General features: G+C 59.2%; 51 protein-coding genes and 4 pseudogenes (2 of these 55 only partly in view). 37 read left to right on the top strand and 18 right to left on the bottom strand.

Features of this window, described 5'->3' with window-relative positions; genetic code table 11:
• The 11 genes from FHT85_RS27405 to cysG form a co-directional block, all read left to right on the top strand.
• Nucleotides 1-476 carry the 3' portion of an AraC family transcriptional regulator gene (locus FHT85_RS27405; RefSeq protein ID WP_112401158.1) on the top strand. 445 nt of this gene lie to the left of the window's left edge, so 476 of the gene's 921 nt are visible here — the last part of the coding sequence; the start codon falls outside the window, past its left edge; its stop codon occupies nucleotides 474-476.
• Nucleotides 477-1,262: 786 nt separating this feature from the next.
• On the top strand, nucleotides 1,263-1,565 hold the full coding sequence (locus tag FHT85_RS27400) for a hypothetical protein (RefSeq protein WP_112339245.1): 303 nt from the start codon (nucleotides 1,263-1,265) through the stop codon (nucleotides 1,563-1,565).
• An 8-nt stretch (nucleotides 1,566-1,573) separates the two neighbouring features.
• Nucleotides 1,574-2,161 carry an ANTAR domain-containing response regulator gene (locus FHT85_RS27395; protein WP_112339246.1) on the top strand — a complete coding sequence of 196 codons (588 nt, stop codon included), beginning with the start codon at nucleotides 1,574-1,576 and terminating at the stop codon, nucleotides 2,159-2,161.
• Between the two features lie 35 nt (nucleotides 2,162-2,196).
• Nucleotides 2,197-3,471, top strand: a complete 1,275-nt coding sequence (locus FHT85_RS27390; RefSeq protein ID WP_112411141.1) for a CmpA/NrtA family ABC transporter substrate-binding protein — start codon at nucleotides 2,197-2,199, stop codon at nucleotides 3,469-3,471.
• A gap of 369 nt (nucleotides 3,472-3,840) precedes the next feature.
• On the top strand, nucleotides 3,841-5,139 hold the full coding sequence (locus tag FHT85_RS27385; protein WP_112411140.1) for a CmpA/NrtA family ABC transporter substrate-binding protein: 1,299 nt from the start codon (nucleotides 3,841-3,843) through the stop codon (nucleotides 5,137-5,139).
• Nucleotides 5,139-6,032, top strand: a complete 894-nt coding sequence (gene ntrB, locus FHT85_RS27380; protein ID WP_112411139.1) for a nitrate ABC transporter permease — start codon at nucleotides 5,139-5,141, stop codon at nucleotides 6,030-6,032. The genes FHT85_RS27385 and ntrB overlap by 1 nt, the downstream gene beginning before the upstream one ends.
• 10 nt (nucleotides 6,033-6,042) lie before the next feature.
• The gene (locus tag FHT85_RS27375; protein ID WP_112339250.1) at nucleotides 6,043-6,840 is read left to right on the top strand and encodes an ABC transporter ATP-binding protein; all 798 of its coding nucleotides are present in this window, start codon (nucleotides 6,043-6,045) and stop codon (nucleotides 6,838-6,840) included.
• Between the two features lie 4 nt (nucleotides 6,841-6,844).
• Nucleotides 6,845-9,295, top strand: a complete 2,451-nt coding sequence (gene nirB / locus FHT85_RS27370) for a nitrite reductase large subunit NirB (RefSeq protein ID WP_112411138.1) — start codon at nucleotides 6,845-6,847, stop codon at nucleotides 9,293-9,295.
• Nucleotides 9,296-9,299: 4 nt separating this feature from the next.
• Nucleotides 9,300-9,635, top strand: a complete 336-nt coding sequence (gene nirD, locus FHT85_RS27365; RefSeq protein WP_112339252.1) for a nitrite reductase small subunit NirD — start codon at nucleotides 9,300-9,302, stop codon at nucleotides 9,633-9,635.
• Nucleotides 9,636-9,884: 249 nt separating this feature from the next.
• Nucleotides 9,885-12,539, top strand: coding sequence for a nitrate reductase (locus FHT85_RS27360; protein ID WP_112411137.1), 2,655 nt, complete (start codon nucleotides 9,885-9,887; stop codon nucleotides 12,537-12,539).
• On the top strand, nucleotides 12,511-14,034 hold the full coding sequence (cysG, locus tag FHT85_RS27355) for a siroheme synthase CysG (protein WP_112411136.1): 1,524 nt from the start codon (nucleotides 12,511-12,513) through the stop codon (nucleotides 14,032-14,034). Before FHT85_RS27360 ends, cysG begins: the two co-directional genes overlap by 29 nt.
• Here cysG and FHT85_RS30700 read toward each other — a convergent pair.
• The 3 genes and pseudogenes from FHT85_RS30700 to FHT85_RS27345 form a co-directional block, all read right to left on the bottom strand.
• Nucleotides 14,007-14,240: a CBS domain-containing protein gene (locus FHT85_RS30700; protein ID WP_312861368.1), complete on the bottom strand. Its 234-nt coding sequence runs from the start codon at nucleotides 14,238-14,240 to the stop codon at nucleotides 14,007-14,009. The two genes, cysG and FHT85_RS30700, sit on opposite strands and share 28 nt — an antisense overlap.
• Before the next feature lie 78 nt (nucleotides 14,241-14,318).
• Nucleotides 14,319-14,795, bottom strand: a pseudogene (locus FHT85_RS30695) (IS6 family transposase); the annotation flags it as partial.
• 103 nt (nucleotides 14,796-14,898) lie between these two features.
• A complete protein-coding gene (locus tag FHT85_RS27345) occupies nucleotides 14,899-15,102 on the bottom strand; it encodes a hypothetical protein (RefSeq protein ID WP_112413203.1) in 204 nt (67 codons plus the stop codon).
• Between the two features lie 254 nt (nucleotides 15,103-15,356).
• Between FHT85_RS27345 and FHT85_RS27340 the strand changes: the two genes are divergently transcribed.
• The 6 genes from FHT85_RS27340 to FHT85_RS27315 all read left to right on the top strand — a co-directional run bounded on the left by FHT85_RS27340 (nucleotide 15,357) and on the right by FHT85_RS27315 (nucleotide 20,543).
• A complete protein-coding gene (locus FHT85_RS27340; protein ID WP_112413204.1) occupies nucleotides 15,357-17,141 on the top strand; it encodes a thiamine pyrophosphate-requiring protein in 1,785 nt (594 codons plus the stop codon).
• Between the two features lie 195 nt (nucleotides 17,142-17,336).
• Entirely contained in the window at nucleotides 17,337-18,410 is a 1,074-nt protein-coding gene (locus FHT85_RS27335; protein WP_112413205.1) for a DNA topoisomerase IB, read from the top strand.
• Nucleotides 18,411-18,487: 77 nt separating this feature from the next.
• Entirely contained in the window at nucleotides 18,488-19,345 is an 858-nt protein-coding gene (locus FHT85_RS27330; RefSeq protein WP_112398027.1) for an SDR family oxidoreductase, read from the top strand.
• Nucleotides 19,346-19,648: 303 nt separating this feature from the next.
• Nucleotides 19,649-19,831 carry a hypothetical protein gene (locus tag FHT85_RS30690; protein ID WP_112398029.1) on the top strand — a complete coding sequence of 61 codons (183 nt, stop codon included), beginning with the start codon at nucleotides 19,649-19,651 and terminating at the stop codon, nucleotides 19,829-19,831.
• Nucleotides 19,832-19,841: 10 nt separating this feature from the next.
• Nucleotides 19,842-20,039 (top strand): hypothetical protein, encoded by a 198-nt coding sequence (locus tag FHT85_RS27320; RefSeq protein ID WP_015340471.1) that lies wholly within the window; start codon nucleotides 19,842-19,844, stop codon nucleotides 20,037-20,039.
• An 81-nt stretch (nucleotides 20,040-20,120) separates the two neighbouring features.
• Nucleotides 20,121-20,543: an HD domain-containing protein gene (locus FHT85_RS27315; protein ID WP_310235659.1), complete on the top strand. Its 423-nt coding sequence runs from the start codon at nucleotides 20,121-20,123 to the stop codon at nucleotides 20,541-20,543.
• Between the two features lie 543 nt (nucleotides 20,544-21,086).
• Here the strand turns inward: FHT85_RS27315 and FHT85_RS27310 are convergent.
• Nucleotides 21,087-22,925 carry an EAL domain-containing protein gene (locus FHT85_RS27310; RefSeq protein ID WP_112412716.1) on the bottom strand — a complete coding sequence of 613 codons (1,839 nt, stop codon included), beginning with the start codon at nucleotides 22,923-22,925 and terminating at the stop codon, nucleotides 21,087-21,089.
• 109 nt (nucleotides 22,926-23,034) lie between these two features.
• A pseudogene (locus FHT85_RS27305) lies at nucleotides 23,035-23,261 on the bottom strand (methyl-accepting chemotaxis protein); the annotation flags it as partial.
• Nucleotides 23,262-23,418: 157 nt separating this feature from the next.
• On the opposite strand from FHT85_RS27305, the gene FHT85_RS27300 reads away from it, so the two are divergent.
• From FHT85_RS27300 to hemN, 12 genes are all read left to right on the top strand, one after another.
• Entirely contained in the window at nucleotides 23,419-23,841 is a 423-nt protein-coding gene (locus tag FHT85_RS27300; protein ID WP_112412717.1) for a hypothetical protein, read from the top strand.
• 185 nt (nucleotides 23,842-24,026) lie between these two features.
• Nucleotides 24,027-25,961 carry a heavy metal translocating P-type ATPase gene (locus FHT85_RS27295; RefSeq protein ID WP_112412718.1) on the top strand — a complete coding sequence of 645 codons (1,935 nt, stop codon included), beginning with the start codon at nucleotides 24,027-24,029 and terminating at the stop codon, nucleotides 25,959-25,961.
• A 141-nt stretch (nucleotides 25,962-26,102) separates the two neighbouring features.
• Nucleotides 26,103-26,414 (top strand): hypothetical protein, encoded by a 312-nt coding sequence (locus tag FHT85_RS27290; RefSeq protein WP_112412719.1) that lies wholly within the window; start codon nucleotides 26,103-26,105, stop codon nucleotides 26,412-26,414.
• Between the two features lie 91 nt (nucleotides 26,415-26,505).
• On the top strand, nucleotides 26,506-27,204 hold the full coding sequence (locus FHT85_RS27285) for a CBS domain-containing protein (RefSeq protein ID WP_112412720.1): 699 nt from the start codon (nucleotides 26,506-26,508) through the stop codon (nucleotides 27,202-27,204).
• A 44-nt stretch (nucleotides 27,205-27,248) separates the two neighbouring features.
• Complete coding sequence (locus FHT85_RS27280; protein ID WP_246780114.1) at nucleotides 27,249-28,517, top strand: NRAMP family divalent metal transporter; 1,269 nt, start codon at nucleotides 27,249-27,251, stop codon at nucleotides 28,515-28,517.
• 222 nt (nucleotides 28,518-28,739) lie between these two features.
• Nucleotides 28,740-29,453, top strand: coding sequence for a CBS domain-containing protein (locus FHT85_RS27275; RefSeq protein WP_112412722.1), 714 nt, complete (start codon nucleotides 28,740-28,742; stop codon nucleotides 29,451-29,453).
• A gap of 485 nt (nucleotides 29,454-29,938) precedes the next feature.
• Entirely contained in the window at nucleotides 29,939-31,699 is a 1,761-nt protein-coding gene (gene cydD / locus FHT85_RS27270) for a thiol reductant ABC exporter subunit CydD (protein ID WP_112412723.1), read from the top strand.
• Nucleotides 31,696-33,384: a thiol reductant ABC exporter subunit CydC gene (cydC, locus tag FHT85_RS27265; protein ID WP_112412724.1), complete on the top strand. Its 1,689-nt coding sequence runs from the start codon at nucleotides 31,696-31,698 to the stop codon at nucleotides 33,382-33,384. Before cydD ends, cydC begins: the two co-directional genes overlap by 4 nt.
• 81 nt (nucleotides 33,385-33,465) lie before the next feature.
• Nucleotides 33,466-35,061 carry a cytochrome ubiquinol oxidase subunit I gene (locus tag FHT85_RS27260; protein ID WP_112412725.1) on the top strand — a complete coding sequence of 532 codons (1,596 nt, stop codon included), beginning with the start codon at nucleotides 33,466-33,468 and terminating at the stop codon, nucleotides 35,059-35,061.
• 5 nt (nucleotides 35,062-35,066) lie between these two features.
• Nucleotides 35,067-36,221, top strand: a complete 1,155-nt coding sequence (gene cydB / locus FHT85_RS27255; protein ID WP_112412726.1) for a cytochrome d ubiquinol oxidase subunit II — start codon at nucleotides 35,067-35,069, stop codon at nucleotides 36,219-36,221.
• A gap of 22 nt (nucleotides 36,222-36,243) precedes the next feature.
• Nucleotides 36,244-36,357: a cytochrome bd-I oxidase subunit CydX gene (gene cydX / locus FHT85_RS27250; RefSeq protein WP_112338802.1), complete on the top strand. Its 114-nt coding sequence runs from the start codon at nucleotides 36,244-36,246 to the stop codon at nucleotides 36,355-36,357.
• Nucleotides 36,358-36,437: 80 nt separating this feature from the next.
• A complete protein-coding gene (gene hemN / locus FHT85_RS27245) occupies nucleotides 36,438-37,784 on the top strand; it encodes an oxygen-independent coproporphyrinogen III oxidase (RefSeq protein ID WP_112412727.1) in 1,347 nt (448 codons plus the stop codon).
• 9 nt (nucleotides 37,785-37,793) lie between these two features.
• Here the strand turns inward: hemN and FHT85_RS27240 are convergent, their stop codons facing one another.
• Nucleotides 37,794-39,713, bottom strand: coding sequence for a PAS domain-containing sensor histidine kinase (locus tag FHT85_RS27240; RefSeq protein WP_112412728.1), 1,920 nt, complete (start codon nucleotides 39,711-39,713; stop codon nucleotides 37,794-37,796).
• A 21-nt stretch (nucleotides 39,714-39,734) separates the two neighbouring features.
• Complete coding sequence (locus tag FHT85_RS27235; protein ID WP_112338799.1) at nucleotides 39,735-40,493, bottom strand: Crp/Fnr family transcriptional regulator; 759 nt, start codon at nucleotides 40,491-40,493, stop codon at nucleotides 39,735-39,737.
• A 142-nt stretch (nucleotides 40,494-40,635) separates the two neighbouring features.
• On the opposite strand from FHT85_RS27235, the gene FHT85_RS27230 reads away from it, so the two are divergent.
• Nucleotides 40,636-41,361: a response regulator gene (locus FHT85_RS27230; protein WP_112338798.1), complete on the top strand. Its 726-nt coding sequence runs from the start codon at nucleotides 40,636-40,638 to the stop codon at nucleotides 41,359-41,361.
• A 28-nt stretch (nucleotides 41,362-41,389) separates the two neighbouring features.
• Here FHT85_RS27230 and FHT85_RS27225 read toward each other — a convergent pair whose 3' ends face one another.
• Both FHT85_RS27225 and FHT85_RS27220 read right to left on the bottom strand, forming a co-directional pair.
• Nucleotides 41,390-41,827 (bottom strand): hypothetical protein, encoded by a 438-nt coding sequence (locus FHT85_RS27225; protein ID WP_112412729.1) that lies wholly within the window; start codon nucleotides 41,825-41,827, stop codon nucleotides 41,390-41,392.
• Nucleotides 41,828-41,893: 66 nt separating this feature from the next.
• On the bottom strand, nucleotides 41,894-42,841 hold the full coding sequence (locus FHT85_RS27220; RefSeq protein ID WP_310235680.1) for a universal stress protein: 948 nt from the start codon (nucleotides 42,839-42,841) through the stop codon (nucleotides 41,894-41,896).
• 160 nt (nucleotides 42,842-43,001) lie between these two features.
• Here FHT85_RS27220 and FHT85_RS27215 point away from each other — a divergent pair, with 160 nt between their 5' ends.
• Together FHT85_RS27215 and FHT85_RS27210 are read left to right on the top strand one after the other, a co-directional pair.
• Nucleotides 43,002-44,186 carry an acetate/propionate family kinase gene (locus tag FHT85_RS27215; protein WP_112398074.1) on the top strand — a complete coding sequence of 395 codons (1,185 nt, stop codon included), beginning with the start codon at nucleotides 43,002-43,004 and terminating at the stop codon, nucleotides 44,184-44,186.
• Between the two features lie 70 nt (nucleotides 44,187-44,256).
• Nucleotides 44,257-46,671 carry a phosphoketolase gene (locus FHT85_RS27210; protein ID WP_112412730.1) on the top strand — a complete coding sequence of 805 codons (2,415 nt, stop codon included), beginning with the start codon at nucleotides 44,257-44,259 and terminating at the stop codon, nucleotides 46,669-46,671.
• Between the two features lie 492 nt (nucleotides 46,672-47,163).
• On the opposite strand, the pseudogene FHT85_RS27205 reads toward FHT85_RS27210, so the two are convergent.
• A pseudogene (locus tag FHT85_RS27205) lies at nucleotides 47,164-47,340 on the bottom strand (aldehyde dehydrogenase family protein); the annotation flags it as partial.
• Nucleotides 47,341-47,515: 175 nt separating this feature from the next.
• On the opposite strand from FHT85_RS27205, the gene adhP reads away from it, so the two are divergent.
• Nucleotides 47,516-48,598, top strand: coding sequence for an alcohol dehydrogenase AdhP (adhP, locus tag FHT85_RS27200; RefSeq protein ID WP_112412732.1), 1,083 nt, complete (start codon nucleotides 47,516-47,518; stop codon nucleotides 48,596-48,598).
• A 224-nt stretch (nucleotides 48,599-48,822) separates the two neighbouring features.
• Here the strand turns inward: adhP and FHT85_RS27195 are convergent, their stop codons facing one another.
• The 3 genes from FHT85_RS27195 to FHT85_RS27185 form a co-directional block, all read right to left on the bottom strand.
• Nucleotides 48,823-49,413: a type II toxin-antitoxin system VapC family toxin gene (locus tag FHT85_RS27195; RefSeq protein WP_112398078.1), complete on the bottom strand. Its 591-nt coding sequence runs from the start codon at nucleotides 49,411-49,413 to the stop codon at nucleotides 48,823-48,825.
• Nucleotides 49,403-49,699: a hypothetical protein gene (locus tag FHT85_RS27190; RefSeq protein WP_112338790.1), complete on the bottom strand. Its 297-nt coding sequence runs from the start codon at nucleotides 49,697-49,699 to the stop codon at nucleotides 49,403-49,405. The genes FHT85_RS27195 and FHT85_RS27190 overlap by 11 nt, the downstream gene beginning before the upstream one ends.
• A gap of 614 nt (nucleotides 49,700-50,313) precedes the next feature.
• Nucleotides 50,314-51,213, bottom strand: a complete 900-nt coding sequence (locus FHT85_RS27185) for an AraC family transcriptional regulator (protein WP_112338789.1) — start codon at nucleotides 51,211-51,213, stop codon at nucleotides 50,314-50,316.
• A 172-nt stretch (nucleotides 51,214-51,385) separates the two neighbouring features.
• Between FHT85_RS27185 and FHT85_RS27180 the strand changes: the two genes are divergently transcribed.
• The 4 genes and pseudogenes from FHT85_RS27180 to FHT85_RS30685 all read left to right on the top strand — a co-directional run.
• Nucleotides 51,386-52,144, top strand: a complete 759-nt coding sequence (locus FHT85_RS27180; protein ID WP_112338788.1) for an SDR family NAD(P)-dependent oxidoreductase — start codon at nucleotides 51,386-51,388, stop codon at nucleotides 52,142-52,144.
• A 29-nt stretch (nucleotides 52,145-52,173) separates the two neighbouring features.
• Nucleotides 52,174-52,848: a glutathione S-transferase family protein gene (locus FHT85_RS27175; RefSeq protein WP_112398079.1), complete on the top strand. Its 675-nt coding sequence runs from the start codon at nucleotides 52,174-52,176 to the stop codon at nucleotides 52,846-52,848.
• A 26-nt stretch (nucleotides 52,849-52,874) separates the two neighbouring features.
• Entirely contained in the window at nucleotides 52,875-53,471 is a 597-nt protein-coding gene (locus tag FHT85_RS27170) for an isochorismatase family cysteine hydrolase (protein ID WP_112412733.1), read from the top strand.
• A gap of 50 nt (nucleotides 53,472-53,521) precedes the next feature.
• Nucleotides 53,522-53,746: pseudogene (locus FHT85_RS30685) on the top strand (antibiotic biosynthesis monooxygenase family protein); the annotation flags it as partial.
• A 108-nt stretch (nucleotides 53,747-53,854) separates the two neighbouring features.
• Here FHT85_RS30685 and FHT85_RS27160 read toward each other — a convergent pair.
• The 5 genes from FHT85_RS27160 to FHT85_RS27140 form a co-directional block, all read right to left on the bottom strand.
• A complete protein-coding gene (locus FHT85_RS27160; RefSeq protein WP_112412734.1) occupies nucleotides 53,855-54,712 on the bottom strand; it encodes a transporter substrate-binding domain-containing protein in 858 nt (285 codons plus the stop codon).
• 32 nt (nucleotides 54,713-54,744) lie between these two features.
• Nucleotides 54,745-55,512, bottom strand: a complete 768-nt coding sequence (locus tag FHT85_RS27155; protein ID WP_112412735.1) for an ABC transporter ATP-binding protein — start codon at nucleotides 55,510-55,512, stop codon at nucleotides 54,745-54,747.
• Nucleotides 55,509-56,249, bottom strand: a complete 741-nt coding sequence (locus tag FHT85_RS27150; RefSeq protein ID WP_112338783.1) for an ABC transporter permease — start codon at nucleotides 56,247-56,249, stop codon at nucleotides 55,509-55,511. Before FHT85_RS27150 ends, FHT85_RS27155 begins: the two co-directional genes overlap by 4 nt.
• The gene (locus FHT85_RS27145; RefSeq protein WP_112398083.1) at nucleotides 56,249-56,968 is read right to left on the bottom strand and encodes an ABC transporter permease; all 720 of its coding nucleotides are present in this window, start codon (nucleotides 56,966-56,968) and stop codon (nucleotides 56,249-56,251) included. The genes FHT85_RS27150 and FHT85_RS27145 overlap by 1 nt, the downstream gene beginning before the upstream one ends.
• Before the next feature lie 81 nt (nucleotides 56,969-57,049).
• Nucleotides 57,050-57,671, bottom strand: the 3' portion of a protein-coding gene (locus FHT85_RS27140; protein WP_112412736.1) for a transporter substrate-binding domain-containing protein. The gene runs 233 nt beyond the window's last position; only the last 622 of its 855 coding nucleotides appear in the window; its start codon lies beyond the right edge, outside the window — the gene reads right to left on this strand; the stop codon is at nucleotides 57,050-57,052.

Raw genomic sequence — 57,671 nt, 5'->3', positions numbered from 1 at the left:
TGTTGACCATGAACGAGGACGAGTCCCGCTGTCCGAGACCGGGAGGAGATTACGTCGTGGGGCGATTGATGGAACTGGTTCTTGTGGAAATCCTGCGGTCCGGCGCTACCGGGGAGATCAGCCAGCAGCGCCGAGGGCTCGTGGCCGGTCTCCGCGATCCTGTGACGGCGCGCTCTCTCTCGGCCATGCATGCCGACATAGCACACGACTGGACGGTTTCCGCCTTGGCTCGTCTCTGTGGCGTATCACGATCCAAGTTCGCGACGCGATTTCGCAAAACAGTGGGGCTGGCGCCTATAGAATACCTTCAGCGTTGGCGCATCGCGCGCGCAAAGGATGAGCTGCGCCTTGGATCGAAGAGCGTTGGTGAGATTGCTCTAGCTGTGGGATTCCAATCTTCAAGCGCCTTCAGCACAGCCTTCACGCGAATTGTCGGATCTTCGCCGAGGCATTTTGCGAGCTCTTTGCGGGCCTAACGCAAACCGGCGCGGCTCGGTGAAGCGCGCTTGAGCGCCGTCGCCGCGGAGGGTGCCGTCAGACGATGGCTCCGCCGGCAGGACGCAGACCAGCATCGGGCGGCGCGGCCGGCCGAGATCGTCACGGCCAATGCCACGCAATCCGCCTTTGATGGCGTTTTCCTGCACCACGTTCCAGACCGTCCACAGATCGTCGGCGCGGTCGTCACGATCGCGGGGGAACCAGCAACTGTTCGGCCTTGGTGTCGTCGTTTCGCCTTCGCAAGGTTGACTAGTCCTGTGGAGCAACAAGGGTCGCTCCGCTTCGCCAAGAATGCGATAGGTGCTCTCGATGACCTTGTGCTGCACGTCACCGGAATGGCGTACCTTGATGGCATTGATGGTGCTGGTCTGAGGTCGGTGCTTCCGCCACGAAGGCAGGCTTCGTCACCCAGGCGCCTCTGGGAGAGGTTCGCGCGCATGAGGGAGATCGTGGACCACGCAGTGAGCATGTGGAGTTGAGCCAACTTCAGGGCCGATCGATCAGGCTTGAGCGAAGCAGAAACGACCGAAAGCCGAAGCAGCCACCGTTCGCGACTTTAGAGACCTCCTATAGGCTGGCACCTACCCCCGTAACGGCTAAGTGCGCCTATCCCGGATTGCCCAGCATTCCGCGTTGGATGCCTATCAAACAGGCACTCACTTCGAGTCTCCATCGGCCACGACGGGATGATCCCCTGAATTTCCAATGCGTTAGCTCATGGCACGCCAATTGCTTGGCATAGTGAGTTCAAAAAGGGATCTCAGGTGGGACCGTTTCTGCCGTTCTTGTGCATTGCCATCGGCTTCAGCTGGGCGGATTGCTCGTCGATCTTCGTCTCGGGGCCGGAGAAGTCGCGCATCCGCCTCGCGCTCGTGACGGTTTCGACCAGCATATTCCTCTGCGCGATCGGCTTGTCATTCGCCGATCACAGCCTCCTCGCCGGCACAGTACTGGTCGCTTGCGGCATGACGATTGCCCTCGCGCTCGGCAGAAATCTGTCCTCGTTCTGGTCCTTGTTAATATCTGTTGGAGGCTTCGCGATCTATCTGCATGGCGTCATCGATTGAAGGTGGCAATGCTTCATTCCGAACTGACAATTTTGGTCATCGACGAAAACGTCATCCGCGCCTCGATCATAGAGGAAGGGCTGCGCGAGGCCGGGCATGGCAAGGTCACCGTCATTCACGAAGTCAATGGTGTTGCCCGCATCATCGAGGCACTCAAGCCCGATGTGATCGTCATCGATATCGAGAATCCAAATCGCGACATGATGGAGCACCTATTTCAGTTGACCCGCACCGTCGGCCGGCCAATCGCGATGTTCGTCGACAGATCCGATACAGCGCAGATTGAGGCAGCCATGGACGCAGGTGTTTCGGCCTATGTCGTTGACGGATTGAAGAAGGAGCGTGTCAAATCCATCCTCGACATGGCGGTCAGCCGCTTCAACGCTTTCTCCCGCCTTCAAAGAGAGCTTGCCGAAGCAAAATCCGCTCTGGAGGAGCGCAAGATCGTCGAGCGCGCAAAGGGCATTCTGATGAAGATGCGCGGCCTGTCGGAGGAGGATGCCTTTGCACTCCTGCGTCAGACAGCCATGAACGAGAAGAAGAAGATCTCCGAAATCGCCCAGAGTGTGGTGACGGCCGCCGGGTTGCTGATGTGATCGCGACACGGGGAGAAAGCCCGAGGTAAGAAAAGATGACAATAATCGAACGCTCCAGTAGCAAGCTTGTCGCCCCCAAACGGGTCAGCGGCAGGGAGCAGAAGGTCCTGCGCGCCGGCTTTATTCCACTCGTCGATGCTTCGGTCCTGATCGCTGCGGCCGAATTCGGTTTTGCCGCCAGGGAGGGACTTGCACTCGAACTGGTCAAGGATGTCTCATGGGCCAATGTCCGCGACCGATTGGCCTTCCGCCAATTCGACATCGCACATATGCTGTCGCCGATGCCGGTGGCTTCGATGCTTGGCCTTGGCTCCAATCCTTCGTCGACGATCACCCCCTTCTCACTCGGCCTGGGTGGCAGCGCGATCACTCTTTCCGTCACGCTGTTCGATCGCATGCGCGATCATGCAGGGATTGCTGAACAGGCGAGCGCACTCGAAAACGCCAGGGCGTTGGCGGTCGTGCTTTCGCATGGGAAGGACCGTGGCGAGGCACCTCCGACGTTCGGAATGACCTATCCGTTCTCGTCTCATAATTACGAGTTCCGATATTGGCTAGCCGCCGGTGGTATCGACCCTGACCGGGACGTGAAGCTTGTCGTCGTTCCACCGCCTCTGACATCCGACGCACTTGCAGCCGGCGCTATCGACGGCTTCTGCGTCGGCGCTCCCTGGAACATGGTTGCGTCCGAGCGCGGCGTCGGGCGCATTGTCGCCGCCAAGCAGGACATATGGCCCTCCGCTCCGGAGAAAGTGATCGGAATGCGCCCGGAATGGGCCGAGAGTCATCCCGAAACGGTTTCACGCTTGATCGTTGCGCTTGATGCTGCCGCCCGCTGGTGCGACCGGTCGGAAAATCACGATGCGCTCGCCGAGGCGCTTGCCGATCCCCGCTACATCGCGGCGCCCGCCGCCATCATCCGCCGCGTGCTATCAGGCGAATTCAACCTGGATGCCAAGGGCAATCGGCGCTTGATCGACCGATATTTTTCCTTTCATGGTAACTTTGCCAATTATCCGCGCCCGAGCCAGGCTCTATGGATATTCAGCCAGATGATCCGCTGGGGCCAGGTTGCTCTATCCAAACAGAACATGAAAATCGCCGCCTCGGCCTATCGCCCGGATCTTTACAGGCTCGCACTCGGCGCCGGAGCGGGGCCGGACGAGGCCGATATCCGCATTGAGGGCGATAAGGAGGGCGATCGCTTCATGGACGGACATGTCTTCGATCCCGACGAAATGGCCGATTATGTCGGAGGATTTGCCGTGAAGGCAGCAAGCGCAGCACAGCTCTCGACGGACGACATTTAAGACGCGACAGCGTTCGCTGCATGCACAGAATTGGCGCAAGGCCTTCGATCGCAGAGCAGCAACCGCCTAAAACGTCAGCAATTGCCGCATCCACGCACAAAACCGGCAAACCTGGCCAAGTTCGAAATAACTCAGTATTTTCATAGAGCTACTCATCCCCTTAGAAAATGGCACGCGGATTGCTTAGTTAAGGCTGCCTCGATCAACGGCGATCCAGGCACGCAATGCGCTGATTACGCGCTCGCAAAGACATTGACGTCGCACGGTTCATGCCCCGGGACTCCCATTCCATCCCCGGCCGCATCGATCGAGCGGCGTTTTTTTATGTCCGAAATTCTTCCGTCGTGAGCCAACAAGGGGAAACTGCACGTGAAAGAGATCCTGACCAATGGTGTTACACGCCGAAACCTTTTGAAGACGTCTGCCGCCGCGGCTCTGATCGGTGCGGTCAGAGCCACCTTCCCTTCCGGCGCCTTTGCGGCCACGGGCGGAGCTGAAGTGACGGGCGTCAAGCTCGGCTACATTGCCCTCACCGACGCAGCGCCGTTGGTTATCGCCAAGGAAAAGGGCTTCTTCGAAAAACACGGCCTGCCCGATGTCGATGTCGCCAAGCAGGCGTCCTGGGGTGCGACGCGCGACAACCTCGTGCTTGGTGGGGCGGCAAACGGTATCGACGGCGCCCATATTCTCTCGCCGCTCCCCTACCTGATGCACACAGGCAAGGTAACGCAGAACAACCAGCCTGTGCCGATGGCGATCCTTGCACGCCTCAACTACGACAGCCAGGGCATTTCGGTTGCCAAGGAATATGCGGCAACGGGCGTCCAGCTTGATGCCTCCAAACTGAAGGCCGCCTTTGACGCGAAAAGAGCCGCGGGCAAGGAAATCAAGGCGGCCATGACCTTCCCCGGTGGCACGCATGATCTGTGGATGCGCTATTGGCTGGCCGCCGGCGGCATCGATCCCGACAAGGATGTCTCGACCATCGTCATCCCGCCGCCGCAGATGGTGGCGAACATGAAGGTCGGCAACATGGACGTCTTCTGTGTCGGCGAACCGTGGAACGAACAGCTCGTCAACCAGGGTATAGGCTTTACCGCCTGTACGACTGGCGAGATCTGGAAGGGCCACCCGGAGAAAGCTCTCGGCATGCGCGCCGACTGGATCGAAAAGAACCCGAAGGCGGCCAAAGCCCTGCTGATGGCCGTGATGGAAGCCCAGCAATGGTGCGACGGCACGGACAACAAGGAGGAGATGGCGGCCGTTCTCGGCAAACGGCAATGGTTTAACGTGCCGCCGAAGGACGTGCTCGGCCGTTTGAAGGGCGACATCAACTACGGCAACGGCCGCCTTGCCAAGGGCACAGATCTCTACATGAAGTTCTGGAAGGGTGGCGTGTCCTATCCATTCCAGAGCCACGATGCCTGGTTCATCACCGAAAATATCCGTTGGGGCAAGTTCGCGCCCAATACCGACATCAAGGCGCTAGTCGGGCAGGTAAACCGGCAGGATATCTGGCGAGATGCTGCCAAGGATCTCGGCGTTGCCGCCTCGGATGTTCCAGCATCGACCTCCCGCGGCAAGGAAATCTTCTTCGACGGCAAAGTCTTCGATCCAGAGAACCCCTCTGCCTATCTCAAAAGCCTCTCGATCAAGGTGGCATCATAATGTCGGCTCTCGCACGCAAACACACACCCGGACCGACGGCGCCTGAAGCGCTCAAGGGCCAAGTCGTTACCCTCTCAACTCGCCCCGCCCGCGGCATCGACATACGTCAAATCGGGCTTGCCATCCTGCGCAACATCCTGCCGCCTCTTGTGGTTCTGGTGCTTCTGCTCGGCACCTGGCAGCTGCTTTGCGCGCAGCCGGGTGCAAGCCTGCCGCCGCCATCGCAGGTCTGGCAGGAGAGTTATGACCTCATCATCAATCCGTTTTTTTATAATGGGCCGCAGGATATCGGGCTTGCCTGGCGCGTGCTCGTCTCGCTGCAACGCGTCGCCTATGGCTTCGGCCTTGCCGCTGTCGCCGGCGTATTGACGGGCGCGCTGATCGGACAATCGGTCTGGGCGATGCGTGGGCTCGATCCTATCTTCCAGGTGTTGCGCACCGTGCCGCCGCTTGCGTGGCTGCCACTCTCTCTCGCCGCCTTCCAGAATTCCAATCCCTCGGCGATCTTCGTGATCTTCATCACCTCCATCTGGCCCGTCATCATCAACACCGCGACCGGCGTTCGCAACATTCCGCAGGATTATCGCAACGTCGCCAAGGTCCTGCGTCTCAACCAGATCGAATTCTTCTTCCGCATCATGGTGCCGGCGGCCGCTCCCTACATCTTCACGGGTCTCCGCATCGGTGCCGGGCTTTCCTGGCTTGCGATCGTTGCTGCTGAAATGCTGACCGGCGGCGTCGGCATCGGCTTCTTCATCTGGGACGCGTGGAACTCGTCGCGCCTGCCCGACATCATCGTGGCGCTGGCCTATATCGGCATCACCGGCTTTGTCCTCGACCGTCTAGTCGCCGGCCTTGGCGCCGTCGTGACCCGCGGCACGACTGGCAATTGAGGAGAACAGGATGAACGCCTATCTGAAGCTCGATCATATCGACAAGTATTTCGATCGCGGCGGCCAGCGCGCCGAGGTGCTGAAGGGCATCGAACTCGTGATCGACAAGGGGGAGTTCGTGTCGATCATCGGCCATTCCGGCTGCGGCAAGTCGACCCTGCTCAATCTCATTGCCGGCCTTACCCGGGTCTCGGCCGGTGCGGTGCTCCTTGAAAATCGTGAGGTCAACGAACCCGGCCCGGATCGCGCCGTGGTGTTTCAGAACCATAGCTTGCTGCCGTGGCTCAGCGTCTACGAAAACGTCAATCTTGCCGTCTCGAAAGTGTTTCGCGGCACGAAGTCCAAGGCCGAGCGCCATGACTGGGTGATGCGGAACCTCGATCTCGTTCAGATGGCACATGCCAAGGACAAGCGTCCCGCGGAAATCTCCGGCGGTATGAAACAGCGCGTCGGCATCGCACGCGCACTTGCCATGCAGCCGAAGATCCTTTTGCTCGACGAACCCTTCGGGGCGCTGGATGCACTCACTCGCGCCCATCTGCAAGATGCGGTGATGGAAATCCACACCCGCCTCGGTAGCACGATGGTAATGATTACCCACGACGTCGATGAAGCCGTATTGCTCTCCGACCGCATCGTCATGATGACAAACGGCCCGGCCGCCCATATCGGCGATATCCTCGAAGTGCCGATCGCGCGGCCGCGCAACCGCATCGAGCTTGCGTCCGACAGAACCTACCTCAAATGCCGCGAGGCCGTGCTGAAGTTCCTCTACGAACGCCACCGCTTCGTTGAAGCCGCGGAGTGACACCATGACCCAGAAACTCGTCATCATCGGCAATGGCATGGCCCCAGGGCGTATGCTGGAGCACCTGCTGGAAAAAGCGCCGGATCTCTATCAGGTCACGATCTTCAATGCCGAACCGCGCGTCAATTATGACCGCATCATGCTGTCGCCGGTTCTCTCGGGCGAAAAGGACTTCGAGCAGATCATCATCCACGGCGACGGCTGGTACATCAAGCACGGCATCACGCTTTACAAGGGACACAAGATCGTCGCCATCGACCGGGTGGCAAAGACGGTCACCTCAGATCACGGCGTGACGGAGAGCTATGACAAGCTTGTCATAGCGACCGGCTCTGTCCCGTTCATCATTCCGGTTCCGGGCAAGGAGCTGCCTGGTGTCATCACCTATCGCGACCTCGACGACGTGCAGGCGATGCTGCTTGCGGCTCAGTCGCGCGAAAAGGCCGTTGTCATCGGCGGCGGCCTGCTCGGTCTCGAAGCCGCTGCCGGTCTCAGCCTGCGTGGTATGGATGTCACCGTTCTCCATGTGCAGCCGACGCTGATGGAACGTCAGCTTGATCCCGCTGCCGGCTATCTCCTGCAAAAGGCCGTCGAGGAGCGCGGCATCAAGGTCATCACCAAGGCCAACACCAAGGCGATCATCGGCGACGGCAAGGTCGAAGGGATCGAACTCGACGATGGACGCGTGATCCCTGCCACGCTCGTCGTCATGGCCGTCGGCATCCGTCCAAATGTCAGCCTTGCCAAGGAAGCCGGCATTGCCGTCAACCGCGGCATCGTTGTCGATGACGGCATGCAGACCTCGGATGGCTCAATCATGGCGCTGGGCGAATGCGCCGAGGTCGGCGGCATGGTCTATGGCCTCGTCGCCCCCCTCTACGAAATGGCGCGTGTGGCCGCCTCGCATTTGGCCGGTGACACGAGCGCCGCCTTCGTGCACTCGGACACGCCGACGAAACTGAAAGTGACCGGCATCGATCTGTTTTCGCTTGGCGACTTCGCCGATGGCGACGACCGCGAGGAGATCGTCCTGCGCGACGCGGCAGCCGGGGTCTACAAGCGCCTGGTCTTGAAGGACAACAAGATCATCGGCACCGTCCTTTACGGCGAGACGGCCGACGGCGCCTGGTTCAACGACCTGAAGAAGAAGGCGACCGATATCTCGCAGATGCGCGAAACCCTGATTTTCGGCCAGGCCTATCAGGGAGGGTCGCCGCTGGACCCTATGGCGGCCGTTGCAGCCTTGCCGGATGATGCTGAGATCTGCGGCTGCAACGGCGTCTGCAAGGGCAAGATCACCTCAACCATATCAGCCAAGGGCCTGACATCGCTCGACGATGTGCGCGCTCACACGAAGGCTTCGGCTTCCTGCGGCTCCTGCACCGGTCTCGTCGAACAACTGATGTCGATCACCCTTGGCGCTGCCTATAATCCCAAAGCCGTCCAGCCGATGTGCACCTGCACCGAACTCGGCCACGACGATGTCAGAAGACTGATAAAAGCCAAGAGGTTGAAGACCATTCCTGCCGTTATGCAGGAGCTTGAATGGAAGACTTCCTGCGGCTGCGCCAAGTGCCGCCCGGCTCTGAACTATTACCTCGTCTGCGATTGGCCGGACGAATATGCAGACGACTATCAGTCGAGGTTCATCAATGAACGCGTGCATGCCAACATCCAGAAGGACGGCACCTATTCCGTGGTGCCGCGAATGTGGGGCGGAGTTACCAGTTCGAACGAGCTGCGGGCGATTGCCGACGTCGTCGACAAGTTCGAGATCCCGATGGTGAAGGTGACCGGCGGCCAGCGCATCGACCTTCTCGGCGTGCAGAAGGAGGATCTACCCGCCGTCTGGGCCGATCTCGGCAAGGCCGGCTTCATCTCTGGGCAAGCCTATGCCAAGGGCCTGCGCACGGTAAAGACATGCGTCGGCTCGGACTGGTGCCGTTTCGGCACGCAGGATTCGACGGGCCTCGGCATCCGCATCGAGAAATTCATGTGGGGCTCGTGGACGCCGGCAAAACTCAAGATGGCCGTCTCCGGCTGTCCGCGAAATTGTGCCGAGGCGACCTGCAAGGACATCGGCGTCATCTGCGTCGACAGTGGCTTTGAAATCCATTTCGCCGGTGCTGCCGGCCTCGACATCAAGGGCACGGAAGTCCTGGGCCTCGTCAAGACAGAGGACGAGACGCTCGAACACATCGTGGCGTTGACGCAGATGTATCGCGAACAGGGCCGCTATCTCGAACGCATCTACAAATGGGCCAAGCGCATCGGTCTCGACGAGATCCGCCGCCAGATCATGCAGGATCATGAAAAGCGCAAGGCATATTACGAGCGCTTCGTCTTCAGCCAGAAGTTCGCACAGGTCGATCCCTGGTCGGAGCGCGTCTCCGGTAAGGACAAGCATGAGTTCAAACCGATGGCGACCGTCGGCTTCCCGCAGGCCGCCGAGTGAGGAGATGGATATGAACTGGATTGAAATTGGCGACATCTCCGACATCCCCCCTCGGGGCGCACGCTGCGTGAAAACCCCGCAGGGCAAGATCGCCGTGTTCCGGACCGCCGAAAACGAGGTCTTCGCCATCGAGGATCACTGCCCACACAAAGGCGGCCCGCTCTCCCAGGGCATCGTTCACGGCAAAGCCGTGACCTGCCCGCTGCACAACTGGGTGATCTCGCTCGAAACCGGCAAGGCGCTTGGAGCCGATGAGGGCGAGGTGCGGACCATTCCCGTCCGCAATGAGAACGGAGTGCTGTCGATCGCTCTCGAAAGCATGATGATGGCGGCGGAGTAGGTCATGTCCGTGTGTGTGGCGATATCCTCCTCTGTCCATTCGAGACATCTCCCCCTTAAGGGAGGAGATCGATTTGAGTTTGCTACGCCCCGTTTGGACAAGAAAGCGTCTATCGTTCTTGTCCAGTGGGTGGAGACCAGTGGCATGGCGAGCTCTCGATCCCTCCCCTTGAGGGGGAGATGTCAATGAAGCTGCGAGACGGGCGCGCAAACCATCAGCGACTAAGCATAAGCATCGGGGAGACCATGGGTGTCCATTGAAACCAAAACCACCTGCCCCTATTGCGGCGTCGGCTGCGGCGTCATCGTCAGGGTCGATGATGATGGCAAGGTTTCCGTCAAAGGCGATCCGGAGCATCCGGCCAATTTCGGCCGGCTCTGTTCCAAGGGCTCGGCGCTGGCCGAAACGATCGATCTCGATGGCCGTGTCCTCTATCCGGAAATCCACACCCAGCGTGCAAGCTGGAACGACGCGCTCGATCTCGTGGCCTCAAAGTTCCGCGAAGCCGTCGATGAGCATGGGCCGGACTCGGTCGCCTTCTATGTCTCCGGTCAATGCCTGACGGAAGACTATTATGTCGCCAACAAGCTGATGAAAGGCTTTATCGGCTCGGCCAACATCGACACGAATTCACGGCTTTGCATGGCCTCCTCCGTCGCTGGTCATCGCCGCGCCTTCGGTTCGGACACGGTGCCGGGCACTTACGAGGATCTCGAACTTGCTGACTTGATCGTCCTCGTTGGTTCGAACCTCGCATGGTGCCATCCGGTGCTCAACCAAAGGATTGAAGCGGCGAGACAAAGCCGGCCGGACATGAAAATTGTCACGATTGACCCGCGACGCTCGGTCAGCGCCGATCTCGCGGACATGCATTTGATGATCAAAAGCGACGGCGATGTTGCCCTCTTCAATGGGTTGTTTGCCCATCTCGCGGGAACGTCGGCTTTCGACCACGGCTACGTATTGGCGCATACGATCGGCTTTAACAGTGCGCTGGAAGCGGCACAAACCGGCAGCAGGTTGGATATCTCGGAGGAAACAGGTCTATCACCTGCCGAACTACATGCCTTTTATCGTCTGTTCGAAACGACGGAAAAGGTGGTGACTTGCTACAGCCAGGGCGTCAACCAATCCTCCACTGGCACGGACAAGGTCAACGCGATCATCAATTGTCATCTCGCCACCGGCCGCATCGGCCGGCCCGGCATGGGACCGTTCTCGCTGACCGGACAGCCGAACGCCATGGGCGGACGCGAAGTCGGTGGGCTCGCCAACATGCTGGCAGCGCATATGAATATTGAGGATGAAACCGCCCGCGACCGCGTGCAGCGCTTCTGGAACTCGCCAACCATTGCAGCAAGACCTGGTCTCAAGGCGGTCGACATGTTCGAGGCCGTGGCGGACGGGCGCATCAAGGCGCTGTGGATTATGGCGACCAACCCGGTCGTTTCGATGCCGGATGCCGACCGGGTGCGTGAAGCCATCCGCAACTGCCCTTTCGTCGTCGTTTCCGATATCCAAAAGAACACCGACACCGCCGCACTCGCCCATGTTCTATTGCCAGCCGCCGGCTGGGGTGAGAAGGACGGAACCGTCACCAACTCCGAGCGGCGCATTTCCCGCCAGCGCAATTTCCTGGATCCGCCCGGCGACGCTAAGCCCGACTGGTGGCATATGGCCGAAGTTGCCAAGCGGATGGGCTTCAACGGCTTCGAATACGACAGTCCCGCCAAGATCTTCGCCGAACACGCGGCTCTTTCTGGATTCGAAAATGACGGCATGCGCGACTTTGACATAGGCGCGAAAGCCGATATCTCACCTGAAGATTTCGAGACTATGTCACCGTTCCAATGGCCGCATCGCAACGGCACCCCCGAACGCGCCACGCGGTTCTTCGCCGATGGTGCATTCTACACGCCGGACCGCAAGGCCAGGTTCATCCCCGTGAAATCCGAGCGCGATGCTCGTACGAGCAAGGATACACCCTTCATTCTCAACACCGGCCGCATTCGCGACCAGTGGCATACGATGACGCGCACCGGCAAGGCGGCGCGGCTCTCATCGCATCTCGCCGAACCTTTCGCCGAAATCAACCCGGCGGACGCCGCGGAATTCGGTATCGACAAGGCAGGCTTGGTGCGGGTGGAAAATACCTTCGGTTCCGTGGTGCTGCGCGCATTGCTCACCGAGCGACAGCCACGCGGCGGCGTCTTCGTGCCGATGCATTGGAATGACGAATATTCGGCGAATGCGCGCGTGGCCGCTTTGCTAGCACCACGCACGGACCCCATCTCCGGCCAGCCTGCGCTTAAGAACATCGGCGTCAAGCTGCAGCCAGCCAAAATTGCGTATTACGGTTTCGCAGTCGCCGCCTCCCGCCCCGCACGATTTGAGGCGCCGTATTGGGCAATCGCGAAGACTGAGGCCGGCTGGCGAATGGAATTCGGCTTCGACAAGGAGCCTGACGATATCGAAACGTGGTGTCGCGATACGTTCGGACTTTTTGATCGTGGCGAGCATCTCGCCTATGTCGACAACCCGACGCGGCAGCAACGTCACGGCTTCTTCGATGGAGATCGACCGTTGCTCGTCTTTTACGCCGCACCCGAACCGGTCGCCGTATCGCGTGACTGGGCCGTCAAGCAACTCAGCACACCACTAGAAACTGCGCGGACGCGCTTTGCGGTGCTCGCCGGTCGGCCGGGTGCCGATCAGATGGATCCTGGCACAACCGTGTGCTCCTGTTTTTCGGTTGGCTTCAAGCAGATCGTAGGCGCCGTCGCGGGCGGTTGTCACACAGTCGAAGCTATCGGCAAACAGCTCAATGCCGGAACCAATTGCGGCTCTTGCCGCATGGAAATCAAAGGGATTATCGATGGTTGCCTCCGTCAAGCCGCGGAATGATCGGCAGGAGCGTATCGCTTCGCTCGCCTCACTGCCAGCGTTCTTCGACCTCAAAGGGAAATCCGTACTGGTCGCCGGCGGCAGCGACGGAGCGGCGTGGAAGGCCGAGCTTTTGGCCGCAGCGGGTGCTGAAGTCCATGTCTACTGTCCCATGGACGAGCTTTCCGGGGCTTTTCAGGAGACACTCGATCACTTTGTCCATCACGATACATTTTGGCGGGCGGCATATTTCAAGAGCTTTGCTTTGGCGATAGGCGACTGCAAAACCGAAGAGGAGGCGCGGTGCTTCCACGATCACGCCGTAGCTGCCGGAGTTCCCGTCAACGTCATCGACAAGCCGACGTTCTGTCAGTTCAAGTTCGGCTCGATCGTTAACCGCTCGCCGGTGGTGATTGGAATCTCGACCGACGGTGCAGCTCCTATCCTCGGCCAGGCTATCCGCCGGCGCATCGAAACGCTCCTCCCGCAGTCGCTTAAAGCCTGGGCTCTGCTCGCCCAGGCTATCCGCGCCCATGTGACGGACGCCCTGACGTCGGTTCAACGACGCAATTTCTGGGAACGTTTCGTCGATCGCGCCTTCGCCGGCGAGGAGCCCGACGCAGATGCAGTGCCAGCCCTGATCACAGAGGCCGACCGAATTCGTAGTAATGCTAACCCTGCCGGCCACGTGACGCTCGTAGGCGCCGGCCCAGGCGACGCCGAACTGTTGACTCTGAAGGCCGTGCGCGCCCTGCAAGCCGCAGACGTGATACTGTTCGACGATCTTGTTTCCGGGGAGGTGTTGGAACTTGCCCGCCGCGAGGCCAAGCGCATGCTGGTAGGCAAACGCGGCGGTCGCGAAAGCTGCAGGCAGGAGGATATCAACGCGACGATGTTGGCCTTCGCAAAGGCCGGCAAACGCGTCGTTCGCCTCAAGTCAGGCGACCCGATGATCTTCGGCCGTGCCGGCGAAGAGATTGCCCATCTCGATAGAGAGAACATCCCCGTCGACGTTATCCCTGGCATCACAGCAGCAAGCGCCATGGCCTCATGCCTCGGCATATCGCTTACGCACCGCGATCACGCCCAGTCCGTGCGCTTCATCACTGGCCACTCCCGCCATGGCAGACTGCCAGCTGATGTCGACTGGGCATCGGTCGCCGATCCGCATACGACAACCGTGTTCTACATGGCCGGGCGGACGGCCTCGCTCATTGCCGATCGGTTAATCGCCGGGGGTCTTCAACCGTCCACCCCTGCCGTCATCATGAGCGACGTCAGCCGCGCCACACAACGGCAATGGCACGGCAGCCTCGTGAATCTTGCTGTGGGCATGAAGGAGGTCGGTTACGAAAATCCTGTCCTGATCGCAGTGGGTAACGCCGTTTCGGCCCGCCAAAACACGACCGCAAATGCCTACGGGCTTGCGGAAAACCCCACGGGAGCTATAGGTGCGATCTCTCCGAAAAATTCGCGTCTGCTCAACGATCATTGGTCAGTGACCGCTTTCGGATGAGCTCCAAAATAAGGACGCCGCTCGAGTTCGGCAGATTTCAAGGAACTCCTGAGCCGCAACAAGTCCTTACGCGCGATTAGGCCAACAAGTTTGCCGGTCGATCGATCTACGATAGGGATTCGGCCGGTGTCTGCGGCAAGCATGAGATCGGCAATGAATCCAACGGTGTCGTCGGGATGACCGACGGGGAGCGAACCGTCGGTAATGTTTTCCTTGAGACTTTGGCGGTGGAAGCGAACTTCGGAGCGGTCTCGCCGGGTGTCGTGATGTACCGGAGAGATCCTCGGCTTCGGTAACCGTTGCGATTGATCTCGAAGCCGGCTCTCGCCATCGCAGGCAATGATTGCTTTCCGGTTCGGCTGGCTGTCGTCAATGACGATGCTATTTGGTCGACCATGACGTTTCAGCGCGTTTTGGATAAAGAATTTGGCAGCCGGCGGGTTGCGCTTCTCGCTGAAGAAGAACTCTACCGTACCGTCCGCGCTGTCGATGGCGCGATAGAGATACGTCCATCGGCCGCGAACCTTGATATAGGTCTCGTCGGCGTGCCACTTGCCAGTGACGGCGCGCTTGCGCCGATTGAACCGATCCGCCAACAGGGGCGCAAAGTGGACGACCCAGCGATGGATCGTCGAATGATCGATGCTGATGCCGCGTTCGGCCATTATTTCCTTCAGGTCGCGCAGGCTCAGGCCATAGCTCAGATACCAGCGCACGCACAGCGAGATCACCGACTGCTCGAAATGCGGACCTTTGAACATTGCCAATCTCCGCGACTTCCGGAGATCAATGCCATGTCAGCTTGTGCTTCTGGCGAAGGCTGCGCCGGGAGCTGTGTGATCGAACACGCATCCTGAACAGATCCTAATCATCACCCTTCTGCTTCAGCGCGTCGGAAACTCGACGCTTGCGGGGATGATCGATGTTTTCGCCATGTGCGTCCCGGGCCTTCTCTCCACCGTCCTTTGCCGGCAGGTAGCCGGTGGGCTTCGATCCGCTGGGTCCTTCCCATCTCGGCGACTGATCGGTCGTTCCTGGGGCACCACCCTGGGGTCGCTGATGTTTCATTCTCGGCCTCCGTGGAGTGTCTGATATTTCGCCGCGATGTCGCGTCCGCCATGGAACCGCGGACGAAGCCTATTGTTCCGAATCTGCTCCCGCCGCAGCCGCCTGACCCTTCATATCGCCAGCTTCTGTCGCATCGACCGCTGGAAGTGCGCTCGGCTGACGGTGCCTGCCCGGATCGGGAACATAAGCACATCTCACTTGTTGGGCCGGGGGATTTCTCAGCACTACCGATGCGCAGCAAGCGGAGATGGATCATGGCAAAGACTGTTGGCGATTTTATTGTCGAGCGGCTGTACGACTGGGGTGTGCGGCGGATGTTCGGCTATCCTGGCGATGGCATCAACGGCCTCTTCGGAGCCTTGAACCGGGCTGGTGGAAAAATAGAATTCATCCAGGCTCGCCACGAGGAAATGGCTGCATTCATGGCCTCTGCTTACGCCAAATTCTCGGGCGAGCTTGGCGTGTGCATTGCGACATCGGGGCCGGGTGCCACGCATTTGGTCACCGGGCTCTATGATGCGCGGCTGGACCACCAACCGGTGCTGGCGCTGGTCGGCCAGCAAGCGCGTCGGGCGCTCGGCGGTCATTATCAGCAGGAAGTCGATCTCCCGTCGCTTTTCAAGGATGTCGCAGGCGATTTCGTCCATCAGGCGTCGGCGCCCTCGCAGGTGCGCCATCTGGTCGATCGGGCCGCCCGCATCGCTCTGGCGAACAAGACGGTCACCGCGATCATCCTGCCAAACGACTTGCAGGAGATGCCTTATGAGACGCCGCCCCGCAAACATGGCTCCGTCATGTCGGGCGTCGGTTATGTGGCACCGAGGACAGTGCCGCACGAGATCGATCTGAAGCGCGCTGCCTCGGTGCTGAATGCGGGCAAGAAGGTTGCGATGCTGGTCGGTGCCGGTGCGCTCGGCGCAACCGAAGAGGTGATCGCGGTCGCCGACCGACTGGGGGCAGGGGCAGCAAAAGCCCTGCTCGGCAAGGCCGCTTTACCGGACGATTTGACCTGGGTAACCGGCTCCATCGGCCTTCTGGGTACCGAACCATCCTGGGACCTGATGCGAGATTGCGATACGCTACTGGTTGTCGGATCCGGCTTTCCCTATTCGGAATTCCTGCCCGAAGAGGGTGACGCGAAAGGGGTCCAGATCGATATCCGGCCCGACATGTTATCCTTGCGTTATCCGATGGAGGTCAACCTTGCCGGCGATGCCCGGGAAACCTTGCAGGCGCTCCTGCCGCTTCTCAAGCAAAAGGAGGATCTCTCCTGGCGCAAGCAGATCGAGGCGAGGGTCGACGAATGGTGGCGAACGCTGGAAACAAGGGCGCATGCCGAAGCCAATCCCGTCAACCCGCAGCGCGTCACCTGGGAGCTTTCCCCGCGTCTGCCCGACGGCGTCATCGTGACAAGCGATTCCGGCTCATGCGCCAACTGGTATGCACGCGATCTGCGCATGCGGCGTGGCATGATGGCATCGCTGTCAGGTGGTCTCGCATCAATGGGAGCGGCGGTGCCCTACGCGATCGCCGCGAAAGTCGCGCATCCCGATCGGCCGGTCGTTGCACTGGTTGGTGACGGCGCCATGCAGATGAACAACATGGCCGAACTAATTACCGTCGCCAAGTATTGGCGCAATTGGTCCGATCCCCGCATGGTCGTCTGTGTCTTCAACAATGAGGACCTCAACCAGGTGACTTGGGAGCAGCGTGTCATGGAAGGCGATCCTAAATTCGATGCGTCGCAACGCATTCCCGATGTTCCCTATCATCGCTTTGCCGAAATGATCGGCTTGCGGGGCATCTTCGTCGATCGGCCAGAGACGCTTGGCGCGGCCTGGGACGAGGCACTTGCTGCCCAGCAGCCCGTGGTCCTCGAAGTCAAGACCGATCCGGAAGTGCCGCCGATACCGCCGCACATCACCTTCGAGCAGATGCGCAACTTGAGCGCCGCCCTATTGAAAGGAGACCCCGAGGAAAGCGGCGTGGTCAAGGGTACCTTGAAACAGGCGCTGAGTGCCGTCTTTGGTCGCCGCTAGAGAACCGGGATAACTTCGGTTCAGAAATCGGCATACTTGTTTCCAGTCAAAGGAGTGACTGCCGCGGCGCAACGATCCGCGGCAGGCGGGCGTCCGGAACGAGAGCTTCAGCCGCGCCGAGCGGGCTCCGTTGCTGCAAAATATCACCTGCGTCAATACGATGGAACCGGCAGGCTAAAACCGAGTTATGCGGACATGAACCAGATGCTCCCCAAAGTCGGCGTTGCCGCGGCTGCCGCAGAGGCCAAGCTTACCTCCGGATTGATCTACATTCCCGGCCTCAATGTTGGAATTACCCGAAAGCAGGGAAAGAATGGTTTCCTCTACTACTCGCCCACGGGAAAGCGGATCACGGAACCTTCGGAGATCAATCGCCTGAATGCATTGGCAATTCCTCCAGCCTATACGAACGTGGTGATCTCCACCAATCCTCTTTCACACCTTCAGGCCATTGGAACGGACGCGCGTGGCCGCAAACAATACCGCTATCACCCCGATTGGCAGTCAGAACGGGAGCGCACGAAGTTCGATCGCCTCGTCGATTTCGCGGCCCGCTTGCCAGACATTCGCCAACGGGTCGATCGGGATCTGCGCTCGCGAGGTCTGACCATGGAAAAGGCATTGGCGACAGTCGTCTGGATGCTGGACAATCTTTACATTCGCGTGGGTAACGCAGCCTATGCGGAAATGAACCGATCCTACGGCTTGACCACGCTCAGGAACCGGCACGTGCAGGTCGAGGGTGGAAGCGTCAAGTTTCGTTTCACTGGCAAATCCGGCAAGGAATGGAACCTCGTTCACTATGACCGCCGCATCGCCAACATCGTGCGCCGCCTGCAGGAACTGCCGGGACAGCAACTGTTCAAATATGTCTGTGATGATAGCGGATGCCGTCAGATCTCATCGGAGGATGTAAATGCTTACATCCGGGAAACGGCCGGAGGCGATTTCAGCTCGCGTCAGTTCAGGACCTGGGGCGCGACCTGCATGGCAGTGTCTGCGCTGGCTCCGCTTAAGGTCGAGAAAACCGAGCGGGCTATCGCCCGCCAAATCAACAGCGTGATCGACCCAATAGCATCACGGCTCGTGAACACCCGCTCAGTTTGCAAGTCCTCTTACATCCACCCGGCGGTTTTCGAGGATTTCCGGGCAGGAGTGCTTGCCGATGTCCTCAAGACCCGGACGAGCAGCAACCGGCTTCTGGAATGGATGGAATTGGAGGAAATTCGCGTTCGGCACTGGCTCAAGAGGCGCGCTCAGAAGCAGTAATCTTCTGAGTAAATTCAGGGAACCATAGTCTCCAAAGATAGTTCGAGATGAAGATCTCATCAGGACAGGAGAACGTCATGGTTATGCATCCGAAGCCTCCATTTCCAGCGCAGCAACAGGCGATGCCGGGCTATACAGCCGCCATGCGGCCCGTGCCGGATCATGGCGAGGAGAGCTATCGCGGATCCGGCAAGCTTGCGGGCAAAAAGGCGATTATCACGGGCGGTGATAGCGGTATCGGCCGCGCCGTCGCCATCGCGTTTGCGCGGGAGGGCGCCGACGTCTTGATTTCCTTTTTGAAGGAAGAAGTGGATGCCCAGGAAACCAAACGCTGGATAGAAGATGCAGGGCGAAAAGCGGTCCTCGTCCCCGGAGATATTCAGGATCCGCAGCATTGCCGGATGATCGTCGAAAAAGCGGTGGCGGAGCTTGGCGGGATCGACATCCTCGTCAACAACGCTGCGCACCAGGCGAGTTTTCATGAGATTGGCGATATCACCGATCAGGAATGGGAGACGACATTCAAGGTCAACATCCATGCCATGTTCTATCTGACCAAGGCGGCGGTCCCTCACATGAAGCCGGGGAGTGCCATCATCAATACGGCTTCGATCAATTCCGATACTCCGAACCCGACCCTTCTTGCCTATGCAACGACGAAAGGCGCTATTCAGAACTTCACGGCCGGCCTGGCGCAGCTGCTCGCCGACAAGGGCATCCGTGCCAACGCCGTTGCTCCCGGACCGATCTGGACGCCGTTGATCCCATCCACGATGCCGGCGGAGGCCGTCGAGAATTTCGGTAGGCAAGTGCCCATGAAGCGTCCCGGTCAGCCGGTCGAGCTTGCAACCACGTATGTCATGCTCGCCGATCCGCTCTCCAGCTATGTCTCCGGCGCCACCATCGCGGTCACGGGCGGCAAGCCGATCCTATAGCGGCTGACCGAATATAGACGGCGGTCGCCCTTGTTTCGGAACATTCGAAATGGCAAACGGTTTGAATATTTGTCCGCATTTCAGTCCGGGACGTCGCGCCATTTGGCGCGATCGCAATGCTCGCAAGACGGCAAAATGGAACGCAACCCGCAAGCACGTCACCGCATGACGATTTTCGTAGCGGCGATTTTCATTATTGCTTGCTGCATCGCAGTCTATTTTGCGTTCGAGTTTCATCCAGGCGAACCCGCTTTGCCGGCTACGGGCGCTGTGTCGACTAGCGGCCAATGACAGGAGCAAGCCATGAACAGCAAATTGCCACCAGTTCCCGCAGACAATCGAAGCGATAAGGGTGTTGGAGACCATTCCAGGCCCGCCGTTGCCGATCCGCACAAACCTGATGTTGCACGTGATCCCGATAAAATGGGCCAGCAAGGCAACAGCAGGATCAACACCAGCCATCAAGGTCATCAACAGGATCGATAAGGAGGAGCCAATGTCCACGTCGACCAAGACTCCCGCCAGCATTCGCCAAGGCGGCCCGGGCGCGTCCCATGAAAATGCCAAGGCGCCTCTGAACATTCCTAAGCCAGCCGCCGACCCCGATCGGCGCGACCGCAGCAAGGTTTCCGGCGGTGGCGGCGAACCCGATCGCCATCACAGCCACGACCCCAAGCGAAAAGGCGGCCATTAGGGGGAAGGTGCTGTGCATTGACGGCCAAAATGAAAGCGATCCTGGCATTATCGGCGTGTTTTCAAAGCAATGGGAGAAATCGTGAAACCGCTTGATAGGGCCATACGCATTGCGGTTGCCGCACATAAAGGCCAGACCGACAAAACGGGCAGGCCTTATTTCGAGCACTGCGAACGGGTCGCGAGGCTCATTTCAGATGAAGACGGCAAGGTCGTCGCTTATCTCCATGACGTCGTCGAGAAAGGTGCCGGCTGGAGTATCGAGAGGTTGAGTAAGGAAGGTTTTTCATCCTCGGTGCTCTCGGCCGTCGACGCATTGACAATGCGGCGGGACGAGCCGGAGACCGCCTTTATAGACCGGCTGGCCATCAATCCCTTGGCTGTTTCAATCAAGCAGATCGATCTTGCGGACAATATCTGGCAGGTCGGACGGAAAAATGTGGATCCCGAAAAATACTGCCGGGCCCTTCAAATGCTGTTTAGGGCAACAGGCCGATCTCGATAGGGCAGCCATTAATCTCCCACTCTCAGGACATCCTTGCCGCGAATGCGATCTTCCTTAAGGGGTGTCTGAGCTGCTGCTGCGCCAGCTGTCCGTTTCATCGTCACACCAGGTTCTGTTTGTGGCTGATTGGATCGCGACGATTCGCCAACGCTGCTTGGGGGTTTTGTTCCTGTATTTCAACGCCGATAACTATTCCTGCAAGCGTTCGAACAGCTGGCGTTTGCGCTATCACCGCCGGCAAGATTGCGAAGGCAACTTTCTTCGGTGGTGTTCAGAGACGGTAACTGGAAGGTTAAGTGAGACGACTGACGAAGGAGTCGAACGCATCCTGACAACGAGCAAGTCGCTGACCTACTCGCTCCCTTGCATCGGATCGAGCGACATCGATCACCGACACCAATTATGTGATTGACGGTTGGACCATACCGATCGCCTGATGAACCGACTTGATCTCACCATGCCACCGGCCTTCGGTCAGCAGCACGCAAACCTCTTACCCAGCCATTCTGTCTGAGCAGGATCGACTTGCCGCGCACGGCCACGTCAACGCGACCGGCCGCCGTGCCGGAGGCCGTCCTGCGGCTTTTCACCGACGACCTTGTCCGTCTTCTGACCGTGGGTCCGGAGCAGCACAGCCATTTCGGATGCGGGCATCGCCTTGGCATAAAGATAGCCTTGGCCAAGGGTGCAGCCACGGGCCAGGAGCATGTCGGCCTGCGCCGGGGTTTCCACACCTTCCGCGACCACAGGGACCCCCATTCGCCTGGCGATGTGGAGTATGCCTTCGACAATTGCCATGCCGACATCATCGTCACCCAAACGATCGGTAAACGATTTGTCGATCTTGATCACGTCGACCGGGATTGTGATCAGGTGTGTGAGCGAGGCAAAGCCAGTGCCGAAGTCATCCAGCGCAATCTTGAAGCCAGCCGCACGCATCGCGGCTATCTTCTTGGCAACGATCTGATCTCGTCCGCCGAGATAAACGGATTCGGTCACCTCAAGAATTGCATGATGGAGCGGAACACCCTCCCGTTCGAACACGGCTTGGAGACTCTGCGGAAAATCCTCGCATTGAAAATCCGCGGCTGAGAGATTGATGCCCACATGCTGGATTGGAATGCCCGATCTAAGCCAGTGACCGATGTCCATCGAAATGCAGTTGATCATCAAGCGTGTGAGGGATGCCGCCACATGGGCGTCTTTCGTTGCTTCATGGAAAACGGCGGCCGGCAACACTTCGCCGTTCGCCAGACGTATGCGCGCCAAAGCTTCGACGCCGACGATCTCTCCGGTATCGATCCGGACGATCGGTTGGTACCAGGCTTCGATTCGTTCGTCCCTCAAGGCCGCCGCGACGGTCTGCACAACTTCGTAGCGCTTTGCGATTGTCGAAGTCAGAGCCGCGTCGTAGGTGACGAAGCCGCCGCGAACTGTATCCTTTGCATGGTAAAGGGCGAGGTCGGCGAGATGGCGGATTTCTTCAGTCGAATGTCTTTGCTCAGAATGCGCGATTCCGACGGTGATAGATGGAAACACCGTATGACCGGCGCATATAGTCGGCTGATGGACCTTCCGGGCAAATTCAGTGGCGATCTCTTCCGCTTGAGCGACCGAAGCGGGATCAAGGACGATTGCGAACTCGTCGCCCCCCAGACGATAGACGGCTCGAGGGCTGACGACGCTCAGCAACCTTCGTGCGACCGATGCAATCAGGTCGTCGCCCGCCGCATGGCCGAATGTGTCGTTGACGATCTTCAAGTTGTCGACGTCGACAAGCAGAAGCGCCCAGTCGCCCGGCGACATTTCGTCCATCGCGACGTTGAACCTTGCGCGATTTGGTAGCCCGGTCAGGATGTCGGTGAAGGCAAGTCGGCGATGCTCCCGCAAACGCTCGTGCCGCTCCAGCGCAATCATGCAAAGCGGCAAACAGCTTTCTACGATAGCTTGCTCAAGCAAAGACGGTGCACGCGCATACCGAAAATAGAGTGCGAATGTGCCAAGGATTTTGCCCTTGCTACCAAAGATCGGACTCGAATAACATGCCCTGAGGCTGTGCGGCAATGCGAGGGCCTTGAAATCAGCCCATCGAGGATCTTGCTCGATATCATCAACGATCACCGCTTCGCCAAAAAATGCCGCAGACCCACACGAACCGACCGCCGGGCCGATTTCGACATCATCAAGCGCCATTGAGTAGCTTAAAGGCAAGCCGGGCGCAGCACATGGGTGTAGGCGTCCCTGATCATCCAAGGTTAGTACCGATGCAACAGCGCCCGGCAGGAGGTGCTCGACCTCGACGCAAAGTCTCTCCAAGGTCGCTTGGAGCTCGTCGCCCTGCGCAACCATTCTGAGGATGATGTTCTGCAGGCCCAGTAACATTGATGTCTCCATGCGGCTGGAAGACATTGAACCTAGCTAAGGTTGCAGATTACTTATCGCCGGGCAGAAATTCAATGGTTTTTGCTGAATGGGAGCTTTCCGGTGTTCGAACCTCGTTAGCCAAACTGTAGTTTGCAGCCATAGCCTCTTCGACCGTAGCCGCGTTCTTCTGCGTATCCTGGTCCAATTGATTGACGGCTGTGTTGATCTGCCGAAGCCCGGAAGACTGCTCTTGAGCTGATTCCACGATTGCGCAGACCTGACGCTTGATTTCCTGTACCTCCGCCACGATGGTCTCGAGACCGTTCCGGTATCGCCGACGAGCTGCATGCTCTGCCGGAGCAACTCTGAGCCATAGAACATCGACCCTAGCGTGTGGTGGAAGCACCGATGAGGAAAGGGCGATATCGAGAGGGGTGCGTCCGACGGCAATATAAGGGGGCAACCGTCGGACGCTGCACTGTCCGACGTCGGCGATTTGCTGGAGCGGACCTTGCGGATACTTGCCGCGGTGCCGACTGCGGACATCGTCAAGCTGTTCAACCACAGAATCCGTGGGTTCCGGCGGGTCACCACGACGATTTCTGGAGATGAGATCGGCCGTTGTTTGCACGGTCCCCAGGGATCCGCTGCATGCTACATCGTCACCCGCAACGGCGCGCGCACGATTACCTCGGCGATGCGGACCATGATCCTCCCCTTTGATGTCGCCTTGGAACGTGGGTGGGACCACGGCGCCAATATTCTTACAGTGAGAGAAAACATCGTCGAACTCAGCAAGCATAGTCAAGACACGCAGATCGGAACCAGAGCCGACTATAGGGCGATAAAATTCTCGGGAGCACGACGATTGCCGACGCATGTTCTACGTGCGCTCGACTATTCGCGACGGATTAAATATGCGCTCGATATTTGACGAATACGCTGTGAACCGCGCTGCGGAGCGGAAGACGCGATCCATGCGCTGCTTTTTTTAAAATTTGCATGTCTCTCGGACGGGCCGCATTGAGGCGGATCAATGTCTGTTCGATGGAAACGGTTCTAATCAGCTGATCGAAAGCAACAGCATATCGGATACAAACTCAGCCACCGGAGCCAATCATGGCATTCTCCAGCGTGACCAGCGCGGTAGTTTTCCTGCTAAAAACCAGTGGATCATCTTTGGTGCTGATTGCAGCATCCGGGCTTTTGGCAGGCATTACCTTCATATTGATCGACAACGTCGCGCTTGCCTCCCTTGTCTGGGCACTCGCCACCTTGCCGATCCTGGGCGCGTTGTCGCTGCAGACCTTCCGTTCCGTGCGTCACGGCGATTTCGGGTTGGATATCGTCGCCGCCCTGTCAATGGCGTTCGCCCTTTCCTTTGGCGAAAGCCTCGCAGCCAACGTCGTCGCGCTGATGTATGCAGGTGGACAGATGCTGGAGGGATATGCGTCCGGCCGCGCTGCCCGTGAGATGACGCTACTGATGGGACGAGTGGGACGAACTGCATTTCGCTATGTTGGCGATCGGTTGGAACTAACTCCTATCGAGAAGATAATTGCTGGCGATCACATCATGATCCGCCAAGGCGAAGTGCTGCCCGTCGATGGTATTCTTCTGTCTCGCCGCGCTATTCTCGACGAGTCTGCGTTAACGGGAGAACCACTCCCTGTGGATCATCGGGCTGGTGAAGAGGTGCTAAGCGGCAGCACATCGATCGGTCCCGTCTTTACCCTCAAGGCACTCCGCCCCGCCTCTGAAAGCACATATGCTGCGATTGTGCGCCTCGTCGAGACGGCGCAGACGAATAAAGCGCCCATGGCGCGTCTCGCTGACCGCTATGGCCTGGCATTTTTGCTTATGACGGTAGCGATAGCGTTGACGGCCTGGTTGCTGTCCGACGATCCGCGACGTGCTCTTGCCGTTCTCGTCATCGCCACGCCCTGCCCGCTTATCCTGGCCGTACCGGTCGCGCTCATGTCGGGTATCTCGCGCTGTGCCTCGATAGGATGCCTGGTGAAAGACGGTAGCGCCCTTGAAGCCTTAAGCCGCGCACGGGTTGCCGTCCTCGACAAGACCGGTACACTCACACGCGGCAAGCCCGAAATCGTGGCAGTCGGCTGCAGCGCTTGGATCGATAAGGACGAGTTGTTGCGTCTTGCCGCTTCGTTGGATCAAGCATCGAGCCACGTCATGGCTGCCGCTTTGATCGCGGGAGCGCAGGAACGCAATCTGCGGCTCTCGCCACCAACCAATGTCGAGGAAGTTGGTGGAAGCGGGCTTGAAGGAATGGTCGACGGACGCCGCGTCGTGATCGGTGGTAGCCGCTTTGTGAAAAGCCGAAGTTCTCGAAACGCTTCCCAAGTCTTCGAAAATCATCACCGATCTGGTGAAGCTGCGGTGACGGTCGCAATCGACGGCCTTGTCGCGGGAAATATCATCATGGCCGATCCGGTGCGCGCGGAGGCGATCAGCGTTCTGCAGCGATTGCGCAGTGCCGGAATTACGAAAATCGTTCTTGCCTCCGGCGATCGCCTGGATGTTGCCTCGCATGTCGGCAACATCCTCGGCATCGAACAGGTGCTCGGCGAACAGACACCGGCTTCAAAAGTGGAGGCCGTTATCGCGGCGAAAAGCTTCGGTCCGGTGATGATGGTGGGTGACGGCGTCAACGATGCACCGGCACTTGCGGCGGCCGACGTAGGTGTTGCATTAGGCGCGCGCGGGGCGGCGGCCTCTTCGGAAGCGGCAAACATCGTACTGCTCGTGGACCGGCTCGATCCTTTGGCAACCGCCCTGGTGGTCGCCCGCCGGGCCGTTGCGATCGCTCGCCAGAGCGTGGTTGCGGGACTTGGCCTTTCAGTTGCCGGCATGATCGCCGCGGCATTCGGCTATTTGCCGCCGCTGCACGGCGCTTTGCTTCAGGAAGTCATCGATGTCGCAGTTATCCTGAATGCGTTGCGTGCCCTTGGGCCGTCCAAATCGGAGGGCGGCCCATACAGCCAGTTCGCGAGTATAGCGACCAGACCTGCCTCCAAGACGCAATTATCCTGAAGCGCAGATCGCCGGATCACATCACCACGTCGCTCTGCGTCTGGCCGGGAAGATCCTTCCCCTCATTGATTCTGATCAATGCCGCGGCGGCGAATATCCGCAGACTGCTTTCTGCAACCAAACCCATGAAGGAACAAACCAATGCTGAGAGCCAAACGCGACAGCCTGGGCGGTGCAGCCTCTAAAGCCATTCCCTCCCTCGGCGAGGTGGAAGGCCGCATGATGGTTCTTGAACTCATCGCGCTGACGGCGCTCACCCGTCTGATACGTCTTCACGACATCGGCGAGAGAGTAGATCTCATCAACGCAATGCGGCACGCCATCGATCGCAAATGCCATGACGCCAGACTGTGTGGAACCGACACGAAGTCCGCTGAGGAATATGCGGAAGAATTACTGGCCTCGGCCCAAGAGCAGGCGATCGTTCTGGAATCAATCCGAAACGATGCCTGAGGACGGCATCGAGCGGCTTCTGGCGTGCCTGCGATTCTATGGGCGCCGCAATAGCGGGAATTACCAACGCAAGTGAAGATGGAGAGCTGTCGTGCAAGCCAAAGACATCATGACACGGAATGTCATCACAGCCACGCCGACGATGAGCGTCCGAAACGCGGCGCTGCTCTTGCGCGCCAATGATATCAGCGGTCTTCCTGTGATTGACGACGATGGCGCGGTCTGCGGCATCCTGACCGAAGGGGATCTCATGCGACGCGTCGGCGACAATTGGGCGTCGTCGGCCAAAGACCTGCTAGATGATCGGCATGGTTTGAACACTTACATTCAAATCTACGGCTGGTCGGTTGGCGAGGCGATGCACCGCGAGGTTATCAGCGTAACCCCCGAAACGGATGTAGGGCGGATTGGTAACCTGATGCTGTCCCACAAAATCAAGCGAGTTCCGGTCATTAGCAACCGTCGTCTTGTCGGTATTGTCAGTCGATGCGATTTGATCAATCTGGTCATCGACGCGCCTGGTCGACACGTCGCTAAGGGCGATGACGCCATAAAGCTCGCCATCAAGACCCAGCTGGCCGCAGATCTTGGAATTGGTAGCAACAAGGTCGACGTCATCGTCAAAAACGGCCAGGTTCAAGTACAGGGATTCCTCGAGTCCAATATCCAACAAAAGGCGATCCGAACGCTTGTGGAGGGAATTCGAGGAATCAATGGATATGTCGATCAGACAACGCTCCTGCCTTCGGACACGGTCAGCGTTTCAACGCCGCGAGACCGTGGCCAATGAGTCAGGAACTCGTCACTATTGGACAATCCTCGTGGCGATCGCGATTGTCTGGTCGTCTAGCTCGCCTGCGACAGCACCCGCTCGCGAGCGTGGGTCCAGGCCTGATCACCGGCGTCGCCGACGATGATCCGAGCGGCATCGCCACTTACTCCCAGGCGGGAGCGCAATTTGGCCTGAACATGCTCTGGACAATGCCGGTGTCATTTCCAATGATGGCGGTCGTCCAAGCGACCTGTGCACGGATCGGACGTGTGACCGGACAGGGCCTGGCGGCGAACATAAAGACCGCATTTCCACCGGTGGTCCTCTATGCCGTCGTTTTCTCGCTCCTGATCGCCAATATTCTGAATATCGCCGCCGATGTTGCGGCGATGGGCGAGGTCGCGGAGCTGGTGACAGGCTTCAACCGGCACCTGATGACAATGTTCTTCGTCTTTGGGACGCTCGCGCTTCAGGTCTTCATCCCATATCACCGCTATGTCGCGTTCCTAAAGTGGCTGACGATTTCGCTCCTGGCCTATGCTGCGGTCCTCTTCACCGTCCATATCGACTGGCAGCAAGTTGCCTTGAGGACGATATGGCCGACGATCACTCCCACGTCGACCTATGCTGCGGTCGTCGTCGGCGTCTTTGGGACTACGATCAGTCCTTACCTCTTCTTCTGGCAGGCATCGGAAGAGGTGGAGGATATGAATGCCGCTGCCGATTCAATGCCTTTGTCCAGAGACAGTGCGGGAGCTCCCAAGGAACTTCGCCGTATTGGCTGGGATACATGGAGTGGCATGCTCTACTCCAATCTCACGGCTTTCTTCATCATATTGGCGACCGCCGTGACGCTCAATGTCGCCGGCATCACGCGGATCGACACGGCCGCGCAAGCAGCAAGCGCACTGCGCCCGCTGGCCGGACCCTTTGCCGCACTTATCTTCGCGCTCGGAATTCTAGGCGTCGGTCTCATCGGCGTGCCCGTTCTCGCGGGCTCCGCCGGCTATGCGCTTGCCGAGGCCATGGGATGGAAATTCGGCCTGGAGCGCAGTCCAAATGACGCTCGGGGTTTTTACAGCGTAATCGCCATAAGTGTGTTGCTGGCGCTGATCATTCAGTATTCGCCGATCACCCCGATGAACGCATTGTTCTGGAGCGCTGTTATAAATGGTTTGCTCGCCGTCCCGCTGATTGCTGTCATTCTGTTGCTGGCGTCAAACCGCAAGATCATGGGTCCATACACGATCGGGAAAGGGGCCGCATGCATCGGCTGGGCCACGGTCGCGTTGATGGCGGTCGCAGCCGGGATGATGTTCGTTCCACAGTAGCCTTCTAGTGAAACTCTCTAGCTTTGGCCGACTGAAGTTGCCGGGCATCTTTCAAACAGGCGGTCCATTGTCCCACGAGACGGCTTGTCGATGATCGCAACTAGCCTCGCTCATTTGATGTCGATCAAAGCATGGCAGTCGTGTGGTCTGTAACCTTCTCGGCATGGAACAACCCAAACCCCTATCGGCGCCACAAACCAAACCCATCGCCGGGAGACGACCATGCTCATTCAAGAAATCATGAACGCACCAGCTATCACCGTAAGTCCCAAAACATCTGTCGTGGATGCGGCGACAATAATGCTCGACCGTCGCGTCAGCGGTCTTCCAGTCGTTGATGTCGGCGGAAACATTGTCGGCATTGTCAGCGAAGGCGATTTCCTTCGCCGCTCGGAATTGCAGACGGAGCGCAAGCGATCCTGGCTGCTCGAGTTTCTGACCAGCCCCGGCAAGCTTGCTGATGAGTATGTTCTTTCACATGGCCGCAACGTTGAAGAAGTGATGACGTCGGAGGTTGTCACTATTGCTCCCAATGCCACGCTCGCCGTTGCCGTCGACCTGATGGAAAAGCATGGGATCAAGCGCTTGCCTGTCGTCGTCCAAGGCAAAGTGATCGGGATGGTCTGCCGATCAGACCTGTTGCGGGCGCTGGCGAACATGCCGCCAAAGAAGAAGGTTCAGGCCAGCGACGATCAGATCGCCGAGGCGGTCATTGCCGAGCTCGCCCATCAGAGCTGGAGCCAAAATGGCTTCATAAAAGTCAGCGTTCAGAACGGCGTTGTCGAATTGTCCGGCACTATCTTCGACGAAAGAGAGCGACTGGCAGCCAAGGTTGCAGCGGAGAATGTGCCTGGCGTCAAGTCCGTTACCGACCAGATCACATGGATCGATCCCTATCTCGGTGTTGCCATGCCAGCGCCGAGTGAAGCGGTCTGAACAACGCAATCGCCGTAGGCACGAGAAAAGACGATATGGCGGGGCGGCGAACGACTGGCTCGATGCCCCGTTTTGACCGCCATCTGGATTCCTCAGACAGCCAAAAACTAGCTGTTGGTGACGACCGAGCTTTTCCCGCACTGGCGGAGACCCTGCCTGGCAAGACCCGCCTCTCATAGCTTCTCGAAGTTGACCTAGGTCAAAGCTGAAGCGTCACAGGCAGATTACTAAACGTCGAGTTCACCGCGCAGACAGTCCAGACCGACCCAAAAATCTCGCGCTGAATGAGGTGAATTTAGAATTGTCTAATGAAGTGCATCTAGAATTGCCTAATGTCACTGAAGCGACGGAAACCGTCATGAGCCCTGCGCCTGTCGTCCAATCTTCCCCCACTCATCTCGGGTTTGTCGAGGTAGCGAAGACGCGCGTCGTTTGCTCGGTCGCAAGCCCATGACCGCCAACCCCATCGACAAGAGGCAGGCACGATGACCACCGCATTCTTCGATACGGGATCGGAAGTCAGACGAGAAGCGGAGACCGACGTCACCGACAGCTCAATCCAACCGTCTTCCCCAAAAGACCGGTCGCCAAGAACAATGCGCGCCAAATTGTCACCTGCCGCTCTCGTGCAAACGCTGGCGTCACTCCTGTGGATTCCTCAAGCAGCCTTGCTTGCCAGTGGAATAGGCGTGATCGCTGACAGACATGGCCTAACGGCAACGGCGATACCGGCGCTGTTCGTCTTCCTCCTTGGCGCCTTGCGTGCCGGACTGGATTCCTTGGGCGGACGTTTGGCCTTTCAAGCCGCGCGCGCAGAACTGAGCCGGCGGCGCGAGATTGCCGCTACAGCACTCGCCGCCCGATCGCAACTAGACAGCGATCGTCCAGCGTCCGGTTTTGCCGCAAGCCTCATCGCCGAGCAGGCTGAAACCATCGTGCCCTATCTCGCTCGCTTTCGACCGGCACGGCTGAAAGCAAGTGCCGTCCCACTGGTCATCCTCATCTGCATTGCACCGGTCTCCTGGCTTGCAGCCCTCATTCTGCTCTTTACGGCGCCACTGATCCCCGTGTTCATGGCCTTGATCGGCTGGCAAGCCAAGGCTGCAAGCGAAAAGCAACTGGCCGAGACCGGCGGGCTCAATGCTTTTCTCCTCGACCGGCTGCGCGGCCTTGCCACTATTCGCGCGCTCGGCGCCATCGATCGCACCGCTTTACGAGTGCGGGCTGATGCAGAACAGCTCAAGATGCGAACCATGGCTGTGCTCAAGATAGCCTTTCTATCCTCGGCAGTCCTGGAGTTGTTTGCCGCACTGGGCGTTGCGGCAATGGCCGTCTATGTCGGCTTCAATCTGCTCGGCGCAATCGATGTTGGCACGTGGTCCGGGAGATTGAGCCTGACGCAAGGTCTGTTCATTCTGCTGCTGGCTCCGAGCTTCTTCGAGCCTCTGCGAGAACTATCGGCAGTCTGGCACGACCAGGCAGCCGGAGAGGCAGCCCTGGACGCTCTCGATGCACTATCCAGCACTGGCATGACGTTGCCGGGCTGGCGCGATGAAAGGGTGGCGGAAACCAGCCGTGATCGTACGTTGCCGTCAATCAATGTCGATCGGCTCTGCTTCCGGCACCAGCCCGGACAAATGCCTGTTTTCGACGGTTTCGGCCTGGCGATCGCAGCCGGTGAGCACGTAGCTCTCCTGGGAGAAAGCGGTGCGGGCAAGACGACCATGTTGTCGCTGATTGCTGGTCTTGTTTGTTCAGAGAGCGGCACGATCCATGTCGGCGGGCAGCGACTTAATGATATTTCCGCGTCCGCACTGCGACGACGCATGGCCTGGATTGGTCAACGGCCGCATATTTTTGCCGGCACGATGACCAGCAACATCACGCTCGGCCGACCCGAAGTCAGCCCGCACTCGGTACAACAAGCGATTGACCTTGCCCATCTGCGGCGAACTGTGACCCAGCACGGCGCCATGTCCATTGGCGAAGGCGGAGCAGGCATGTCCGGCGGCGAGGCGCTCAGATTGGCGATTGCCCGTGCCGCCGCCACCCCGCATGTCGACATCATCCTCGCGGACGAGCCGACCGCGCATCTCGACACTGAAACCGCACGTGAAGTCACCGATGCGTTGTTAGCAATTGCTCGCGGACGGACACTCGTTGTTGCCACACATGACCCGGTTCTGGCCGCAAGAATGGGCCGGATCATCCATATCGACGCATCGGTCCGGGAGGAAGCGGCATGACGTCGATAGTCTCCGCTCTTTACCCCATCTGTCGGCTTTTCCTGGCGGCGCGGGGACGCGTATTGCTACTCGGCGCGCTGCTGTCGGCCCTTACCGTGCTTGCCGGCATCGCTCTGCTCGGGCTCTCGGGTTGGTTCATTACAGCGACTTCGCTTGCCGGCCTGACGGCAACGGCCATCACCTTCGATGTCTTTGCCCCGTCTGCCGGCATCAGGCTGCTGGCGATCCTCCGCACCGCTGCACGCTACGGCGAACGAGTGACCACCCATGATGCGACGCTCGGCATGCTCGCTGCGTTGCGCGAAAATCTGTTTCGCGGCTGGGCGGCACCCAGTGCGGCAACGATGTTGATGCGCAGGCCAGCCAAGTTGCTTTTCCGGCTGACGGCGGATGTCGATGCGCTCGATTCCCTCTATTTGCGCGTCCTTGTGCCGGCCGCCATCGCTATTGTCTCAGGCCTGGCGGTCAGCATCGCACTGATGCTGCTGTCAGTTCCGTTCGGTCTGCTCGCCGGCCTATGGCTTCTCGCTGCCGGTCTCGGCATTCCAATCATTGCGGGGCGCTTGGCGCTGGAACCGGCGCGGCAACGCGCTCATGCGATCGAGGCACTACGCTCGCGTACTGTCGATCTCGTCGCCGGACAGACCGAACTCGTCATGGCCGGCAGACTGCAAGCGCAATGCACAGCGATCGCTGCCGCTGATCGCCGTCTGGCCGAGGCAGACGACAGACTGAACCGGATCGAAAGCGGAGTTACGGTGAGTTTTGGCCTTGCCTCCGCAGCGCTTCTGTCGGGCACTTTGCTGACGGTCACCTCGCTGGCGGAACGCGGCATTATCGATGCACCATTGGCCGCTCTCGGCCTGCTGATGGCCCTCGCGGCGCTCGAACCCTTTGCAGCGCTGCGCCGTGGGGCGCTGGAACTCGGCCGTACCGTGCTTGCCGCCCGCCGCCTTTCACCTCGTCTGGTACAGACTGCTCATCCCTCCGCACATCTGACGCCGCCAGACGGCGTGGCCGTCCGAGTCTCCGGCGTCTCCGCCCGATATGACGGAGCAGCGGTGGCTTCGCTTGAAGACATCACGCTTTCGCTGGCACTGGGCGAGCATCTCGCGGTGATCGGCCCGAGTGGAGGCGGAAAGTCGACCCTGTTTGCCGTCCTCGCCGGCGAACTCGCGATCGAACACGGCGTGGTCGAAACCGCTCCGGCCACGATGCTCACCCAGCGCACGGAGCTGTTCCAAGACAGTCTACGGGATAACTTACGTCTTGCCGCGCCGGATGCTGACGACGAGAGGCTCTACATGGCGCTTGCGGATGCCGGCCTCCTGGAAGACGTACTGTCCCTGCCGAATGGCCTCGAAACCCGCCTCGGTGAAGGCGGTCTTGGTCTGTCCGGCGGACAATCCCGTCGCGTGGCGCTTGCCCGCCTGTTCCTGCGTGACACGCCGATCTGGCTTCTCGACGAGCCGACTGAAGCTCTCGACCGTGAAACCGGACGTGATGTCATGCAACGCATTGCCGGCCGCAGCAGCGGCCGTTCGCTGGTCATCGCCACACATATCCGCCGCGAAGCCGAGATCGCCGACCGGATCGTCGTTCTCGAGAAGGGCCGGATCGTCGCGACCGCGCGGCGGGGAGAAACCGAATTTGATGCAGAGCTCACCCGGCTGAGGCAGGACTGAGACATCTGACCGATCAATCATAGCCAAGGCCGTTCAAGGCTGCGGTGCATCAACCACCTTTTGGAGCGTGGGAGAAAGACTATGGAACTCGATATCGTGGCGCTATCACGCCTGCAGTTCGCCATGACAGCGCTGTATCACTTCTTATTTGTACCATTGACGCTCGGCCTTTCCGTGCTGCTTGCCATCATGGAGACGACCTATGTCATGACCGGCCGCCAGATCTGGCGGCAGATGACGAAATTCTGGGGGACGCTCTTCGGCATCAACTTCGTGCTCGGCGTCGCCACCGGCATCGTGATGGAATTCCAGTTCGGCATGAACTGGAGCTACTACAGCTATTATGTCGGCGATATTTTTGGCGCGCCGCTGGCGATCGAAGGATTGATGGCCTTCTTCCTCGAGGCGACTTTCGTCGGTCTGTTCTTCTTCGGCTGGGACAAGCTGTCCAAGGTCGGCCACTTGGTCGCCACCTGGGCGGTTGCGCTGGGATCGAACTTCTCGGCGCTGTGGATCCTGATCGCCAATGGCTGGATGCAGAACCCGGCGGGCTCGGCGCTCAATCCGCAGACCATGCGCATGGAGATCGTCAGTTTCTTCGATGTCGTCTTCAATCCGGTGGCGCAGGCGAAATTCGTTCACACCGTCTCGGCCGGCTATGTCTGTGCCTCGATCTTCGTGCTGGGTGTTTCAGCCTGGTATCTTGTCAATGGCCGCAGCGTCGAGCTTGCAAAGCGCTCGATGACGGTTGCCGCGTCTTTCGGTCTCGCTTCTGCTTTGTCGGTCGTCGTGCTGGGTGACGAGAGCGGTTATCTCACGACCGAGCATCAGAAGATGAAGCTCGCGGCGATCGAAGCCATGTGGAAGACCGAACCGGCGCCGGCCGCCTTCACCGCCTTCGGCTTTCCAGATCAGGAGGCTCGCGAGACCCACTATGCCATTCACATTCCATGGGCCATGGGCCTGATCGGGACGCGATCGCTGACGACGGAAATCCCTGGCATCGACAAGCTCGAGGAGCAAGCCAAGAACCATATTCGCGAGGGCATCAAGGCCTATGATGCACTGATGAAGATCCGCGCTGCCAAGCCGGCAACGCCCGGCGAAGCCTCGCAGGATGTGGCCACTGCCCGCACCTCCTTCGAGGATATCGGCCACGAGCTCGGTTATGCTCTGCTGCTCAAGCGCTATGTCGACGATCCACGCCAGGCAACGGAGGAGCAAATCGCCCAGGCCGCTCGCGACACCATTCCGAATGTGCCGACGCTCTTCTGGTCCTTCCGCATCATGGTCGGCCTCGGGATGTTCTTCATCCTGCTGATGACGGTCTTCTTCTGGCTCTCGGCACGGCGGAAACTCGATCGATATCCGATGCTGTTGAGGATCGCGGTCTTCGCCATTCCGCTGCCCTGGGTCGCGATCGAGCTTGGCTGGGTGGTTGCGGAATTCGGCCGCCAACCCTGGGTTATCGAAGGCGTTTTGCCAACCGCCGCTGCCGTTTCCAATCTTGGAGCCGTTAGCGTCCTGATCACGTTGCTTGGTTTTGCGGCGATCTACACGGCGCTGATCGTTATCGAAATGAGTCTGATGGTGAAAGCCATTCGCAAAGGCCCGCAACTGGGCGACGAGCCAGAAGCCGGCCTCACCTCCAAAACTCTCATTCCTGCTGCGGAGTAACCACCATGATCCTTCATGAGTTGATCGATTACGAAACCCTGCGCATCATCTGGTGGCTGCTTCTCGGCGTCCTTTTGATCGGCTTTGCCGTCACCGACGGTTTCGACCTCGGCGTCGGCGCGCTGCTACCATTCGTCGCAAAGACCGACACGGAGCGACGCGTTGCCATCAATTCCGTCGGCCCGACATGGGAGGGCAACCAGGTCTGGCTACTGCTTGGCGGCGGCGCGATCTTCGCCGCCTGGCCGCCGCTTTACGCGGTCTCCTTCTCCGGTTTCTATCTTGCGATGTTCGCAATCCTATTCGCGCTCATCCTCAGGCCGGTGGCGTTCAAATACCGGTCCAAGCGCGAGAGCGCCCGCTGGAAGGCAGGCTGGGATTGGGCGTTGTTTATCGGCGGCTTCGTTCCCTCGCTGATCTTCGGGGTTGCGGTCGGCAACGTGCTGCAAGGCGTACCCTTCCGCTTCGACGATGATATGCGGATCTATTATGAAGGCTCGTTCTTCGGCCTGCTCAATCCCTATGCCTTACTCTGCGGCCTTCTCTCCGTCGCCATGCTCGCCATGCATGGTGCGGCATGGCTGCAGCTCAAAACCAGCGGCGTTGTCGCGGAACGCGCACGCAGCTATGGCAGCCTGGCGGCACTTGCGACGATCGTGCTTTTTGCCCTTGGCGGCCTTGCTCTCTGGTACGGCGTCGACGGTTATCGCATTACCAGCGAGATCGATCCGATCGGTCCGTCCAATCCGCTGTTGAAGACGGTCGATCACGGCACTGGTGTCTGGTTTGCAAATTACGGCAACCATCCGTGGATGATGGCCGCTCCGATCTTCGGCTTCATTGGTGCCATCGCCACGCTGCTGTCGATGACTGCTCGCCGTGAAGTGGCGCCACTGCTCTTCAGCAAGCTCGCCATCTTTGGCATCATCTCGACGGTCGGCGTCTCGATGTTCCCCTTCATCCTGCCTTCTTCGCTCGACCTCCGCTCCAGCCTCACGGTCTGGGACGCGTCCTCAAGCCATATGACGCTGTTCGTCATGCTGATCGCAGTGCTGATCTTCCTGCCGATCGTGCTTGCCTACACCGCATGGGTCTATCGCGTGCTCTGGGGCAAGGTCGACGAGAAGACGGTCAACGACAAGAACGGTCACGCCTACTAAATCCCATACAAGGAGAAAGAACATGTGGTATTTCGCCTGGCTTCTCGGCTTCCCGCTTGCAGCCGCCTTCGCCGTCCTCAACGCGATGTGGTACGAACTCGTTGACGACAATACCGAGAAGAACAAACGCGGATAGTGCCCCGGCGGCCGGGCACATCGCCCGGCCCATGCCCACCCAATCGATCCCTCTGCCCGATCAATTGAAAGACGCGTCCCGTGTTCACCAGTTCGCTTACCCGTTACGCTCAACCTGTGCCACGTTACACCAGCTATCCCACGGCGCCGCATTTTCACGGTGGCATTGACGGCATGTGCTATGCCAGATGGCTTGGCGAGACGGATCCACATAAGCCCGTTTCGCTTTACTTGCATGTGCCCTTTTGCGATCAGCTCTGCTGGTTTTGCGGCTGTCATACCAAGCAGGTACGACGCTACGATCCCGTTGCCGATTATCTGGACGCGCTTGGGGCGGAGATCGCACTTGCAGCGCGGATCCTTCCGGGTCGGCGAAATGTGAGCGCCGTCCACTTCGGTGGCGGCTCGCCGACCGTGATCGAACCTGACGACATCGACAGTCTTCGTGCGAAACTCGATGATGCTTTCGACCTGGATCCGGATTGTGAGATCAGCGTCGAGATCGACCCGCGCAATGTTGACCACGATAAACTCGAAGCTTGGCACCGCTTTGGCATCACGCGTGCAAGCCTGGGCGTCCAGGATTTCGATCCCGACGTTCAAAGGGCAATCAATCGGCGACAAAGTTTCGAGCAGACACAAGCCGTCGTGGGAGCCCTGCGCAAGGCCGGCATCGGCTCAATCAATCTCGATATTCTCTACGGTCTGCCGCTGCAGACAACGGAGACGCTGCGACGGACTATCGATCTTGCCGTGTCGATGCGGCCAAATCGTATTGCGCTCTTCGGCTATGCGCATGTTCCCTGGGTGAAAAAACACCAAAGCCTTATCGATCAAGATACCCTTCCCGGTCCGGCCGAGCGGTTCGACATGGCAAGCGATGGTGCCGCTCAATTGGCGGAAGCCGGCTATATCGCACTCGGTATCGATCATTTCGCCGACCAGGACGACAATCTAGCCGCCGCGGCCAGCGATGGAAGGATGAGACGCAATTTCCAAGGATACACGACGGACGATGCTGAGACGCTGATCGGATTCGGAGCATCTTCGATCGGTAGGCTGCCACAAGGCTATGTCCAGAACTCGGTTTCTGCTGCGGACTATATCCGCAAGGTCAGAGCCGGCGAGCTTCCTACCATGCGCGGCTTCGCACTTTCGCTTTCTGATCGCATCATCGGCAGGTTGATCGAGAGCTTGATGTGCGATTTCTCCTTCTCCATCTCCGACCTGAAGCGAGCTTTCGGAGCCGAGGTCGATTCCCTGCTCGTCGAGGCGGCGGGAATTGCCGCTTTGGAAGGCGCCATAGTTTCCTTCGACGGAGATACGTTCTTCGTGAAGCCGGAAGGGCAACCTTTCGTTCGCACGATCGCCTCCCGCTTCGATCGCTACTTGACACGTAACAAGGCGCGCCACAGCGCTGCCGTTTGAGGCAGACAATCAATCAAGGAGCTCGCGCAGACGGACGGCGAGCTGGCGGGCGGTGTAGGGTTTCTTCAACCAACTGCCAGCCTCCGCCAATTCGCGACCGGCGATCGTGGGTTCGGCATAGCCGGATGTGAATAGCACCTTGATTTCAGGGCGCATGGCCCGGATTTTATGTGCGAGTTCATCCCCAGTCATGCCGCCCGGCATCACAACATCGGTAAACAGCAATGCGATGTCGTGATTCTCCTGGAAAAGAGCCAGGGCCTCGGTTCCATTGCTAGCCTCGAGGACACTATATCCGGCATCGAGAAGCCGGGAGACGGTGACACGGCGAACACGAACATCGTCCTCGACGACGAGGATACGCTCAAAGCCTTTTGGAATAAGGTCAGGCTTCTTGTCGTCTGCATGAACTGGCTCCATTTCCGTTCGTGCCTTTTGGGCAGGCAGGAAGATGCGAACGCTCGTGCCTTGGCCGATCTCGCTATAGAGCTGGACAAGGCCACCTGATTGCTTGGCAAAGCCATAGACCATGCTGAGGCCAAGCCCAGTGCCAGCCCCCATCCCTTTCGTCGTAAAGAACGGCTCGAAGGCACGCTCCTTCGTCTCGCTCGACATGCCAGCACCGTTATCGGTCACGGCGATCAGCACGTAGTCACCGGTGCGGACCTCCGGATACATGCGTGCGTAATCGGCATCGAGCCGCATGCGCGAAATCTCTATCGACAAAAGGCCGCCGCGAGGCATCGCATCCCGTGCGTTGATTGCGAGATTAAGGAGAGCATTTTGCAATTGAGAGCCATCGACAAGCGCTTCGTTCGCCGAACCAATAATGACGGTTCGCAATTCGATCGCCTCGCCCAATGTGCGGCGCAAGAGACCGGAAAAGCCAGATACGAATCTACCGACGTCCATAGGCTTGGGATTGAGAGGCTGGCGACGACCAAAGGCAAGGAGTTGAGCGGTCAGCTTCGCTCCGTCCTCGGCGGCCGCCTGCGCCTCGGAAACTAGTGACAGCAGCTTCGTATCCTGCAGCCGCGCCTCGATCATTTCCAGGTTGCCGCTGATGACGGTCAGCAAATTGTTGAAGTCATGGGCCAGGCCGCCAGTCAATTGGCCTATGGCTTCCATCTTCTGTGATTGTCGAAGTTCCTCTTCGATCTTGTGGCGGCTTGTCAGGTCACGGACGAACCCGGTGAATATCCGCTTGCCGTTGGCGACCGCCTCGCCAACCGACAATTCCATCGGAAAGACCGTGCCGTCTTTGCGTCGCCCACTGACCACGCGGCCATAACCGATGATGCGGCGCTCGCCGGTTGTCAGATAATGCGAGAGATATCCATCATGGGCCTGGCGGTCTGGCGAGGGCATCAGCATCGAAACGTTCTTTCCATGCACATCCCCCGCCGAATATCCAAACAGTTTTTCCGCAGCGGTGCTGAAGGACGCGATCACCCCTAATTCGTCGATCACAATCATCGATTCCGGGACGGTCGCGAGGATCGACCGCAGATGAGCTTCACGTCCGGCCAAATCGGCCTGAATCTGCTTTAAGTCACTAATATCGGTATTAGTCTGGACAATCACTGGCCGAGCCGGATCCACAGACGAAGCCACAACCCACCGGCTGGCCACAATAATAGGCTTGCCGTCCCTACCGTGATGAATAAGCTCTCCTTGCCAATCGACCTGCTGCGCAATCTTGGCGCGAATTTCCGCGAGAGGTTCTGGGAATATGGTCGACAGCAACTCGTGGACGACTCGGCCAATGGCCTCCTGTCGGCTCCATCCATAGAGCCGCTCACAACCCGTCGTCCAACGACTGATGACACCATCGAATCCGTGAACGATGATATTCGCGCTGTCGAGGATCTGGGCGATCTCGTCCAACCTGGTTTCCGCGGCTTGCTGTCCTGAGGACTGATCGTTCATCGAACTTCCATTTGCATTCGGTTAGTGGCGCCGCCGGGCATCATCCAAGGAAATGACGGGCGAATAGCGATCGTCGCATTCATCACCCTCTCCCGCCAGATGTGCAAGCATCCTGGCCTTTAAAATGCGGATGGAATGGCGACCCGCAGGGCCGACGATACCCTTATTGGTCAACCTCGTCATGGTTCGGGAAACTGTTTCGATCGTGAGACCCAGATAGTCGGCGATATCGAGACGGGTCATCGGAAGATCAACGATACTGCACGAGCGATCCTGTTCTCGTTTCCGCTGCAGCTGCCGCAGCAAGAAGCTGCAAAGCCGTTCTTCGGCATTTTTGCAGGATAGCAACACCATTTGATCCTGGGCTGCCGCCATTTCGTCGCAGAGGCGGGCAAGAAGCAGCGGCCTCAGCTCCGGTGAACTGCCGACCGTATCCTCGAAGACCTTCCGGGAGAAACGGCGCAATCTGACAGGGGTTACGGCTTCGGCGCTATAGAGATAGTGATTTCTGAGCGAAACGCCGACAAGATCGCCAGGATAGAGGAAGCCTGTGATGACGCGCCTGCCGTCCGCCATGATCTTGAAAACGCGCAAAACCCCCTCCACAAGCTCAAAGAGATGTTTTGCCTGGTCGCCTTCGAAGAACAACGTTCCGCCGGCATCCAATTGCTCCAGTGGTTGCTTCGAGAACAGTGACTGAAGACAGATCGGTGCGGCATCGAAGGCAACAACAACCTCATTGTAACTCTGAGCGCGCTCAGCGCTATTTGCCGACAACATGACAATCCTTCTCAAATGTTGTTCCAATGCCGGGCAGATTGATGCCTTCCGAGTGACAGCCGAATGCCACGCGTGTTAGAGATCGTGCAATTTTGTAACGGATTGTCACAGGTCGCAGCCCGTCTTTACCGGAACCCTTGCAATGACCCTCGATCAGCAGCGGCGTGAACATCTTCTGGTCGTGGATGACGACCCCAGAATCCGTCAGATGCTGACACGCTACTTCGAGGACGAAGGGTATGTCGTAAGCACGGCATCGAACGGCCCTGAGATGCGGGCGTCCCTGCAGCAAGAGAATTTCGATATCATCCTGTTGGACTGGGTCCTGCCCGGCGGTGAGGACGGTTTGGACCTTGCCCGCGAAATCCGCGGCCAGTCGGATATTCCGATCATCATGCTGACTGGTCGCGACGATGTGGTCGACAGGATCGTGGGGATTGAAGTCGGCGCAGACGACTATATCGCCAAGCCCTTTCATCTGAGAGAAGTGCATGCTCGCCTGAAGTCCATTCTTCGCCGCCGTCAGCCAGCGGCAAAAGCTCGGGAAAACGAACCTGGTGACGTGCTTCGTTTTGAAGGCTGGCAGCTCGATATCGGCAAACGGCAGCTTCTATCACCGGACAAAAACGAAATCGAATTGACCACCGGCGAATTCGACATGCTGGTTATATTCGCACGCCATGCCGGGCGTGTGCTCAGCCGCGACTTCCTGATGGAGTCGACGCGAGGACGGAATCTGGAGGTGTACGATCGAACGATCGATGCCCAAATCGCGCGACTGCGTAAGAAGATCGAGGCCAACCCCACGCACCCGCAGTTGATCAAATCGATACGCGGTGTGGGCTACGTCTTCACCGCAAGGAGATAAAGGCGGCTTCGCTGCGAACGGATCCTCATTAGTCCCTTTCGTTGCAGAACATCATAAGCCCATGATCCGATCGATAGACTCGCTCCTCGTTGTGCATCTGCTCCCAATTGCCCGGATTTTGATTCCAGAATCTGATTTGGTTGCACTTGAGTTCCCTAGCCCGCGATCGAATGCTCGCAAATAGGGTTTGCGTAATGCCACGTTCATCAGCTGCATTTGCGACAATCAGAAACGTAACGTCAAGCAGCCGCCCGACGGCGGGATGATCGCAGGGCCTATAGATGCTCAGACCCTGTATGTAACCTCGTGGGTTGACCGCGGCGAGGATTTCGTCCTTGCGGTTGGCGTCGGATGCCATCCGGCGCCATGCCACCATACCAAGGCTTGGAACTGCTGCCTGAACAAGAGGATAGGCTTGCACGATCTGATCCGGCCGCAGCGCGGCAATAACATAAGTGCCAGCCATGCTTTCCCCCTCCAAGGATGCAAAGAGCAGGCCACGCCCATTGGCGAGGCCCTGGGCCAATTGGTGTCAGCGTGTCATCATCAGGGGAACGGGTGTCTGCTCGAGCATCGAGCGGGTCGTCCCCCCGAAGATCCACTCGCGCACCCGCGAATGCCCGTAGGCGCCCATGACGATCAGTTCGGCGCCGATGTCGATCGCATGCTGACGCAGTACGTCCGCGACAGCGCGCCCGCCGCTGGGCAAGACATCCACCGAGACCCGAATTCCATGCCGTGCAAGGAATGCGGCGACATCCGCTCCCGGCTCCTCGCCGTTGCTACCGACGGTCGCGGACGGATCGACCATGGTGACACACACGCTGTCAGCGACCATCAGCTGCTCCATCGCTGCCCGCACGGCCATGCTTGCTTCGTTGCGAGAGTCCCAGGCAACCAGGACCGTTTTCGGGCGAAGAGAGGCCGCATGTCCCTTGGGCACAAGAAGGATCGGGGCCGGCGACCGAAACAGGGCTCCGTTCAAAATTTCCTGCCGCATGTCGTCATGAGCCAGAAAGCCGCCGCCGATCAGCGTCAGGTCGACATAGCGCGCCCGGTCTCCGATTTCATTCTCCGCCCATCCGTATTCGGTAAAGAGGCTGGTAACGTCGAACGAAATATCGTCAGCTTGCAGTATGGTCTTAGAGGCCGCGACCTTTCGACGAAGACCTTCCGTCTGACGCTCGCGCTCCTCGATCCATACCGTGGACGTCACTTCGCCGTATCCGCCAATCGGCGGCGCAGCGAGTGCCGTTACCAGCACGGACAAGTGGGCTTTCGCCTCCCGGCACAATTCGATCGCGGAATGCAGGTCAGCATCGTCTTGATCGACACCGATGACGCTCAAAATGGTCTTGGCTTGCATGGTCACACCTCCTGTTTGAACTCGTTGTTCGATGGGGCTGAGTTTAAGCACCAGGGCGCGCTGCGCCTTGATCTTGGTCAACACCACGGATCGAAGATCGATCGCGAGCGTCACACAGCTTGATATGGGTCAATGCAAAAGGCGGAAGCCAGCCTTAGAAGCGATGACAGTGTTCAAGCTCTCCGGATTGGGTGGAAACTCGGCGCAACATTCCATCGCCGCCGACTGTCTCGGCTTATCCTTGGGCAGCTGATTTCCAACCGAAGGAACCATCATGACTGACGCCAAGTTGCTGCTCACATTCAATGCGGGCTCGTCAACGCTCAAGATCGGTTTATTCCAATGTGATGTGAACGGTGCACATCGCATCGGCAAGGGTTTGGTCGACTTCAGCAGGCACCCGCTGTCGCTTCATCTGACGGAGGGACCGGCAGTCCTCGACAGGTTTCTACACGCCGAAGGCGGGGAGGATCTGCGCGATGTCATCGCCGAAACATTCGAAACACTCGGCAGGCATTTCAACATGGATGCCGTGCGGGTCGTCGGTCATCGTGTCGTGCATGGCGGCGAGCGGTTCGTCGGTCCCATTCGCCTCGACGAGACTAGCATCGGCGATATAGACCAGTTGACCGCGCTCGCGCCCTTGCACCAGCCTCAGGCGCTCCGCCTGATCCGTGCAGTCAAACATCTACGACCGACGCTCGCACAGACGGCCTCCTTCGATACAGCCTTCCACGCAACCCAAAGCGATCTAGTTCGCCGATTTGCCTTGCCCCGCGCACTCCACGATCAGGGGATCAAGCGCTACGGCTTTCATGGTCTCTCCCATGCTTTCATCGCCGCGGAACTACGGGTGCGCGCACCGAAGGTGGCCGCGGGTAAGGTGATTGTCGCGCATCTTGGCAGCGGTGCCAGCCTCTGTGCTCTCAATGGCGGCGAAAGTCGTGATTGCAGCATGGGGTTTTCAACGCTCGACGGCATACCGATGGCAACGCGCTGCGGCGCTCTCGATCCCGGCGTGCTGTTGCATCTTCTCGGGCCGAAAGGCCGAACGCTGCGCAACCTTGAGGAGATGCTCTATCATCGCTCCGGCCTGCTCGGCGTTTCGGGCATTAGCGGCGACACGCGCGATCTGCTGAAGGACGGGCGCATCGAGGCGCGCGAAGCGATCGATCTCCTTGCCTTGCGCATTGCGGGGGAAATCGGCCGCATGACCGCGACGCTTGGCGGCCTGGACGGCATCGTTTTCACCGCCGGGATCGGCGAGCATCAGCCGGAAATCCGTGCAGCGATCTGCGAACGCCTGCAATGGTTGGGCGTCACCCTCGACGATAATGCGAACACCACCAGCGCGCCCATCATCAGCACATCGGCAAGCTCTGTCACTGCATTCGTTATTCCAACGGACGAGGAACAGATCATCGCCAATGAAGCCCTGTCGATTCTGGCAAGCGAGTGATCCAGATCACCAGCCTATCGCGTCGCTCGCGGTAGGCTGACGAACGACCATATTGAATTGGAGCAACCACATGGACAAGCAGCCAACCGCAACTTTCGCGCATCCACTCGACGCCGCCGAACTCGACCTCATCGACCGCTATTGGCGCGCCGCTAATTACCTCTCGGTCGGCCAGATTTACCTACTGGACAATCCGCTGCTGCGTGAGCCGCTGCAGGCCGGGCATATCAAACCGCGCCTGCTTGGCCACTGGGGTACGACACCAGGGCTCAACTTCATCTACGCCCACCTCAACCGGATCATCCGCGATCGCGATCTCGATATCATCTATATTTGCGGGCCTGGCCATGGCGGCCCCGGCATGGTCGCCAACACCTATCTCGAAGGCACCTATAGCGAAATCTATCCGGACATTTCAGAAGATGCGGACGGCATGCGCAAACTGTTCCGTCAGTTTTCCTTTCCCGGTGGCATTCCCAGCCACGCCGCCCCCGAAACACCGGGATCGATCCATGAGGGCGGCGAACTTGGCTATGCATTGGTGCATGCCTATGGCGCCGTCCTCGACAATCCCGATCTGATCGCCGCCTGTGTCGTCGGCGACGGCGAAGCCGAAACGGGTCCGCTGGCCGCAAGCTGGCATTCCAACAAGTTTCTCAATCCGGGCCGCGACGGCGCGGTATTGCCGATCCTGCATCTCAACGGCTACAAGATCGCCAATCCGACCGTCCTTGGCCGCGACACCGACGAGGATCTGCGTCACCTCTTCATCGGCTATGGCTACGAACCGTTCTTCGTCGAAGGTTCCGACCCGCATCAGATGCATCAGGCGATGGCCGCGACCTTTGAACACGTCTTCGACCGCATTCGCGCCATCCAGACTGAGGCCCGCACCGGCGCGCCCGGCAATTTCTGCCCACGCTGGCCGATGATCGTGTTCAGAAGCCCGAAAGGCTGGACGGGGCCGAAAGAAGTTGACGGAAAGAAAGTCGAGGGTTTTTGGCGGGCGCATCAGGTGCCGGTTTCCAACTGCCACGAGAACCCTAGCCATCGAAAAATCTTGGAAGATTGGATGCGGAGCTACGACCCTGAGGTCCTATTTGATATCGACGGGCACTTGAAAGAGGAATTATGTGCACTGGCGCCGAAAGGAAAACGCCGCATGGGCGCCAATCCACATGCCAATGGCGGGCTGCTGCGCCGTGAACTCGTTGTGCCCGATCTTCGCAACTATGAGGTTGCCGTCGAAGAGCGTGGTAGAACAATGGCTCAATCGACCGAGGTCCTTGGCCATTATCTTCGCGACATCCTGACCCTGAATGCGAATCACGCCAATTTCCGCATCTTCGGCCCAGACGAGACGGAATCCAACCGTCTCGGTAGCGTCTTTGAAGTGACCGACCGTGTCTGGATGGAGGAGATAAAACCCTATGACGTCAGCCTTGCCCGAGACGGTCGGGTCATGGAGGTCCTCAGCGAGCATCTATGCCAAGGATGGCTGGAAGGTTATCTGTTGACCGGGCGCCATGGTCTGTTCTCCTGCTATGAAGCCTTCATCCACATCGTCGATTCCATGTTCAATCAGCACGCCAAATGGCTGAAGGTGTCGCGCGAACTGCCATGGCGCAAACCGATTTCCTCGCTGAACTACCTTTTGACATCGCACGTTTGGCGACAGGACCATAATGGCTTCAGCCACCAGGATCCGGGGTTCATCGATGTTGTTGCCAACAAAAGAGCCGACACCGTGCGCATCTACTTGCCGCCGGATGCCAATACGCTGTTATGGACTGGCGACCATTGCCTGAAAACCTATGACCGCATCAACGTGATTGTCGCCGGCAAACAACCGGAGCTGCAATGGCTGTCGATGGATGAAGCGGTGAAGCATTGCGAAGCCGGCATCGGCCTTTGGAAATGGGCCTGCAACGAACAAAGTGCAGTTGAACCGGATGTCGTCATGGCCTGCGCCGGCGATGTCCCTACCATGGAGACGCTCGCCGCCGTCGACCTTCTCCGCCAGAATATTCCGGAACTATCGATCCGCGTGGTCAACGTTGTCGACCTGATGGCGCTGCAATCGAAGGAGCAACATCCGCATGGTCTCGCCGACGAAATCTTCGACAGCTTGTTCACACCGGATAGGCCGGTGATCTTCGCCTATCATGGCTATCCCTACCTGATCCACCGCCTCACCTACCGGCGCACTAACCACCGCAACTTCCATGTCCGCGGCTTCATCGAGGAAGGAACGACGACAACCCCTTTCGACATGACAGTTCTCAACGAACTCGATCGCTACCATCTTGCCATCAAAGCGATCGAGCGCGTGCCGGGTCTCAAGGAAAAGGCGCCCGATGTGATCAAGCTGTTCCGCGACAAGCTCGAAGAACACGGTAGCTACATTCGCCAATACGGTGAGGACATGCCGGAAATCAGCAATTGGAAATGGTCCTATAACTCCGATGGGGATCGTTTGTCCTGACGTGAAGTTCTTATCAAGGGACCGGCTGAGGCGCTCGGTTCCTTGGGGAGTCTGGGGCGATACAAAAGGCTGCCCTTTTTGTGTGTGGCAACGCTCGTGATAAGGATTCGATGTCATCGTAACAGACCGGCGGAGAACCCGAAGGGAAGGTCGATTTCAGCGGTCGGCAGGTCTTTTGTGGGGGGTCGCTTGCCAGTCCGACCGCCTCGTCGATGATCTCGTCCTAGCCCAATTATCAAGCGCGAGGGATCCAACTGTTCAGCACGGCTGGTGGCTTACGGTAAGCTCGCGCCGATCCTAATCCAACTCGAATATTCCATGGGCTCATCGGAATTGCGGTACCGATGGCACGGCAATTCTGAAAGCCGTCTGCAGATCCGAATGCCGCATCGATGTCGACCACACCGATCAGCTTATGATTGACGAACTCCTTGATGCCCAGATCCGGCAATTCTCGACCGTAAGCAATTTTGGGTGAGCTTCGAGATCTTTTCGCAGGATGCGCGCTGCGCTTTGCATCACCTTGGCGCGTCCGGCGAATGCGGTTTCTTTCCAGAACGGGAACGTGACGTGGGCACGCTCGATGGCCAGCTTGACTTCGGCGTCGGTGGCGTTCGGAAACGTCTTCAGCACTTCGCCGGTATAAGGGTCTGTTGTCGTGTATGACATGCTGGCTTCCGTGCTCGTTGCGCGAGGGCCTTGGAACTCAAATACGATCTACTAGGCCTATTCGAACGAGGCGGTCATCGGACTGAATATCGAACCTTGATCTATGTCATGGCAGGCGTTGCCCGTGCGCCTAGTCTCACCTCATCAATGTCGAAACGGATGAAAGAGACGGATCATGATCGCAAAGACGATGATGGCGGCAGTCGTGCGCCAGTTTGGAGAGCCGCTAGCGATTGAGAGCGTGCCTGTGCCGGTTCCCGGACCCGGCGAGCTTCTCGTCAAGGTGATTGCCTGCGGTGTTTGCCATACAGACCTCCACGCCGCGGACGGGGATTGGCCGGTGAAACCGTCACCACCGTTCATCCCCGGTCATGAAGTCGCCGGCGTCGTAGCGGTGCTTGGTCCGGGCGTTACGGATTTCGGTGAGGGCGATCCGGTGGGCATCGCCTGGCTGCATGACGCCTGCATGCGGTGCGAATATTGTGAAGCAGGCTGGGAAACCTTGTGTGAGCACCAGCATGACACCGGCTACAGCTGCGACGGCGGCTTTGCGGAATATGTCATCGCCTCGGCGGCTTTCACCGCAAGGCTTCCAGCTAACGTTGATTTTGCGCAGATCGCGCCGATCTTGTGCGCCGGCGTCACCACCTACAAAGGACTGAAGGAAACCGAGGCCCGTCCGGGCGAATGGGTGGCAATTTCCGGCATCGGTGGCCTCGGCCATGTCGCGATCCAATATGCCAAGGCGATGGGACTTAAGATCGTGGCACTCGATGTCACACCGGAGAAGCTCGCTTTGGCGCTTACGACCGGTGCCGATGTCGCGATCGACGCTCGGTCGCCTGAGGCAATAGCCGACGTCCTTAAGGCGACTAACGGTGGCGCCCACGGCGTTTTGGTGACGGCCGTCTCGCCTCCTGCCTTCTCCCAGGCACTCCATATGGTCCGCCGCAAAGGCACAGTCGCCCTCGTCGGCCTGCCGCCGGGAGAATTTCCGACGCCGATCTTCGACGTCGTGCTCAAGCGCATCACTTTGCGAGGCTCGATCGTCGGGACGCGCCGCGATCTCGACGAGGCCATCGCCTTTGCGGTCGACGGCAATGTCAAGGCGGAAATAACCAAGGCACCGCTGAGCGACATCAACTCGATCTTCGCCAAGCTCAAGGCAGGCAAGATCGAGGGACGGATTGTTCTGGATTTCACCATGCCGATCACCGCGTCGCAGCAGAAAGAGCAAGAGGCGCCGGTCGAGGGCTGAGCATTCGCCACCGACCAGGCAGTCCAAAGCAAGCCGGCGTAGCGCTAAGGCAAGCGAAAATCGCAGGGCAGAGCCTGATCTAATATGAGGGTACTGCGCTTTGCATGCATCGACGAAACGCAGAACCACCTGCATGTGCTGCAGGTGGTTGATATCCATTGCCGGTACCCGACCGAGCAGTTCCAGCTCGTGCAGAATAACATCCGGAGGTGCGAGATCGGCGTTTATGGTGATCGCGGTTCCTGCGGAGCTCGATAGAGGATGACCCGACCGCTCGGTATGATCTGTGAAAGGAAGTCAAAGTCGCGGATGTTGCCGGTTAGCACGCTCGCGCCCAGCTGTCGTGCCTGCAAGAAAAGCATGGCGTCATTGACGAAGCGGCGCTCATGCCCCTCGCCTTTTGGCAGGTTGCTCAAGCGAAAGAGCAGACCCGCCAACACCCCGGCCTGTCCCCAGATTGCCGCATCTGGGGCGTGAAGTCGATGTTCCGGAATGTCTTCTACCGTCGCCGCGATCGTCTCGAGGACCGCTTTTGTGGAGGCATGCTTGGGGTCCAGTCGGCCGAAGGTATGGGTCAGCTCAGACAGGCAGACCGCCGAGTGATGGCATATGCGATACGTAAGCAGCGTATCGACCTCCGCCGGTGAGCGGCCCTGAAGCACATCCAGATAGACGCTGCTATCCAGGAACAGAGGCCCTCCGATTGCCGGTTCGTTTGCAACCCAAGGAAGATCCTCGTCGGGTCTGCGCCGCAGCGTCCGTACGTGCTTCTGGGGCTTTAGTGATCGGAGGGTTTCAGGGAGATCAAATCCCAAGATCGATATCCGTTGGGATGCGGCCCTTGCGGCCCACCAGACGCGCGCCAAAGTCATCCTCGAGAGCCAGCCGCGAAAGTGCTAATTCCAGCAGCTCAGTGTCGGAGGTGACATGGGCACGCTTCTTGGCTGCCTCAATCAACTCCGAGGGCACTCGCCCCGACAAGCGGGTATTCTTCGCCTTCCCAAGGAGACCGACGGCCTTCGCTTGCTCAAGGACGAGCTTATTGCGAGTCAACGCGACTTTCGCTTCGCTTTCCGCGGCAGTTCGTGGTTGAGTACCCATAAAACTCTCCTGTGTTCAACAGAATATAGATCGCGTTGAACAAGAAAGCAAGGTTCAACGGTGGCTGGCCAATTTGGATTCGCGGAAGTGAAACCGTCTGGATATGACCGCCCGAGCCGACGAGGACCTTGTGGAGTGCTACCGGCGCCACTCACTCGCTATCGGCAACCTGTCGTGACGAGCCCGGAGACTTTGGCAGGCTGCGGTTCGACGAGCACCTGCGTGTTCGGATGCAAAGGGAACTGTCGCGGCTGCGCAAAGAACTCGGAATTAGCTTGTCTACGTGACCCACGCCCAGTCGGAAGCTTTTGCCCTTTCCGATCTCATCAAGGTGATGAGCGACGGACTAGTAGTAGTGCCGCATTGAGATGATCTATCAAATCCCGGACGTAGCACTCAGAGGCCAGGCATTCGCCGTCTGCGCAAATCGAAACTTCCTTTCTGCGACCGCGCGGACAACGCGGCGTTTACCAACTTAGCGATCTCATGCAGGTACCAACCTCCCGCCCTAATTAAAAGGACGGCGGATGGGGAAATCCACGGCCACCCATGGCGCGAATACCGCCAGATCCGTTGCCCGCCTTGCAGTTAGCAGCATCGAAGCTGACAGCCATTTAATTGATGATCTGCTCCCTAATTGACTGCCTGAGCTTGCGCACGTCGCGTGCGGGCGGAGCCCCGAACTGCCGCAGATATTCGCGGCTGAACTGAGAGGCGCTTTCATAGCCGACCGCATAGGCGACGTCGGAGGCGCTACGGTCGCCGGCGAGGAGCAATTGGCGCGCCTCCTGAAGGCGAATCTGCTTCTGATACTGGATCGGGCTCAATCCGGTAAGCGCGACGAAGTGGCGATGCAGGCTTGCGCGACTCATGCCCGCGGCTTCGCACAGCGCCTCGATCCGCAGCCGCCTATTGCCGTGGTCGCGAATCCATTCGACCGCGCGGCGGATGCCGCCGATCGCGCCTTCCGGGCGAGCGATGTGGCGCAACAGTCGCCCCTGCGGGCCCTGCAAGAGACGATAGAGCAATTCGCGTTCCGCCATCGGCGCGAGCGCCGGGATGTCGGCAGGCGTATCGAGCAACGCCAGCAGTCGTAGCAGCGTGTCGCGCAGCGGAGGCGTCATCGGATTTATCGCGATGCCGCTGCCTGGCGTGTCCGCGTCGCGCACCGCCGGCATCCTCGATGCGACCTCGGCGAGAAGTGCTGGATCGAGAACCAGTGAAACCGCCACATAAGGACTGCCGTCGTCAGCGTCGTGGATCTGCCCGCTCAAGGGTAGATCGAGTGCACTGACCAGATATTGAGACGCGTCGTAGCGCAGCAGGTCGTCGTGGATGGCCACCTCCTTCGATCCCTGCAGAATGAAGCAGATCATCGAACGGTAGAGACATGGTGACGTGCCCGAGGTCGCCTGTCCTAGGCCGATTTCCAGGCGCGGGATCGGCGTCAGGGTCATCCCGGTCCGCCCGTGGCGGAGCGCGAGATCGCGATGGGGCTGTAGGTTGTCGATCATGCCAAAGAGTATGACACCATTCCTCACGCCTGCAAAGAGCTTGAGACAATTAGGCAAGTAATTGAGAGCATCAGGCGGGGCGTCGGATACACCAATTGCCTATCTGAGAGGCATAGAAGGTTACGCCTCAGCGGCGTGCCGTCTGAAAAATCAAATCATAAGGAACGTACCCATGTCTCAGAAGATCGCACTCATTACCGGAGCCAGCCGCGGCCTCGGTCGCAACATGGCGCTGCATCTCGCCAAGCGTGGTGTGGGCGTCATCGGAACCTACCGAAACAGCGCCACGGAAGCCCAGGCGCTGGTCGGCGAGATCGAAGCCCTGGGCGGAAAGGCGGCGATGCTGTCGCTCGACGTCACCGACACGGCGAGCTTTTCCGACTTCGCGCAGGCGGTCACCGACACGCTGCGGACAACCTTTGGCGTCGAGCGGTTCGGCTATCTGGTGAACAACGGCGGCGAAGGCCTCTATGCAATGGTCGCCGACGCAAGCGAGGACCAGTTCGACCAGATGGTCGACATGCATCTGCGCGGGCCGCTGTTTCTGACCCAGAAGCTGCTGCCGCTGATCGTCGACGGCGGGCGCATCCTCAACGTGTCCTCGGGCTTTGTTCGCACGACGATGGCTGGCTACGGCCTCTACGGCGCCGCCAAGTCGGCAATGCAGACGCTGACTAAGTTCATGGCGGTTGAACTGGGCGCTCGTCAGATCCGCGTCAACGCAATCGCGCCAGGCGCCATCGCGACCGACTTCGGCGGCGGCCGGGTGCGGGACGACAAGCAAATCAATGACTTTGTTGCCGGTAACATCGCGCTCGGCCGCGTCGGTCAGCCCGACGACATCGGCGGCGCGGTCGCGGCCATCCTGTCCGACGATTTCGGCTGGGCTAACGGCACGACGTTCGACGTGTCGGGCGGCCAGTCGCTTTGATCTCTGTTCCAGCACATCGAGAAACCGTCATGACCGACACTGATCTTACTCTCATCAGCCATCCGCTGTGCCCGTTCGTCCAGCGCGCCGCGATCGTCCTCCTCGAAAAGGGGGTGGCGTTCGACCGGGTCAACGTCGATCTGTCGACGAAGCCCGACTGGTTCCTGGCTCTGTCGCCGACCGGCAAGGTGCCGGTGCTGAAGGTGTCCCAGCCGAACGGTGAGAAGGCGATCCTCTTCGAAAGCGTCGTGATCTGCGAATATCTGAACGAGACGCAAGGTGGCGCGGCGATGTATCCCGACGATGCATTGCTGCGCGCACGGCATCGCGCCTGGATCGAATTCGCTGCCCAGACCTTTACGGAGGGCTGGCAGTTCCTTCACGCCAAGGACATGACGACCGCCGACGCCAAGCGGGCCGCCTTCCGTGATCGGCTGAGCAAGATCGAGGCCGAACTGGGCGACGGCCCGTATTTCGCGGGGGCGGACTTTGGCCTGATCGATGCGGTCTACGCACCGCTGTTCCGCTATTTCGGGATCATCGATGCGGCCGTGGCGGACCCGATCTTCGCTGGCCTGCCACGCGTGACGGCGTGGCGCGCGGCGCTCGCTGAGCGACCCAGCGTCGAGAACGCCGTGATCGACACCTATCCCGACCTGTTTCGCGACCACCTGCGCCAGCAAGGCGCGATGATCGCGGCTTAACAACCAGATTCCCAAGGAGTGATATCATGACCGACACATCCAATAGCGCGCTGATCCTGATCGAATATGTCAACGACTGGCTCTCCCCGACCGGCGGTATTTATCCGGTGTTTCAGGACCGGGAGCAGGTCGACACCGCTATCGCCAATTCGAAGATCATCCTCGAAGAGGCCCGCCGTCGCGGCCTGCACGTGATCCACGCAGCGCTGAAGTTCGAGCCCACCTTTAAGGTGCTGGGCGAGGCCAAGTACGGCCTGCGCAAGATCACGCGCGACCATGGCGCGTTCCTGGGCGAGCAGGCCGATTTCTTCCCCGGCTTCGAGCCGGCGGAAGGCGAGCATGTCGTTCGCGAGCGCGCCGGCGGCAGCAGCGTCTTCGTTGGAACCACGGTCGACGGCTATCTGCGCAACAACCGCATCTTCGACATCTACCTCGCCGGCTTCTCGCTGCGCCAGTGCGTCGAATCTTCGATGCGCAGCGCGCACGACCTCGGCTACAACGCCAACATCATCTACGACGCGTCCGCCGGCTATACCCGCAAGCAGCAGGACGACTTCGTGGCCGAGATCGCACCCTTTTACGCCAACGCCATCACCACCCAGGATTTCATGGCGTGGGCATGATCCGTCGCTGGACCCGGCCCGGTCATGGGCCGAGCTACCATCAGTCGTAGATGCGAGACGATAGGATGATCGGGATGATGGTCGAACTCACAATTGCGCCGGGCGGCACCGACGCATTTGAACGCGCCGTCGCGGTCCAGGCTGCCTCGGTGCGCGCCAACGAACCGGGTAACCGCCTGTACGAACTGTTCAAGTCGACCACCCTGGCGGACAGCTACACGCTGATCGAAATCTATGAGGACGAGGCCGCGCTCGCCGCACATCGGACTTCATCGCACATGGCGGCCAATCGACCGCTGACGGCGCCGTTCCTCGCCGCACCGCCCGTCATGCACATGTTCACGGTTGTGCCGCACGAGAATGGGTTCGGCTTCGTTGTGGATTTACTTCGGGGTCACGTCGAAGCCGAACCACTTCTGAGAGAGCTTAGCGATCGTGCCGTCGGCTTTTGCCGCTGCGATCGCATCGTTGAACATCGCCTTCAGCTGGGTGTCGTCCTTGCGCAGGCCGACGGAACTGCCGCGGCCGAGAAGGCCGCCCTGGAAGCGCGGTCCGGTCACGGTCATATCTTCATTGCCGGGCTTTGCCGCCGCCGTCGACAGATAGGCCATCGACGCCATGATGAGATCGACGCGGCCGGCCTTCAGGTCGAGGTCGTGCTGCTCGGTCGTCTTGTATTCGCGAATATCGGCAATGCCCTTCAGATACTTGTCGAGGAAGGTTGCCGCGATCGATGCCGTCTGCACGCCGATCGTTTTGCCCTTCAGCATCGGTTCGAGTTCCTTCAGCGCCTTGACCGCGCCGGCTTCATCGGTCGCGAGGGAAAACACCTGGCCCTTCATCGGAAGATCGACAAGTGGGGAGTCCTTCAGGGTTGCGAAAGTCTGGCCGGTCGTCCCGTAGGAATCGCTGAAGGCAATGACTTCCTCCCGCTTTGCGGTTGCCGACATGCCGGAAATGATCGCGTCGAACTTACCCGCGTTGAGCGCCGGGATCATGCCGTCGAAGGGCTGGATGACGGTCGTGCATTCGACTTTCATGTGATCGCAGAGATATTTGATCAGTTCGATCTCATAGCCGTCCAGGCTGCCGTCCGCCTTGGTGAAATTCCATGGGCGAAAAGCACCTTCGGTCGCGATGGTGACATGCGTCCACTTTTTGTCCTCCGCGCGCACGACGCTCGCCGTTGCGAGGATCGCGACCATCATGATCGCAGTCAGAAGTCCGGTCAGGTATTTCATGATCGAGTTCCCCATTGTAATTGAGCTTGAAATTATTGGCTGATGAACTGGCGGAAGCGTTCGGAACGCGAACCGGCAAAGACATCCTGCGGCTTGCCGTCTTCCTCGACGACGCCCTTGTGCAGGAAGATGACGCGGCTCGAGACATCGCGCGCAAAGCCCATCTCATGCGTAACGACGAGCATGGTGCGCCCCTCCTCGGCGAGCGCGCGCATGACCCTCAGGACCTCGCCCACAAGCTCGGGGTCGAGCGCCGACGTCGGTTCATCGAACAGCATGACCTTCGGATGCATGGCGAGCGCACGCGCGATGGCCGCGCGCTGTTGCTGGCCCCCCGAAAGATGAGCCGGGTAGAAATTTCGCTTGTCGGCGATACCGACCTTGGCGAGCAGCGCTTCCGCTTCCTCGATGCATTCGGCGCGCGAGCGGCCCTGGACGTAGACGGGCGCCTCTATCACGTTCTCCAGCACCGTCTTGTGGGACCAGAGATTGAAGCTCTGGAACACCATGCCGAGCTGGGACCGGATGCGATCGACCTGCCTGCCGTCAGACGCGCGATGGGCGCCGCGGGCGGTGCGCTGCATGCGGATCGTTTCGCCCGCCACGGTTACTTCGCCGGAATCGGGCGTCTCCAGCAAATTGATGCATCGCAGGAACGTCGATTTTCCAGAGCCTGACGAGCCGAGAATCGAGACGACCTCGCCTTCCAACGCATCGAGCGAGATGCCCCTGAGCACTTCGACCGGTCCAAAGCTCTTGTGCATGTCGCGCACGCTGAGTGCGATTGGCGTGGCGGTCATTGCGGATCTCCTATAGGGGCTGCCGCAGCGGCGGTATCGCGCATTACCGGCACGGGCGGGCGCAGGTGTGGGCTCAGCCGGTACTCGGCAAACTGGATGAGGCGTGTCAGCACGAAGTTGATCGCCAGGTAGATGGCACCTGAAACGACGAAGACCTCGATGGCGCGGTAGGTTTCCGAAATGATCTTCGCCGCAACGCCCGTGACTTCCATGAGCGTGATGATCGAGGCGAGCGATGTCGCCTTCACCATCGAGATCATCTCGTTGCCATAGCCCGGCAGCGCCTGTCGGATGGCAAGCGGAAGGATGATGCGCCGGAACATCATGAGACGATGCATGCCACAGGCGCGCGCAGCCTCCACCTGCCCATGCGGCACCGAGAGTAGGCCACCGCGGATGATTTCGCTGGCATAGGCCGCCGTATTCAGGGTCAACGCCAGGACGGCGCACCAATAGGGATCACGCAGAAACGGCCAGAAAATACTGTGACGGATGACGGGGAACTGGCCGAGACCGTAGTAGATCAGGAAAATTTGGACGAGCAGCGGCGTGCCGCGAAAGACAAAGACGTAGAGCCGGGCAAACCAGTCGAGAATGGTGAAGCCCGACAGACGTGCAAGCGCCAGAAGCAATGCGAGGATGGCGCCGAGGCAGATCGACGTCACAGCAAGTTCGATCGTCAGCGGGATCGCCGCGACAAGGCTCACGAAAGTCTCTTCAAGAAATTGCCAATCCATCAGCGTTTCCTCACACCGCGCGACAGATGGCGCTCGGCCTGCTGGATGACCAGGCCGGATAGGGTCGAGATCATCAGATAGATCACCCCTGCGATCAGGTAGAAATCGAACGGCAGTCCCGTGGAGCCCGCGCCGACTTGCGCCTGTCGCAGCAACTCGGCAACACCGGTGATCGAGACCAGCGCCGACTCCTTGAGGACGACCTGCCAGACATTACCGAGCCCCGGCAGCGCATGGCGCAAGGTCAGCGGCGCGATAATCCGGCGCAGGCGCAGCCAACGCGGCATTCCGCAGGCAACGGCAGCCTCGATCTCACCGGGATGCACGGCCTTGAACCCGCCGCGCAGCACCTCTGTGAACTGTGCACCGGACGTGACACCGACGGCAAGGGAACCAGCCAGGAACCCTGGAAAACCGAGGAAGCCCTCCGCTCCGAACATCTTGCCGATGGCCGTGACGATCGCGCTGCCGCCGAAGTAGAAGAGGTAGATGACCAATAGATCGGGAATGCCGCGAAGAACCGTCGTATAGGCATCCGCCGTGGCGCGGGCAAACCGATTGCCCGCGATCTTGCCCCACGCGCCGAGCGTTCCGATGCAGGCACCGACCGCATAGCCGGCAAGCGCGACAAGAATGGTCATCCAGGCGCCGGCCAGGAGAGCGTGACCCCAGCCATCCGGACCGAAGCCGGCGAGCTCGAATAGGGTTGGCTGGTTCATGCGCTTGACCTGAAAGAATGGATGTGGGCAAGGGAAGTCATGGTCTTAGCCTCGGCTAGCAACGATGGATGCGGGACGCGCTCAATTGGCCTCGAAGGTCGGCGTCAAATCGATCTTGCTCCATTTTTCCGAGAGCTGCTTGATGGTACCATCCTTGGCCGCCTGCTTGATGGCATCGTCGAATTTCGCCTTCAGATCGGTTTCGCCCTTGCGCATACCGAGAGCGACCTCCGTTGCCAACATCGCACCCTTCACCAGGGGACCGGACATCATCAGATCGTCGTTGCCGGGTTTGGCGAGCACGGAGGTTTCATAGACGCCGCTGTCGAAGCCGGCATCGATACGGCCTGCCTTCAGATCGAGATCGCGCTCTCCGGAGTTCTTATAGGCGCGCACCGTCACATCGGATCCGAAATAGGAATTGATCAACTGCTCCTGACTGGTCGACTGGACGACGCCGACCGTCTTGCCCTTCAAGGACTTGCCAATCTCCGCCATCACCGGATCCGCCTTCGCCTTATCGTTGAGATTCAGCCGCTCACCCGTCATCGGCAAGGGTGAAACCGATCCATCTTTCACGAGCAGGAAGCTTGCGACGCCGCTCGCATAGGGTACAGTAAAATCGACCACCTGCTTGCGCTTCTCGTTGATGCCGAGCGTCATCACCAGATCGAACTTGCCGGCATTCAGGCTTGGGATCATC

Origin of the sequence: Rhizobium sp. BK312, from assembly GCF_014193605.1 — a bacterium.
GTDB lineage: Bacteria > Pseudomonadota > Alphaproteobacteria > Rhizobiales > Rhizobiaceae > Rhizobium.
The sequence above is the reverse complement of the archived record's forward strand: the minus strand, read 5'-3'. Positions and strand labels throughout refer to the sequence as shown.

Excerpts from the sequence above, each read along its gene's own strand:
- FHT85_RS27395 (WP_112339246.1), top strand. The coding sequence starts at position 1,574 with ATGCTTCATTCCGAACTGACAATTTTGGTCATCGACGAAAACGTCATC.
- FHT85_RS27390 (WP_112411141.1), top strand. The coding sequence starts at position 2,197 with ATGACAATAATCGAACGCTCCAGTAGCAAGCTTGTCGCCCCCAAACGG.
- ntrB (WP_112411139.1), top strand. The coding sequence starts at position 5,139 with ATGTCGGCTCTCGCACGCAAACACACACCCGGACCGACGGCGCCTGAA.
- FHT85_RS27375 (WP_112339250.1), top strand. The coding sequence starts at position 6,043 with ATGAACGCCTATCTGAAGCTCGATCATATCGACAAGTATTTCGATCGC.
- nirB (WP_112411138.1), top strand. The coding sequence starts at position 6,845 with ATGACCCAGAAACTCGTCATCATCGGCAATGGCATGGCCCCAGGGCGT.
- nirD (WP_112339252.1), top strand. The coding sequence starts at position 9,300 with ATGGATATGAACTGGATTGAAATTGGCGACATCTCCGACATCCCCCCT.
- cysG (WP_112411136.1), top strand. The coding sequence starts at position 12,511 with ATGGTTGCCTCCGTCAAGCCGCGGAATGATCGGCAGGAGCGTATCGCT.
- FHT85_RS27345 (WP_112413203.1), bottom strand. The coding sequence starts at position 15,102 with ATGAAACATCAGCGACCCCAGGGTGGTGCCCCAGGAACGACCGATCAG.
- FHT85_RS27340 (WP_112413204.1), top strand. The coding sequence starts at position 15,357 with ATGGCAAAGACTGTTGGCGATTTTATTGTCGAGCGGCTGTACGACTGG.
- FHT85_RS27335 (WP_112413205.1), top strand. The coding sequence starts at position 17,337 with ATGAACCAGATGCTCCCCAAAGTCGGCGTTGCCGCGGCTGCCGCAGAG.
- FHT85_RS27330 (WP_112398027.1), top strand. The coding sequence starts at position 18,488 with ATGGTTATGCATCCGAAGCCTCCATTTCCAGCGCAGCAACAGGCGATG.
- FHT85_RS30690 (WP_112398029.1), top strand. The coding sequence starts at position 19,649 with ATGAACAGCAAATTGCCACCAGTTCCCGCAGACAATCGAAGCGATAAG.
- FHT85_RS27320 (WP_015340471.1), top strand. The coding sequence starts at position 19,842 with ATGTCCACGTCGACCAAGACTCCCGCCAGCATTCGCCAAGGCGGCCCG.
- FHT85_RS27310 (WP_112412716.1), bottom strand. The coding sequence starts at position 22,925 with ATGTTACTGGGCCTGCAGAACATCATCCTCAGAATGGTTGCGCAGGGC.
- FHT85_RS27295 (WP_112412718.1), top strand. The coding sequence starts at position 24,027 with ATGGCATTCTCCAGCGTGACCAGCGCGGTAGTTTTCCTGCTAAAAACC.
- FHT85_RS27290 (WP_112412719.1), top strand. The coding sequence starts at position 26,103 with ATGCTGAGAGCCAAACGCGACAGCCTGGGCGGTGCAGCCTCTAAAGCC.
- FHT85_RS27275 (WP_112412722.1), top strand. The coding sequence starts at position 28,740 with ATGCTCATTCAAGAAATCATGAACGCACCAGCTATCACCGTAAGTCCC.
- cydD (WP_112412723.1), top strand. The coding sequence starts at position 29,939 with ATGACCACCGCATTCTTCGATACGGGATCGGAAGTCAGACGAGAAGCG.
- cydC (WP_112412724.1), top strand. The coding sequence starts at position 31,696 with ATGACGTCGATAGTCTCCGCTCTTTACCCCATCTGTCGGCTTTTCCTG.
- FHT85_RS27260 (WP_112412725.1), top strand. The coding sequence starts at position 33,466 with ATGGAACTCGATATCGTGGCGCTATCACGCCTGCAGTTCGCCATGACA.
- cydB (WP_112412726.1), top strand. The coding sequence starts at position 35,067 with ATGATCCTTCATGAGTTGATCGATTACGAAACCCTGCGCATCATCTGG.
- cydX (WP_112338802.1), top strand. The coding sequence starts at position 36,244 with ATGTGGTATTTCGCCTGGCTTCTCGGCTTCCCGCTTGCAGCCGCCTTC.
- FHT85_RS27240 (WP_112412728.1), bottom strand. The coding sequence starts at position 39,713 with ATGAACGATCAGTCCTCAGGACAGCAAGCCGCGGAAACCAGGTTGGAC.
- FHT85_RS27235 (WP_112338799.1), bottom strand. The coding sequence starts at position 40,493 with ATGTTGTCGGCAAATAGCGCTGAGCGCGCTCAGAGTTACAATGAGGTT.
- FHT85_RS27230 (WP_112338798.1), top strand. The coding sequence starts at position 40,636 with ATGACCCTCGATCAGCAGCGGCGTGAACATCTTCTGGTCGTGGATGAC.
- FHT85_RS27225 (WP_112412729.1), bottom strand. The coding sequence starts at position 41,827 with ATGGCTGGCACTTATGTTATTGCCGCGCTGCGGCCGGATCAGATCGTG.
- FHT85_RS27215 (WP_112398074.1), top strand. The coding sequence starts at position 43,002 with ATGACTGACGCCAAGTTGCTGCTCACATTCAATGCGGGCTCGTCAACG.
- FHT85_RS27210 (WP_112412730.1), top strand. The coding sequence starts at position 44,257 with ATGGACAAGCAGCCAACCGCAACTTTCGCGCATCCACTCGACGCCGCC.
- adhP (WP_112412732.1), top strand. The coding sequence starts at position 47,516 with ATGATCGCAAAGACGATGATGGCGGCAGTCGTGCGCCAGTTTGGAGAG.
- FHT85_RS27190 (WP_112338790.1), bottom strand. The coding sequence starts at position 49,699 with ATGGGTACTCAACCACGAACTGCCGCGGAAAGCGAAGCGAAAGTCGCG.
- FHT85_RS27185 (WP_112338789.1), bottom strand. The coding sequence starts at position 51,213 with ATGATCGACAACCTACAGCCCCATCGCGATCTCGCGCTCCGCCACGGG.
- FHT85_RS27180 (WP_112338788.1), top strand. The coding sequence starts at position 51,386 with ATGTCTCAGAAGATCGCACTCATTACCGGAGCCAGCCGCGGCCTCGGT.
- FHT85_RS27175 (WP_112398079.1), top strand. The coding sequence starts at position 52,174 with ATGACCGACACTGATCTTACTCTCATCAGCCATCCGCTGTGCCCGTTC.
- FHT85_RS27170 (WP_112412733.1), top strand. The coding sequence starts at position 52,875 with ATGACCGACACATCCAATAGCGCGCTGATCCTGATCGAATATGTCAAC.
- FHT85_RS27160 (WP_112412734.1), bottom strand. The coding sequence starts at position 54,712 with ATGAAATACCTGACCGGACTTCTGACTGCGATCATGATGGTCGCGATC.
- FHT85_RS27155 (WP_112412735.1), bottom strand. The coding sequence starts at position 55,512 with ATGACCGCCACGCCAATCGCACTCAGCGTGCGCGACATGCACAAGAGC.
- FHT85_RS27150 (WP_112338783.1), bottom strand. The coding sequence starts at position 56,249 with ATGGATTGGCAATTTCTTGAAGAGACTTTCGTGAGCCTTGTCGCGGCG.
- FHT85_RS27145 (WP_112398083.1), bottom strand. The coding sequence starts at position 56,968 with ATGAACCAGCCAACCCTATTCGAGCTCGCCGGCTTCGGTCCGGATGGC.